This is a genomic window from Nocardia sp. BMG51109 (assembly GCF_000526215.1).
In the GTDB taxonomy this organism is placed as follows: Bacteria; Actinomycetota; Actinomycetes; order Mycobacteriales; family Mycobacteriaceae; genus Nocardia.
The window spans coordinates 6256901-6314571 of the sequence record NZ_JAFQ01000004.1 but is presented as its reverse complement, the minus strand read 5'-3'; the positions used below and the strand labels follow the sequence as shown (position 1 = coordinate 6314571).

Annotated in this window: 43 protein-coding genes (2 of these 43 running past the window's edge); 23 read left to right on the top strand and 20 right to left on the bottom strand. The window is 71.3% G+C overall.

The features are described from left to right. The 6 genes from D892_RS0129995 to metH form a co-directional block, all read right to left on the bottom strand. Positions 1-1471, bottom strand: the 5' portion of a protein-coding gene (locus tag D892_RS0129995) for a choline/carnitine O-acyltransferase (protein WP_024804782.1). It extends 341 nt beyond the left edge of the window; only the first 1471 of its 1812 coding nucleotides appear in the window; it begins with the start codon at positions 1469-1471; its stop codon lies beyond the left edge, outside the window. Beyond that, complete coding sequence (locus D892_RS0129990; RefSeq protein WP_024804781.1) at positions 1468-2295, bottom strand: class I SAM-dependent methyltransferase; 828 nt, start codon at positions 2293-2295, stop codon at positions 1468-1470. The genes D892_RS0129995 and D892_RS0129990 overlap by 4 nt, the downstream gene beginning before the upstream one ends. Positions 2296-2307: 12 nt before the next feature. Then, the gene (locus tag D892_RS0129985) at positions 2308-3240 is read right to left on the bottom strand and encodes an arpA protein (RefSeq protein WP_232236203.1); all 933 of its coding nucleotides are present in this window, start codon (positions 3238-3240) and stop codon (positions 2308-2310) included. Positions 3241-3551: 311 nt separating this feature from the next. Beyond that, positions 3552-4244, bottom strand: coding sequence for an HAD family phosphatase (locus D892_RS0129975; protein ID WP_024804779.1), 693 nt, complete (start codon positions 4242-4244; stop codon positions 3552-3554). After that, positions 4241-5824, bottom strand: a complete 1584-nt coding sequence (locus tag D892_RS0129970) for a serine/threonine-protein kinase (RefSeq protein WP_024804778.1) — start codon at positions 5822-5824, stop codon at positions 4241-4243. The genes D892_RS0129975 and D892_RS0129970 overlap by 4 nt, the downstream gene beginning before the upstream one ends. A gap of 267 nt (positions 5825-6091) precedes the next feature. Then, entirely contained in the window at positions 6092-9667 is a 3576-nt protein-coding gene (gene metH / locus D892_RS0129965; protein ID WP_024804777.1) for a methionine synthase, read from the bottom strand. Positions 9668-9974: 307 nt separating this feature from the next. On the opposite strand from metH, the gene D892_RS0129960 reads away from it, so the two are divergent. Further along, positions 9975-10859: a PAC2 family protein gene (locus D892_RS0129960; protein ID WP_024804776.1), complete on the top strand. Its 885-nt coding sequence runs from the start codon at positions 9975-9977 to the stop codon at positions 10857-10859. Positions 10860-11110: 251 nt separating this feature from the next. On the opposite strand, the gene D892_RS0129950 is transcribed toward D892_RS0129960, so the two are convergent. Beyond that, positions 11111-11416, bottom strand: a complete 306-nt coding sequence (locus tag D892_RS0129950; protein ID WP_024804775.1) for a hypothetical protein — start codon at positions 11414-11416, stop codon at positions 11111-11113. Between the two features lie 257 nt (positions 11417-11673). Between D892_RS0129950 and D892_RS0129945 the strand changes: the two genes are divergently transcribed. The 4 genes from D892_RS0129945 (at position 11674) to D892_RS0129930 (ending at position 20896) form a co-directional block, all read left to right on the top strand. Then, positions 11674-12864, top strand: coding sequence for an XRE family transcriptional regulator (locus D892_RS0129945; RefSeq protein WP_198037013.1), 1191 nt, complete (start codon positions 11674-11676; stop codon positions 12862-12864). Between the two features lie 330 nt (positions 12865-13194). After that, positions 13195-14697, top strand: coding sequence for a TIGR02677 family protein (locus D892_RS0129940; RefSeq protein WP_024804773.1), 1503 nt, complete (start codon positions 13195-13197; stop codon positions 14695-14697). Beyond that, positions 14697-16121 carry a DUF2398 family protein gene (locus tag D892_RS0129935; RefSeq protein WP_024804772.1) on the top strand — a complete coding sequence of 475 codons (1425 nt, stop codon included), beginning with the start codon at positions 14697-14699 and terminating at the stop codon, positions 16119-16121. Before D892_RS0129940 ends, D892_RS0129935 begins: the two co-directional genes overlap by 1 nt. 557 nt (positions 16122-16678) lie before the next feature. After that, positions 16679-20896 carry a TIGR02680 family protein gene (locus D892_RS0129930; protein WP_024804771.1) on the top strand — a complete coding sequence of 1406 codons (4218 nt, stop codon included), beginning with the start codon at positions 16679-16681 and terminating at the stop codon, positions 20894-20896. 18 nt (positions 20897-20914) lie between these two features. Here the strand turns inward: D892_RS0129930 and D892_RS0129925 are convergent, their stop codons facing one another. Further along, positions 20915-21502 carry a TetR/AcrR family transcriptional regulator gene (locus tag D892_RS0129925; RefSeq protein ID WP_036567564.1) on the bottom strand — a complete coding sequence of 196 codons (588 nt, stop codon included), beginning with the start codon at positions 21500-21502 and terminating at the stop codon, positions 20915-20917. 177 nt (positions 21503-21679) lie between these two features. Here D892_RS0129925 and D892_RS0129920 point away from each other — a divergent pair, with 177 nt between their 5' ends. The 6 genes from D892_RS0129920 (at position 21680) to D892_RS0129895 (ending at position 28722) form a co-directional block, all read left to right on the top strand. Further along, positions 21680-22852, top strand: a complete 1173-nt coding sequence (locus D892_RS0129920; RefSeq protein WP_024804769.1) for a hypothetical protein — start codon at positions 21680-21682, stop codon at positions 22850-22852. A gap of 415 nt (positions 22853-23267) precedes the next feature. Further along, entirely contained in the window at positions 23268-24704 is a 1437-nt protein-coding gene (locus D892_RS0129915) for an amino acid permease (RefSeq protein WP_024804768.1), read from the top strand. Beyond that, the gene (locus D892_RS0129910; protein ID WP_024804767.1) at positions 24701-25798 is read left to right on the top strand and encodes an alpha-hydroxy acid oxidase; all 1098 of its coding nucleotides are present in this window, start codon (positions 24701-24703) and stop codon (positions 25796-25798) included. Before D892_RS0129915 ends, D892_RS0129910 begins: the two co-directional genes overlap by 4 nt. A gap of 223 nt (positions 25799-26021) precedes the next feature. Beyond that, positions 26022-26387 carry a RidA family protein gene (locus tag D892_RS0129905; RefSeq protein WP_063629981.1) on the top strand — a complete coding sequence of 122 codons (366 nt, stop codon included), beginning with the start codon at positions 26022-26024 and terminating at the stop codon, positions 26385-26387. Then, complete coding sequence (locus D892_RS48845; protein ID WP_024804765.1) at positions 26384-27385, top strand: hypothetical protein; 1002 nt, start codon at positions 26384-26386, stop codon at positions 27383-27385. The genes D892_RS0129905 and D892_RS48845 overlap by 4 nt, the downstream gene beginning before the upstream one ends. Then, the gene (locus D892_RS0129895; protein WP_024804764.1) at positions 27382-28722 is read left to right on the top strand and encodes an FAD-binding oxidoreductase; all 1341 of its coding nucleotides are present in this window, start codon (positions 27382-27384) and stop codon (positions 28720-28722) included. The genes D892_RS48845 and D892_RS0129895 overlap by 4 nt, the downstream gene beginning before the upstream one ends. Positions 28723-28880: 158 nt before the next feature. On the opposite strand, the gene D892_RS0129890 is transcribed toward D892_RS0129895, so the two are convergent. Further along, positions 28881-29108 (bottom strand): hypothetical protein, encoded by a 228-nt coding sequence (locus tag D892_RS0129890; protein WP_024804763.1) that lies wholly within the window; start codon positions 29106-29108, stop codon positions 28881-28883. 216 nt (positions 29109-29324) lie between these two features. Next, positions 29325-29801, bottom strand: coding sequence for a M15 family metallopeptidase (locus D892_RS0129885; RefSeq protein WP_024804762.1), 477 nt, complete (start codon positions 29799-29801; stop codon positions 29325-29327). A gap of 320 nt (positions 29802-30121) precedes the next feature. On the opposite strand from D892_RS0129885, the gene D892_RS0129880 reads away from it, so the two are divergent. After that, on the top strand, positions 30122-31564 hold the full coding sequence (locus D892_RS0129880) for an FAD-binding oxidoreductase (protein WP_024804761.1): 1443 nt from the start codon (positions 30122-30124) through the stop codon (positions 31562-31564). 217 nt (positions 31565-31781) lie between these two features. Here D892_RS0129880 and D892_RS0129875 read toward each other — a convergent pair whose 3' ends face one another. Beyond that, positions 31782-33458, bottom strand: coding sequence for a fumarate hydratase (locus D892_RS0129875; RefSeq protein ID WP_024804760.1), 1677 nt, complete (start codon positions 33456-33458; stop codon positions 31782-31784). 278 nt (positions 33459-33736) lie between these two features. Here D892_RS0129875 and D892_RS42460 point away from each other — a divergent pair, with 278 nt between their 5' ends. From D892_RS42460 to D892_RS0129840, 7 genes are all read left to right on the top strand, one after another. After that, a complete protein-coding gene (locus D892_RS42460; protein WP_024804759.1) occupies positions 33737-34234 on the top strand; it encodes a MarR family winged helix-turn-helix transcriptional regulator in 498 nt (165 codons plus the stop codon). A 208-nt stretch (positions 34235-34442) separates the two neighbouring features. After that, positions 34443-35336, top strand: coding sequence for an STAS domain-containing protein (locus D892_RS0129865; RefSeq protein WP_024804758.1), 894 nt, complete (start codon positions 34443-34445; stop codon positions 35334-35336). Positions 35337-35351: 15 nt separating this feature from the next. Next, positions 35352-35729: an STAS domain-containing protein gene (locus D892_RS0129860; RefSeq protein ID WP_024804757.1), complete on the top strand. Its 378-nt coding sequence runs from the start codon at positions 35352-35354 to the stop codon at positions 35727-35729. A gap of 35 nt (positions 35730-35764) precedes the next feature. After that, on the top strand, positions 35765-36145 hold the full coding sequence (locus D892_RS0129855; RefSeq protein ID WP_036570256.1) for an ATP-binding protein: 381 nt from the start codon (positions 35765-35767) through the stop codon (positions 36143-36145). Beyond that, positions 36138-36770, top strand: coding sequence for a SpoIIE family protein phosphatase (locus tag D892_RS0129850; protein WP_024804755.1), 633 nt, complete (start codon positions 36138-36140; stop codon positions 36768-36770). Before D892_RS0129855 ends, D892_RS0129850 begins: the two co-directional genes overlap by 8 nt. Beyond that, positions 36767-39319 carry a SpoIIE family protein phosphatase gene (locus D892_RS48840; RefSeq protein ID WP_024804754.1) on the top strand — a complete coding sequence of 851 codons (2553 nt, stop codon included), beginning with the start codon at positions 36767-36769 and terminating at the stop codon, positions 39317-39319. The genes D892_RS0129850 and D892_RS48840 overlap by 4 nt, the downstream gene beginning before the upstream one ends. Positions 39320-39541: 222 nt before the next feature. Next, complete coding sequence (locus D892_RS0129840) at positions 39542-39880, top strand: STAS domain-containing protein (RefSeq protein ID WP_024804753.1); 339 nt, start codon at positions 39542-39544, stop codon at positions 39878-39880. 149 nt (positions 39881-40029) lie between these two features. Here the strand turns inward: D892_RS0129840 and D892_RS0129835 are convergent, their stop codons facing one another. Then, positions 40030-41067 carry an LLM class F420-dependent oxidoreductase gene (locus tag D892_RS0129835; protein ID WP_024804752.1) on the bottom strand — a complete coding sequence of 346 codons (1038 nt, stop codon included), beginning with the start codon at positions 41065-41067 and terminating at the stop codon, positions 40030-40032. Between the two features lie 140 nt (positions 41068-41207). Between D892_RS0129835 and D892_RS0129830 the strand changes: the two genes are divergently transcribed. Beyond that, complete coding sequence (locus D892_RS0129830; RefSeq protein WP_024804751.1) at positions 41208-41864, top strand: cyclodeaminase/cyclohydrolase family protein; 657 nt, start codon at positions 41208-41210, stop codon at positions 41862-41864. A gap of 220 nt (positions 41865-42084) precedes the next feature. On the opposite strand, the gene D892_RS0129825 is transcribed toward D892_RS0129830, so the two are convergent. Next, on the bottom strand, positions 42085-43344 hold the full coding sequence (locus D892_RS0129825; protein WP_156959739.1) for an alpha/beta hydrolase: 1260 nt from the start codon (positions 43342-43344) through the stop codon (positions 42085-42087). A gap of 221 nt (positions 43345-43565) precedes the next feature. Between D892_RS0129825 and D892_RS0129820 the strand changes: the two genes are divergently transcribed. Next, positions 43566-44306: a L,D-transpeptidase family protein gene (locus D892_RS0129820; RefSeq protein ID WP_024804749.1), complete on the top strand. Its 741-nt coding sequence runs from the start codon at positions 43566-43568 to the stop codon at positions 44304-44306. 62 nt (positions 44307-44368) lie between these two features. Here the strand turns inward: D892_RS0129820 and D892_RS0129815 are convergent, their stop codons facing one another. Then, entirely contained in the window at positions 44369-45223 is an 855-nt protein-coding gene (locus D892_RS0129815; RefSeq protein ID WP_024804748.1) for a bifunctional 5,10-methylenetetrahydrofolate dehydrogenase/5,10-methenyltetrahydrofolate cyclohydrolase, read from the bottom strand. A 396-nt stretch (positions 45224-45619) separates the two neighbouring features. On the opposite strand from D892_RS0129815, the gene D892_RS0129810 reads away from it, so the two are divergent. Beyond that, a complete protein-coding gene (locus D892_RS0129810) occupies positions 45620-46489 on the top strand; it encodes an ElyC/SanA/YdcF family protein (protein ID WP_024804747.1) in 870 nt (289 codons plus the stop codon). A 50-nt stretch (positions 46490-46539) separates the two neighbouring features. Beyond that, entirely contained in the window at positions 46540-47349 is an 810-nt protein-coding gene (locus tag D892_RS0129805) for a putative protein N(5)-glutamine methyltransferase (RefSeq protein ID WP_024804746.1), read from the top strand. A 162-nt stretch (positions 47350-47511) separates the two neighbouring features. Here the strand turns inward: D892_RS0129805 and D892_RS0129800 are convergent, their stop codons facing one another. From D892_RS0129800 to recC, 6 genes are all read right to left on the bottom strand, one after another. Continuing rightward, on the bottom strand, positions 47512-48012 hold the full coding sequence (locus tag D892_RS0129800) for a DUF4232 domain-containing protein (RefSeq protein ID WP_232236201.1): 501 nt from the start codon (positions 48010-48012) through the stop codon (positions 47512-47514). Between the two features lie 213 nt (positions 48013-48225). After that, complete coding sequence (locus D892_RS0129790) at positions 48226-49452, bottom strand: cytochrome P450 (RefSeq protein WP_024804744.1); 1227 nt, start codon at positions 49450-49452, stop codon at positions 48226-48228. Between the two features lie 11 nt (positions 49453-49463). Continuing rightward, entirely contained in the window at positions 49464-50729 is a 1266-nt protein-coding gene (locus tag D892_RS0129785) for a cytochrome P450 (RefSeq protein WP_232236200.1), read from the bottom strand. 226 nt (positions 50730-50955) lie between these two features. Next, positions 50956-52947, bottom strand: a complete 1992-nt coding sequence (locus D892_RS0129780) for an AAA family ATPase (protein ID WP_024804742.1) — start codon at positions 52945-52947, stop codon at positions 50956-50958. Beyond that, positions 52944-56396 carry a UvrD-helicase domain-containing protein gene (locus tag D892_RS42445; protein ID WP_084161773.1) on the bottom strand — a complete coding sequence of 1151 codons (3453 nt, stop codon included), beginning with the start codon at positions 56394-56396 and terminating at the stop codon, positions 52944-52946. Before D892_RS42445 ends, D892_RS0129780 begins: the two co-directional genes overlap by 4 nt. An 854-nt stretch (positions 56397-57250) precedes the next feature. Continuing rightward, on the bottom strand, positions 57251-57671 hold the 3' portion of the coding sequence (gene recC, locus D892_RS0129770) for an exodeoxyribonuclease V subunit gamma (RefSeq protein WP_024804740.1). The gene runs 3083 nt beyond the window's last position; the window shows 421 of its 3504 coding nt (coding positions 3084-3504); the start codon falls outside the window, past its right edge — the gene reads right to left on this strand; it ends in the stop codon at positions 57251-57253.

Genomic DNA, 57671 nt, shown 5'->3' with positions numbered 1-57671 from the left:
GCTGGCACTGCTTCGCGCGCTGCCCGTGCGCCTCGGCGGCCGCGCGCAGCCGCGCCCGCTTCTCGTCGGCGTCGGCCCGCGGATCGTCCATCGCCGCAACGAATTCCAGCATCTGCGGAGTGATCACGCGCATCGCCTCGGTGCGGCCGTTGCGGAACTGCCGGGTGGCGATGGACTCGTAGGTGGCGCCGATCAGCCCCTTGCTGCGCCGATGCGCGAGCTGGTAACTCAGCTGGGCGAAGGCGTCCGGCGACATGCCCAGCGACTTGGCGCGATCGGCGCCGAAGTCCTCGAACGAGACGATGCGCGTGGCATTGTCGGCGGCGAACCGGGCGAAGTCGGTGGCCGCGTCCGTGATCCGGGCACGCAGCTTCTCATCGAGCGCGAACTCGATCGGCTCGACCACGGGCAACCCCTGCGCCTGCGCCCCGGACCGCTCGGCATGGTCGGCGACCGGCGTCGCCAGCAGCGCGTCCACGAAAGACAGGATGGTGGTGCCGTCCAGGCCGCAGTGCTCGACATTGATACCCGCGCTGCCGTCGCCGAAGACGACGAACGACACCGCCTTGTCGAACCAGCGGTTGCCGCTGTCGCCGTGCAGCAGCTGATCGCAGGCGTGCTGGGCGTCGTGCGGGGCGAAATCCTCCAGGCAGACACAGAACAGCGCGGTCTCGATGGTGTCGAGGGCGGCGGCGTTCACCGGTTCCGCGCGCAGCCCGGCGCGCACGGTGGCCCATTCGGCCCGCGCGAGGGTGGTCAGATGGCCCGCGGCGGTGCCGGTCGCGGCCCGGCCGGTATCGGCCTTCAGCACCGACTGCAACCCGTCGACGAGATCCTCCTGGCTGTGCGGGGCGCCGCCCGCGCCGATCACGTCCATCCGGAACATGGTGCCGCGGAAGAAGACCACGATGTGGCGTGCCCGCGAGGGCCCCGGCCACTCGTCGCTGTAGGGCACCCGGACCGTGTCCTGTGGGTCGCCGGGAATCCTGGTCTCGGAGAACAGGGACTTGTTCTGCGCCATCGACAGGTGCTGCCCGCGCTGCGTCGCCGGCGGGATCTCCTCGGCGTCGAGCAGCAGCTTGTAGTTCACCGCGGCGGTGATGATCGCGGCCGCGCGCTCGGCCTGCCGGCCGGACGTCGAGCGGGCGAGCGGGGTGTCGTCGCGGAACAGGAAGAAGAAGTTGGCGTTCAACGCGATTCGGTCGCGCCGGCCCAGGTAGCGGGCCGGCCAGAACTCGTCGAGCCAGCTGCGCACGCCCGGTTCCGCGTCGAACCGCTGCAGGTCGGCGTGCAGGATGCGGGCCGGGCCGTCTTCCCGGAGCAGATCGGCGACGGTGCGCTCGGTCTCGGCGCGTTCGTCCTCGGTCAGCAGCGGCGCGCTCCATTCCAGGAATCGCGCACAGCTGTCCTCCAGGGTGGGCAGCGGCACGCGCGGCAGCTGGTCGTCGAAGGCGAAGGTGCGGTCGGTCACGGGCGGTCCTCGTCTGTGGTCGGTCGGTCGTCGTCGGGCAGGCAGAGATACAGCTCGGCGTGCAGCCACCCGTCGGCCTCCAGGCCGGTCGCATCGATCCCGTTGGCGGACAGGGTGTTCAGCACCTGGGTCTGCTCGGCCTCGGAGGCGAAGCGGCGCTGGCGGTGGGTGCCGGGTATGCGCTCTATCCGGTACCCGAGTTCCGTCAGCTCCGCCGCGATCGGCTCGAAGTCGAACATCCGCAGCACGAAGTGTGCCATCCACGGCAGCCGGGCACCGTGCGCCCGTGCCACGCGCAGCAACGTGCGCTCGGTAACGTAGCCGACGCAGCCGGTGGAGATCACCAGATCCGCGGACGCCAGTATCCGGCGCTGCGGTTCTGTGGGGGCCGAGGTCTCCAGATCGGCGTGCACGATGTCCTGCACCAGGCCCGCGGCCCGCGCGTAGGACAGCGCCGGACCGGCCGAGTCGGTGCCGATGAACCGGACCTCCGGCCGCGGATCGGCGGCCGCCAGCCGCGCCCGGTCGCGCGCGGCACAGGTGCCGGTATCACCGCCGCGGTAGTGTTCGGCCAGCTCGGTGACCGTGGTGTCCAGCCGCAGCACCGCGGCGTTCACCCCGTAGGAGCAGCCGATGTCCAGCACCGTCGGTGCCGTGCCCACGGCGGTCCGGTAGTCCGCGATGACCCTTTCGAAATGCGGTTTCGCCAGCTCCGGAATGCAATAGTCCAGTTCCGCCATCCGGTCGTAGTACGCGGAGGGATCGGGGCGATCGTAGATGTCGTCGAACGACGCTTTTCCGGTGCTGTGCAACGAAACCGGCACGGGCACGTCCTCTCAGTCGAGTAGTCGGTCGCCGCGGACCGTATTGCCCGCCGCGATGAGATGGTCGTCCAGTACCCGGCCGAACAGCTGCCGGGTGCGTTCGACGTTGCCTACGACACCGGTCTGCTCGGTGTAGGCGAAGATCGCCGAGTGCCGCTGCGCGGTGCCCTCCACCGGAGACACCCGGTGCAGCGAGAACCGGCCCTGGAACAGCTGGAGATCGCCGGGGCGCAGCTCCAGCCGGCGGATCAGCCCGTCGCCCCGGCCGGTCAGCACCGCGCGCACGTCCCCGAGGTTCTCTTCCTCCGGGGTCCGGATGCCGGGGCAGTATTCGAACACCCCGCCGGCCTGCGCGGCGCGGGTGAGCATCGAGACGGTGAAGGCGTTGGTATCGAAATGCCACGGGTGCGACATCCCCGGCGCCACGACGTTCAGGGTCAGTCCGGCCAGCGGATCGGCGAATTCGTGCAGTTCGGCGAGGCCGAAGCAGTCGGCGAGGAAGCGCTGGAAGCCCGGGCTGGTGTAGAGCACCTCGATCAGCGCGTCGGCCGGAATGAGATCGCGTGCGACGAAGGCGTTTCCGCGCTCGAGCACGATGGTGCCCGGATGACCGGACGGCAGGTCGGCATCCAGCGGGATATTGTAGGCGTTGACCTTCTCGACCGTGTAGTAGGCGTGCGGGGCCAGCGCATCCCCCTCGGCGCGCAGCGTATCCAGCAGCTCCGCGCGGATGAATCCCGGTAGGACACAACATCCGTCGGCGGCCAGGTCCGCTCTCGCCCTGTCCACCACGCGATTCCAGTCGGCGCCGCCGGGCCGATCCAAGGGATACCGCTCGGTATCCACGGCTCGCGGCAATGCCTCCCGATCGCCCTGTGCCCCTGCCGTTTCGGAGCCGGCGCCGGCCCTCGCCCGTCCATCGGCCCACTCCCCGGTCGAAGTCATGCAGCCATTCTGTACTGCCGAGGTATAACACGCCCGAGATTCACCAAGATCACTGGTAAACCTCACAAACCGGCGAGTAACGCTGTGCGCCACAGCTATTCCCGTGCACAATCTTCGGTCGGCCTTCGTTCGGACAGGACGCCACCGGTCCGCGGGCACTCCGCAACACCCCGGGACACTCTCCGCTACTGCCGTCCGGAAGGTTCCCGCGAACCGTCGTGTCCGGGCCCATCGACCGGGTCTCGGCACGAATCGGCCACACGATCGTCGCCGCGGCGGATCACCGCCAAGAGACCGAACGGTCGTGATGCCTACGGCCGGACGGCGCGGTGCACCGCGAACAGTTCGTCGGAGGTCAGCCCTACCAGCGTGTCGCGGAAGACGAGGCCGGGCCGCTCCGGCACCGGAACCTCGCACGGCACCACCAGCACCGCACACCCGGCCGCCGCGGCGGCCTCCGATCCGGTCGGCGAATCCTCCACGGCCACACACTGTTCCGGCCGCACACCGAGCAGCTCGGCGCCCCGCCGGTACGGGTCGGGGGCCGGTTTGCCCCGGACCACCTCGTCGCCACAGACGGTGATGTCGAAACTGTCGCGCCCCAGCCGGTCCAGGCACGACTCGGTGACCGTGCGGGTGGTGTTGGTGACCAGCCCGGTGCGCAGTCCCGCGTCCCGCACCGTCGCCAGTGCCTCTTCGGCGCCCGGACGCCAGGGCAGCGGACCGGCCATCAGGCCGGCCACCCGGCGATGCAGCCGCTCCCCCGCCTCGGCCATGGCCGCCGGATCCGGGTCCAGGCCGAGACCGGCGAACACGATCCGCAGCGCGTCGGGAGCCGACGCCCCGATCAGCCGGCGCCGCGTCGCATCGGTCATCTCGCCGCCCAGCTCGACCGACAGTTCCCGCATGCCGACATCCCAGAGCTTCTCCGAGTCCAGCAGGGTGCCGTCCATATCCCACAGCACGGCCGCGAGACCCGCCGAACCGCCGTTCCGGCCCGTCATCCTCGCTGCGAATCCGTGATGACGAGACCTCCCCCGCTCGGGGCGACGCGGAACCAGCGCCGCTCCGATTCCGAGCCGCCGTTCCGGTGGACGTAGGTCACGGTCGCGGTGGTGGTGTCGCCGTTCTGCACCACGTCCGACACGCGCACCGCGCTGAATCCGCCCCAGAACCGCATGTACGAATCGTACCCACCGGTCTGCGCCTGGTACTCGGGCGAGAGCATCGACCACGCGCCGCCGATATTGCCGGGCAGCATGCCGTAGTAGCTGGAGACGAACCCGGGCGCATCGGCCGGGCGCGGGGGCGTGCTGGAGGCGGGCGTGGACGACGCGGACGGGCTCGCGCTCGTCGTCGTGGCCGCGCTCCCCGGCTGCTCGCTCCGCGCCGGCGGCGGTACGGCCGCCGCCGACGGCCCGGCGCTCACCTGGGACGAATCGCCGCCGGCGACATTCCCGCCGTCGCCGCCGCCGTTGAGCGCGGCCACCAGACCGGCGATCACGATCACCACCCCCGCACCGGCCGCCGCCAGCACCAGGACGCGCCGGTTCCGCCGGCCGGCGGCTGGTTTCCGTTGCGGCGCAGGCGGACCCGCGAGCGTGGTGTCCGCGCGGGCGGGCGCCGGCGGGTCCGTCGGCACGTGCACGGTCGGATCGTCCGAGTTGTCCGCGGCGGCGCCGAGAACCGCCGTCGCCGCGGCGGCCTCCACCGGGGCTCCGGGCTTGGGCAGCACCTTGGTCGCCGACTTGGGTTCGGGCGCCGAGCGGCCCTCCGCCACCGCCGCGAGCGACTCCTGCGCCTCCCGCATCGTCGGCCGGATCCCGGCGTCGGCGGACAGCAGCTGGCTCAGCACCGGGGCCAGCGTCGCGGCCCGCCGCGGCGGCGGGACCTGCGCCCGCGCCACCGAATGCAGCACCGCCAGTGGATTGTCGCCCTCGCCGAACGGCGGCTTGCCCTCCACCGCGGCGTACAGCGTCGAACCGAGCGCGAACACGTCCGACGCCGGCTCCGGATCCTCGCCGCGGGCCAGTTCGGGCGACAGATACGCCGGGGTGCCGGCGAGGAATCCGGTGGAGGTGACGGTGACGTCGCCGACGGCCCGGGAGATGCCGAAGTCGGTGATCTTCACGGTGCCGTTGTCGGCCACCAGGATATTCGCCGGTTTCACGTCCCGGTGCACGATCCCCGCGTCGTGCGCGGCGGTCAGCGCGGCGGCCACCTTGGTCCCGATCCGCGCCACCTCCCGCGGGTCCAGCGGCCCCTTCTCCCGCATCAGCGCGGCCAGGCTCTGCGCGTCGACGAACTCCATGACCAGCCACGGCTGGCCGTCCTCCTCCGCGACGTCGAAGACCGTGACCGCGTTCTGATGATGCAGCCGGGCGGCGATCCGGCCCTCCCGCATCGCCCGCATCTTGGCCTCGAGCGCCTGCGACCGCGTCAAACCGGGCGCCAGCAGCAGCTGTTTGACCGCCACCGTGCGTCGCAGCCGTACGTCGGTGGCGCGCCAGACGACGCCCATCGCTCCCGTCCCGATCGGATCGCCCAGCCGGTATCGTCCCGCGATGAGCCGGTCTGACGTCATGGTGTTGTACCCCTTAGTGCCCGCACGCAGTATCCATCGCGCCATCAGCGGGGCCCTGCGTGGTGACGCTCCGCTACCGCCTCCGGGCCGGACCGCTCATGACGGTGTCCCATCGCGCCATGAGCGGGGCCCCGCGCGCGACCGTGTCGCTACCGGACCACGAGCGGGCCCGGCATGGTGACGCCCCGCTGCCACCACCGAGCCCGTCCGCTCATGTGCCGGGCCACCCTGCCACTCTGCGCGGGCAGCCCGGAAACCTCGAAAAGTCTACGCGTTGAAGTATTTCGCTTCCGAATGCAACAGGACGAAGGCATCGGTCGACTGCTCCGGATGCAGCTGCAACTCCTCCGACAGCGTCACCCCGATGCGCTCGGACTCCAACAGCGACACCAGTTTCGCACGGTCCTCCAGGTCGGGGCAGGCCCCGTAGCCGAACGAGAAGCGGGCGCCGCGGTAGCCGAGCTTGAAGTACTCCTGCACGTCGGCGGGATCCTCCTCGGATACCGAATGTCCTTCCAGCACAAGCTCCTCGCGGATGCGGCGGTGCCAGTACTCGGCCAGCGCCTCGGTCAGCTGCACACCGATGCCGTGCACCTCGAGGTAGTCGCGGTAGTTGTCCTGCGCGAACAGCTGGTCGGCGAAGTCGGCGATCGGCTGTCCCATGGTCACCAGCTGGAACGGCAGCACGTCGACCTGTCCCGTCTGCGCCGCGAACTCGCGGGACCGGATGAAGTCGGCGATGCACAGGAAGCGGCCGCGCTGCTGGCGCGGGAAGGTGAAGCGGAACCGTTCCGGCGCACCGGGCTCCGGCTCGGTGAGCACGACGACATCGTCACCCTCCGACACGGCCGGGAAGTAGCCGTAGACCACCGCGGCATGTTGCAGCACGCCCTCGGTGGACAGCCGGTCCAGCCAGTAGCGCAGCCGCGGCCGCCCGTCGCTCTCCACCAGTTCCTCGTAGCTGGGCCCGTCGCCGCCGCGCTGCCCGCGCAGGCCCCACTGCCCCAGGAACAGCGCGCGCTCGTCGAGCAGGCCCGAATACTCGGCCACCGCAAGACCCTTCACCACCCGGCTGCCCCAGAACGGCGGCACCGCGACCGGCAGATCGGCGGCCACGTCGGAGCGTTCGGGTATCTCGACGGGCGCCTCCTCGGCCTTGCGCTCGGCGGCGATCCGCTTCGAACGTTCGTGCCGCGCCTTGCGTTCGGCGGCCTTCTCCCGCTCCGCGATCGCCTCGGGGCTGTCGTCCTCCACGTCGCCGCCGCGCTTGCGGGTCATGATGTCGTCCATCAGCCGCAGGCCCTCGAAGGCGTCGCGGGCGTAGTGCACGTCGCCCTGGTACACCTCGGTCAGGTCGTTCTCCACGTACGAGCGGGTCAGCGCGGCGCCGCCGAGGAGCACCGGGTACTCGGCCAGACCCCGGGTGTTCATCTCCTCGAGGTTCTCCTTCATCACCACCGTCGACTTCACCAGCAGCCCGGACATGCCGATCACGTCGGCCTTCTTGTCCACCGCACTGTCGATGATCGCCGAGATCGGCTGCTTGATGCCGAGGTTCACCACCTCGTATCCGTTGTTGGACAGGATGATGTCGACCAGGTTCTTGCCGATGTCGTGCACGTCGCCCTTCACCGTGGCCAGCACGATCCGGCCCTTGCCCGCATCGTCGGTGGCCTCCATGTGCGGCTCCAGATGCGCCACGGCCGACTTCATCACCTCGGCGGACTGCAGCACGAACGGCAGCTGCATCTGCCCGGACCCGAACAGCTCGCCCACGGTCTTCATGCCGGCCAGCAGCGTCTCGTTGATGATCTGCAGCGGCGGCACCTCGGCCATCGCCGCGTCCAGATCGGCGTCCATCCCGGCCTTCTCACCGTCGACGATGCGGCGCTCCAGCCGCTCGAACAGCGGCAGCGCGGCCAGTTCCTCCGCCCGCGACTCCCGCGACGACGCCGTCGACACGCCCTCGAACATCGTCATCAGCTTCTGCAGCGGGTCGTAGTCGTCGCCGCGGCGGTCGTAGACCAGATCCAGCGCCGTCTCGCGCTGATCGTCGGCGATGCGCGACATCGGCAGGATCTTCGATGCGTGCACGATCGCCGAATCCAGTCCGGCCTGCACGCATTCGTGCATGAACACCGAGTTCAGCACCTGCCGCGCCGCCGGATTCAGGCCGAAGGAGATATTCGACAGGCCGAGCGTGGTCTGCACGTCCGGATGTCGGCGCTTCAGTTCCCGGATGCCCTCGATGGTTTCGATGCCGTCGCGGCGCGACTCCTCCTGCCCGGTGCCCAGCGTGAAGGTCAGGCAGTCGATGATGATGTCGCTCTCGCGCAGACCCCAGTTGCCGGTGATGTCGGCGATCAACCGCTCGGCGATCTCGACCTTCTTCTCCGCCGTGCGCGCCTGGCCCTCTTCGTCGATGGTCAGCGCCACCACCGCCGCGCCGTGCTCGGCCACCAGCCGCATCGTCTGCTGGAAGCGCGAGTCCGGACCGTCGCCGTCCTCGTAGTTCACCGAGTTGATCGCGCAGCGGCCGCCGAGGTGCTCCAGACCCGCCTGCAGCACGGCGGTTTCGGTGGAGTCCAGCATGATCGGCAAGGTCGACGCCGTCGCCAGCCGGCTCGCCAGCTCGGACATGTCGGCGGTGCCGTCGCGGCCCACGTAGTCGACGCACAGGTCCAGCATGTGCGCGCCGTCGCGGGTCTGGTCCTTGGCGATGTCCAGGCACTTCTGCCAGTCGGCGGCCAGCATCGCCTCGCGGAAGGCCTTGGAGCCGTTGGCATTCGTGCGCTCGCCGATCATCAGCACCGAGGCGTCCTGCTCGAACGGCACCGCCGTGTACATCGACGACACGCTCGGCTCCGGCTGCGGCTCGCGCCGGGTCGGCGACACCTCGGACACCGCCTCGGCGACCTGCCGGATGTGCTCGGGCGTGGTCCCGCAGCAGCCGCCGACCAGCGCCAGCCCGAACTCGGTCACGAAGCCGCGCAACGCGATCGCCAGTTCCTCCGGGGTCAGCGGATATTCCGCACCGTTGGCGCCCAGCACCGGCAGGCCCGCGTTCGGCATCACCGACACCGGCACCCGCGCGTGCTTGGACAGGTGGCGCAGATGCTCGCTCATCTCGTCCGGCCCGGTGGCGCAGTTGAGGCCGATCATGTCGACGCCGAGCGGTTCGACCGCCGTCAGCGCCGCCCCGATCTCGCTGCCCACCAGCATGGTTCCGGTGGTCTCCACGGTGACGTGGTTGATGATCGGAATCCGGCGGCCGGCCTTCGCCATCGCCCGCCGGCTGCCCGTGACCGCGGCCTTCACCTGCAGCAGGTCCTGGCAGGTCTCCACCAGGATCGCGTCGGCGCCGCCGTCGAGCATGCCCAGCGCCGCCTCGGTGTAGGCATCACGCAGCGCGGCGAACGGGGCGTGGCCGAGCGTCGGCAGCTTCGTCCCCGGTCCCATCGACCCCAGCACGTAGCGGGGCGCGCCGTCGGCCGACGGCCCCATCTCGTCGGCCACCTCGCGGGCCAGCCGGGTGCCCTGTTCGGACAGGTCCCGGATCCGGTCGGCGATGTCGTAGTCGGCCAGGTTCGGCAGGTTGCAGCCGAACGTATTGGTCTCGACGGCATCGGCCCCGGCCTCGAAGTACGCCCGGTGGATGTGCCGCAGCACGTCCGGCCGGGTCTCGTTCAGGATTTCGTTGCACCCTTCCAGGCCGCGGAAGTCGTCCAGGGTGAGGTTCGCGGCCTGCAGCATGGTGCCCATTCCGCCGTCACCGACCACGACCCGGCGGGCGAGTGTGTCGAACAAAGTGGTATCGAATTCGGCGCCAGCTGAGACAGACATGTCGTCCAGAGTAGTGGGACGACCGGACAGTTCTAGTCGAAGGACCGCCACGGCAGCGCCTCGGTGACCGGTCCCACATCACTATATCCGCGCCCGGCGGGCCGTGGGCATCCCGCGTCTGCGCTGGTGGGAGGACAAGCCCGCGGCACGGGCAAACCCACCACCAATCGACCTGGATACGTTTCACAATTTTCTCGGCGGACGGTCTCCCAACGGACGGGGAGCATCGGTGCCACACCGGCCCGCCGACACGCGCGTTGGCGCATATGCCGTGAACGATACGGCCCCCACGCCGTAGGCTGACCGAGTGAACCCCAGTGCATCACCCGATCCGGAACTGCCGACGCTCCGCGACCCGGTGCTCGTCGCCGCCTTCGAGGGCTGGAACGACGCGGCCGACGCCGCCAGCGGCGCCGTCGAGCATCTGGAACTGATCTGGGACGCCGAACCGCTCGCCGAGCTGGACTCCGAGGACTACTACGACTACCAGGTGAACCGGCCGACCGTACGCCAGGTCGACGGTGTCACCCGGGAGATCCAGTGGCCGTCGACCACGCTGTCGGTGTGCTCACCGCCGGGCAGCACCCGCGACATCGTGCTGCTGCACGGTATCGAGCCGAATATGCGCTGGCGCAGTTTCTGCCGCGACATCCTGGAACTCACCGAGCAGTTGCGCGTCTCTACGGTGGTCATTCTCGGTGCCCTGCTCGCCGACACCCCGCACACCCGTCCCGTCCCCGTCACCGGCACCGCCTACAGCAAGGAGGCGGCCGAGCGGTTCGACCTCGAGCAGACCCGCTACGAGGGCCCGACCGGTATCACCGGCGTCCTGCAGGACGCCTGCGTGCGCGCGGGCGTTCCGGCCGTGTCGTTCTGGGCCGCCGTCCCGCACTACGTCTCGCAACCGCCGAATCCGAAGGCCACCATCTCGCTGCTGCACCGCGTCGAGGAGGTGCTCGACATCGAGGTCCCGCTCGGCGAGCTGCCCGCCCAGGCCGAGGACTGGGAGGCGGCCGTCGACGAGATGACCGCGGGTGACGAGGAGGTCAGCGAGTACGTGCGCTCGCTGGAGGAGCGCGGCGACGCGGCCGTCGATCTCAACGAGGCGATGGCCAAGATCGACGGCGACGCCATCGCCGCGGAGTTCGAGAAATATCTGCGCCGCCGGGGCCCGGGCGGCTTCAGCCTCTGAGCGAAGCCGGCGGGGAATCGGCAGCGGCCACGGTGTCTTCCGGCACGGCCGAGCGATTTCCGGTCGGGCCGAGCGGGTTTGTGGTCCGCCGAGCGGATTTGTGGTCCGGCCGAACGGATTTCCGGCGCGGCCGAACCGGGCAACGACGAAGGCCGGCTGCCCGGTCAGCGGGCCTTGCCCAACGCCGTCGCTCCGTACTCGATGTAGGACGTTCGCGATGCGGGACTACTTCCCTGGTCCGGGCGGCGGGGTCAGCACTCCATGGTCCACACCTGCGCCTCCGCCTCCTCCGCCAGCTTCGCGATCAGCAACTCGCGCGGGATCGTCTGGCCGGCAAAGTGTTCGAGCGACGGCACCACCACGTGGTGGGCCTCGGCACGCTTGAGTTCGGCCGTCAACTCCGCGAACGCGGCGCCGTCACCCTGGGTCGATTCATGGAACGTGGCGGCGAAGCAGAGCCCCTCGCTGGCGGCGAGCACGCACATCGCATCCTCGAGCTCGTCGCCGTCGCCATCGGCAAGGTCGTCACGCACGTATCCATAGATCAACGCTTCCACCCGAACCTCCGTTTGGATGTGGACTGGGATTCGCTGTTCTCTTGTCGGTACTGCGTCTTCGGTACTGCTTGATGCCGAAACCGATCGGTCGGCACCGGGCCGGCAAACCGCCCACTACGAGGATGCGACATTCGCAAATGCAATTGCAGATGTCAATCCGGTGACATCTGGATGCCCTATTCGGGCCACCGATCGTTAACTGGTGGGATACTACATACGTGACCGCTGGTGACGATCGACCCGTCTGGGCTGTCAGGATGCGCTCCGAACGAGATGCCAGGGGGTGGTCACAGGCCGAAGCCGTGCGCGCCATGCGCGCCAAGTCCTCGCACAACCTGCCGACGGACAATACTCTGCTGCGTAACTGGCGCCGTTGGGAATCCGGCGAGTCGCGGCCGGACGATTTCTACGCCCCGATCATCGCGGCCGCCTTCGACACGGTCACCGCGGCGTTCTTCCCCAAGGCCCGGCCCAACCGCGACGACGAGCTGCTGTCCTCGACGGGCATGGACACCCTCGAGTTCATCGGCCGGCTGCGGATGTCCGACGTCTCGTCCGCGACACTGGATGCCATTCACATCACCGCCGAGCGCCTGTGCAGCGAGTACCCCTACACCGACCCGCACGAACTGCACGCCGAGGGCACCTCGTGGCTGCGCCGCATCACCTCCCTACTGGACGGTCGGCTCACACTCGCGCAGCACCGGGAGGTGCTGGTGCTGGCGGGCTGGGTGGCCCTGCTGGTCGGCTGCGTCGACTACGACCTGGGCTGGCGGACCGCGGCCGAGGCCACCCGGCGGGCCGCGATGTCGCTGGGGCGAGAGGCCGAACACGGCGAAATCATCGGCTGGGGAGCCGAAATGGCCGCTTGGTTCGCCCTGACGCAGGGCAACTACCGCGGCGCGATCGAATCCGCCGACACCGCGCTGGCAACCGCCCAGCAGCTCGGCGTCGGCGTCCAGCTCGCCGCCCAGCAGGCCAAGGCGCATGCCCGCCTGGGCGACCGCGCGCGGATGGAGGCGTCGCTGCAGCGGGGCCGGGCGATCCTCGAGCGAATGGACCATCCGACCAATCTGGACCATCACTTCGTGGTGGATCCGCAGAAGTTCGACTTCTACGCCATGGATTGCTGCCGGGTCGCCGGCGACGACCGGCTCGCGGAAACCTATGCCCACCAGGTGATCCGCAACTCCACCGGACCCGACGGCACGCTGCGCAAGCCGATGCGCGTCTCGGAGGCCCAGCTGACGCTGGCGGTGGTCGCGGTGCGGGCGCGTGAACTGGAGCGGGCCGTCGACGAGGGCATGCGCGCCTTCGACGGGCGGCGGCGTTCGCTGCCCTCGCTGCTGTGGATCGCGGGCGAGGCGGCCCGGGAGATGATCGAACGCTTCCCCGGCGAGCCCCGCACCCACACCTATCTCGACCGGTTGCGCTCGCTCGCCGGCTGAACCGGCGTGCCCCGGCCTCCCGAGGAACACGAGTGTTCGTCGCCCGCACCGCAGTTCACGGGGTCGGCGAGGGCACCGCGGCACTCGGGCGCGCCCCCGCGCACGACACCGCGGCGCGCCGAGACCGGGCACCGCGTCGGCTTGTCGCATCCCGGTACTACTCTCGTGCCGGTGACCGAGTCCGCTGAAGAATTGCCCGACGCCGCCGCCGCGCCGACGGCCCTGTTCGACAGCGCGACCGTCGACCGCGGCCGTACCGTGTTCGCTCCGGTCGGTATCGGCGGCTCCGCCGACCCGGTCCCGATCGAGGGATCCGAGGCCGGCGAGCGGCTGCGGCTGTTCTCGTTCGCCACCGCCGAGAAGCGCGGCGAATATCTGTGGGTGCTGCGGGCGTTCGATCACGCGCGCGCCGCCTACGTGGTGTTACTGCACGCCAACGACGTGTCCGAGACCCTGGCCCGGTTCCCCGAGGCGCCCCGGCTCACCGCAGCCGAGGTGGGGCCGCTGCTCGAGCAGCTGCACCGGTGGGGCGTGCTGGAGCGCAGCTACGACGGCAGCCGCGCGGCCACCCTCGCCGAATACCGCAACCGGCACTTCGTCTATCAGTTCTCCCGCGCCGGCTACCAGGCCTACCGCGCGGTCGCGGACGTCCTCGGCGTGCGGCTGGACGAGGCGTCGCTGTCCCGGCTGGTGCTGCCGGAGCTGCTGTCGGATCTCGACGCGCTCGCGCGCGCGAACCGCACCGGCGACGCGGAGCGGGTGTACCGCATCCTCAATCGGCTCGACACCGCGCTGTCGGAACTGGCCGACCGGGCCGCGCACTTCTACCTGACCCTGGGCGATCTGGTCCGCACCACCGAGGCGACGCCGGAATCGTTTCTCGCCCACAAGGATGCGCTGCTGGCGCACATGCGCGAGTTCAGTATGGATCTGGCCCGGTTCGCGCCGCGGCTGACGGCCGCCATCGCGGAGGTCGAGGACACCGGGGTCGACGAGCTGATCGCCCGCGCCGGCGCCTGCGACGAGCGGGTGCTGCTGAGCCTGCCCGAGCGGGAGGCCGACTGGCGGGCCCGCTGGCAGGGCCTGCGCGGCTGGTTCGTCGCCACCACCGCGGATGCCGGTGCGGGCGACGGCAATCCGGTCACGGAGGCCGAGCGGCTGCGGGAGGCCACGATGAGCGCCATCGCGGCCGTGCTGTCGCTGCTGCGCCGGGTCACCGAGACCCGCAAGGGCGGGGTGAGCCGCGAATCGGCGCTGCGGCACCTGGCCGGCTGGTTCACCGCCGCGCCCACCGCCGAGAGCGCGCACGCGCTGTTCGACGCCGTATTCGGGCTCGGCCGGCCGCGGCACCTGGCCATGGAGCATCCCGACGCCGATGTGGTGCCGGCGATCCGATCCTGGTGGGACGCACCGCCGCTGGAGATCGCCCGGACCCTGGCCGAGACCGGCCGCCCGCCCTCGCCCGGGGCGCCGTCGCGGATCCAGCGCAACGACGCCGGTGTCCGGCGTTTGCGCCAGGAACAGCTGGACGCGCAGCGCGCCCGCGCCGACGCCGCCCGAGGGTTGGCCTCCGCCGACGTCTACGAGCGCGCACTCGACGACCGGGAGACCGAGGTGCTGCTGCGCCTGCTCGATGCGGCGTCCACGGCCTGGGTCCCGGTGCGCGGCCGGGTGGGCGGTACGACCGGTACCGACAGCGGGGTCACGCTGACGGTCCGCGAGCACGCCGGTTCGACCGTCGTCCGCACGGCGCACGGCCTGCTGCACCTGAACAACCGGCGCCTGGAGGTGCGCGAGAACACCCGCGCCGCAACCGAGTCCGGTCGGTCGTGATGCACGCGCGCGGCATCGACCCGCTCGCGCTGGACAGCTATCAGCGCGCCGCCCGGGTGATCCTGGCCAACCACCTGGTGACCCGCGGCTTCCCCGATCGCATCGCGCTGCCGCTGATCCGGCGGTGGGCCACCGAACTGCGCGAGGATCTGGCGGAGCTGTTCGGCTACCGGCTGGAGGTCACCGAGACGACGGCCCGCCTGTTCCCCGTGCTGGACCGCCTGGACGCCGACCGCCCCGCCCGCACCCCCGCCGACCGCGTCTTCGACCGGCGCCGATACGCCTATCTCGCCCTCGCGCTCGCCGCGCTGGGCCGGGCGGGAGACCAGATCACGCTGTCCGAGCTGGCCGATCAGGTCGCGTCGTACACGACCCGGGTCGAGGGCCTGGAGCTGTCCACCGATCGCGCGGCGGACCGGGACGCGTTCGTGGACGCGATCGCGTGGCTCGCCGCGCGCGGGGCAGTGGCCCTCGCCGACGGTGACGCCGGCGGCTGGGCCGCCGACCCGGAGGCCGGCGAGGCGCTCTACGACATCGACCGCTCGGTGGTGTTCGCGATCTTCCGGCCGCCCCGCGTGCTCCAGCACCTGCACAGTGTGCGCGGGCTGCTGGCCGACGAGTCCGACGGCGCCGCACCGGGTTCGGCGCGGCGCACCCGGACGGCGGCCGCGAGCCGGGTGCGCCGCGCCCTGGTCGAGCTGCCGGTGGTGTACGCCGAGCAGCTGCCCGACGACGAACGCGCCCTGCTCGGCTCCGAGAAAGTGGTCGCCGAGGTCGAGCTGCTCACCGGGTTGCGGGCCGAGCGGCGGGCCGAAGGGGTCGCGCTGATCGACGTCTCGGGCCGGTTCTCCGATATGCGCTTCCCCGGCACCGGCACCCTCGCCCAGGTGGCGCTGCTGCTCATCGGCGAGATCGCGGACCGGGTGCTCGACATCGACCATCCGCTGCCGCGCCGCCGCCTGCCCGAACCCGGTGCCGCGCTGGCCGATCGGCTCGACGCCGCCATCCCGGAGTCGACCGTCTTCGCGCCGATGGTCATCGACTCCGAATATGAGGCCGCGGAGGAGGTTTCGGAGCCGCCCGCGGACGAGCCGGAGGTGCCCGAACATCCGGTCGTCGAGTTCGACTGGATCCGCGAGACCGTGCAGGCCCTCACCCACCGCTACGGGTCCACCTTCGCCGCGCAGTGGCAGGCCGACGTCCCCGGGCTCACCCGGGAGGTCCTCACCATGCTGGAGCGTCTCCGGCTGGTGCGGACGCTCGACGACGGCCTGCTCGTGCTGCCCGCGCTGGCCCGCTACCGCGGCGCCGTCGTCACGGTCCGCACCCGCGCCGAATCCGAACTGTTCGCCTCCGCAACGAAACTCGGCGCCCACGCGCAGACAGAGCCCGCACCCGCCACGCCTCCGGGCGGTGACTCGTGATCCCGACACGTCGTCGCGGCATCGCGCACGCGGGCCGGCACGAGTCGACCGACGACCGAGCCGGCGGCGTTCGCGCACGTCGTGTTCACCCGGGCCGCTCACCTTCCCCCGCATGCCGTTCGGAATCCGGCTCCGGTGACGAGCGCACCGCGAGACGTACCGGTGCGCCGCACCGCGCCGGATCACCGGACGGACTCGGCCACGGTGGTCGCACCGCCATAGGGCGGTTCGGTGCGTCCGGCCGATCCAGCCGTCCGGAACACGGTGCGTTCCGAGCCGGGACACGCGCATCGCGCCGGGTGTCCCCGAGACACGCACCGGCACCCATCCCGAAATCGGTGGCCCACTGTGTCGCACAAGCACAGGACGTCGCACAGGCACAGGACGTCGCACAGGCACAGGACGTCGCACAGGCACAGGACGTCGCACAGGCACAGGACGTCGCACGGGCACGGGGCGGTGTGGCGCAGAATCTCCCGCGGGGGCGTGGCGCGGCGGCTACCGGACCGGCAGTCCGGGCGAACGGCAATCTCGAACGGAAGGGGACGGCGTAGCTGATGGAGTCCATTCATGGTGGCGTGCGGTTCGTTCCCACCCGGGCGGGGATCGTCAATCTGTGGGACTACCGCGATCAGGAGTTCTGCTTCGCGGACGGGCGGCTGGTGCTGCGCGGGCCGAACGGATCCGGCAAGACCAAGGCGCTCGAGGTGCTGTTCCCGTTCGTGTTCGACGGGCGGATCGAGCCGCGGCGGCTGAATCCGTTCGCCGGTGAAGAACGCACGATGAAGTCGAACCTGCTGTACCGCAAGCAGGAATCGGCGTACTCGTACGTCTGGATGGAGTTCGCGCGCGGACGGTGGGCGGATCCGGAGGTCGTCACCGTCGGCATCGGCATGCGCGCGACGCGCTCCGCCGACAAGGTCACCCGCTGGTATTTCGTCGCCGACGGCCGGGTCGGCGTCGATTTCTCGCTCATCGGGCCCGACGACCGCCCACTGACCCGCAAGCAGCTGGCCGATCAGATCGGCACCGACGCGATCACCGACCGTCCCGTCGACTACCGGGCGGCCATCGACGCCCGGATGTTCGGCCTCGGATTGCAGCGCTACGACCAGCTGATCAACCTGATCCTGACGCTGCGCCGCCCGCAGCTGGCCAAGAATCTCGATCCGCGCGGGCTGTCCCAGGCGCTGACCGACGGCCTGCGGCCGCTCGACGACCAGATGATCCTCGACGCGGCCCGCTCCTTCAGCGATATGGAGGAGGTCGGCCGCACCCTGGAGGGCCTGGTCCAGGCCGATACCGCCACCCGCGCCTTCGTCGACGTCTACCGCAGATACCTGGGCGTGCAGGCGAAGTCGGATGTGGACCAGGTCGGCACCCGGCTCGACGCGGTCACCCACGCCGCCACCGCGCTGTTCGCCGCCACGGCGCTGCGCGAGCGCCGCGAGGCCGAGCGCGCGGCCGCCGAGGTCCGCGCCGAGGAGGCCGACCGCGCCTACGAGCACGCCCTCGCCGATCGCGAAAACCTGCAACGTTCCAGCGCCTACGAGGGTAAGCAGCAGCTCGACGATCTCGCCGACGCCGTGCGCCGCCTGGAGGCGTCCGCGGCGGTGCACCGCGACAAGGCGACCAAGGCCCAGCAGGCGGTGGACCAGCGCGCCGCCGAGGCCGAACGCGGCCGCGCCGCCGTCGAATCCGCCGCCGCGGCCCTGTCCCGGGGCGAGGACGAGCTGCGCTCCGCCGCCGAGGAGGCGGGAATCACCTGGACCGCACTGCCGGAACAGGCCCGCGGCGAACAGCTCACCGCCACCGTGCGCGGCCACGCCGAGGAACGCGACGCCGATGTGCGCGCCGTCCGCCAGGCGCTCACGCTGGTGGACGCCGCCGGCGCCGACCGCGCCCGCGCCGAGCGTGCCGCCCAGCGCGCCGCCGAACAACGCGACGCGGCGGCGGCCGCCCTCGCCGAGGCCGAGGCGGCGGTCACGCTGGCCCGGTCGAATACCGCCGCGGCCCTGCGGGAATGGTGGGACGAGCACCGCGACCTGCACTCCCCCGTCCGCTCCGGACTGTTCGAGGCCCTCGACGCCGCCCTCGGCGAGGCGGGCGCCGACGACGCGCCCTCCCTTGCCGAGGTGCTGGCCGAACGCACCGAGCCGCTGACCGAGGAGATCCGCGCCCGCCGCCAGCAGGCTCGCACGGCCGCCGCGCAGGCCGCCGCACAGGCCGAGTCGCTGCGCGCCGAGCGGCAGCGCGTGGCCGCCGAACACGACGACGCCCCACCGGCTTTCGCGGCGCGCACGGACGACCGCGCCGGCCGGCCGGGCGCGCCGCTGTGGCGCCTGGTGCGGTTCGCCGGCGAGGTCGATCCCGGGCGGGCCGCCGGAATCGAGGCCGCGTTGCAGGCCGCCGACCTGCTCGACGGCTGGGTGTGCGCCGAGGCCGAGCTGCCGCATCATGATTCGGACCAATTCCTCGTCCCGCTCCCCGAAGCGGCCCGGCCGCCGGGCCGGACGCTCGCCGATGTTCTTGTCGCGGAGGATGATTCGGACGACATCACCGTCCCCCGCGATACCGTCGCCGGCGTTCTCGCCTCGATCGCGCTGAGCGGCACCGATTCCGACGCGGACGGCCGGGTGACGATCGGTGCCGACGGCCGGTTCCGCCAGGGCGTGCAACTCGGCCGGCACACCAAGCCGCGGGCCGAGTTCATCGGGGCCACCGCCCGCGCCCACCGCCGCGAACTGCGGCTGACCGAAATCGATGCCGTGCTCGGCGAGACCGAACGGAGCGAGCGGGCGGCCCGCGCCGACGACGAGGACGCCACCGCGGAGTTGACCCGGATCTCCGCCGCCGCCAAGGCCCTGCCGCGCGCCCATGCCGTCACCACCGCGTTGCGCGCGGTGTCCGAGGCCGGCGGCATGCTGCGCTCCCGCTCGGAGACCGCCGCCCAGGCCGACCGCGAACTCGATCAGGCCGTCGCGGAGTACGGCACGGCCGACAAGAAGGTCCGCTCGGTGGCGTCCGCCCACCGGACCCCGCGCGATCCCGCCGACATCGACGCCCTGGCCGCCGCGATCCGGCACTTCGAGAACACCGGCACGGCCCTGCTGCGGCTGCGCGGCGACCATCAGCGCGAGCACGAACGCGCCCGCGAGGCCGAGGACCGTCACACCGAATCCCGGGATCTGGCCGAGGCATTCGCCGAGGAGGCCGAATCCGCCCGCACCGGGTACGAGGAGCAGCTGCGCAAGCTGGAGACCCTGCGCGAGGCGCTGGGCGCGGGCGCCGCCGACATCGACCGCGAACTCGCCCAGGCCCGCGAACGCATCGACGCCGCCCGCGCCGAGCAGAAGGCGGCGCGCAAGGCCGCCGCCGATGCCATCGAGGGGGTCGGCACCGCCGAGGGCGCCTACCGGGCCGCGCACGACTCGCTCGGCACCGCCCTCACCGAGCTGCTCGCCGACGTGAAACACCTTGCACCCTATGCCCGTCCGGACCTGCTCGGCCTGCTCGGCGCGCCCGCCGAGAGCCGCTGGCCGAGCAGCGAGGCGGCGTGGTCGACCGCGGAACAGCTGCTGTACCGGATCGAGACCGGCGGCCCCGACGGCCTGAACGCCGACGGCGGGCTGCGAGTACTGCCCGACGAGGTGCACCAGCTGTTCGACAACCTCTGCGCCGCAACGACTTCCGTGCGCGCGAGCGAGGCGACCCGGAAGTCGACCCGCAGCGCCGTCACCGCCGCGCTGCAGGAGTTCGACGCCGCGCTCGCCGCCGCCCGCCAGGACTACCGGCTGCAGTGGGATGCCGCCGACGGGCTCACCGTCGTGCAGGTGCACGACGATCAGGGCGCCACCGCGCTCGCCGATTTCGCCCAGCGCATCGCCGGGGCACGCTCGGACCAGGAGCTGCTGCTCACCGACGCCGAGCGCCGCATCCTGGAGGACGCGCTGCTGACCGGCCTCGCCCAGCAGATCCACGAACGCACCAGTGACGCCCGCGATCTCATCACCCGGATGGGTGCGGAGATGAAGCAGCGCCGGATGTCCTCGGGCAACACCATCGGCGTGCACTGGGTGCTGGCCGACAACCTGTCCGACTCGGCGCGTGCGGTGTGCAAACTGCTCGACCGCGACTCCTCCGAGCTGGCCCCCGACGATCTCGCCACCATCCGCGCGCATTTCGCGGCCGAGATCCGGGCCGCCCGGGCGGCGCACCCGGAACGCTCCTATCCCGAGATCCTGGCCACCACCCTGGACTACCGCGCCTGGCGGGTGTTCTCGTTCACGCTGATCACCGCCGACGGCAGCGAGGACCGGCTGACGGTGGCCCGGCACAGCGCGCTGTCCGGCGGTGAGCAGTCGGTGTCGCTGCACCTGCCGCTGTTCGCCGCCGCGCACGTCATGCTCGATTCCGCCGACCCGCAGGCACCGCGCCTGCTGGCGCTGGACGAGGCGTTCGCGGGCGTCGACGACAACGGCCGCAGCGAGTTGCTGGGCCTGTCGGTCGATTTCGACCTGGACCTGTTCATGACCGGCTACGACCTGTGGATCACCTACGACCACGTGCCCGCGTGCGCACACTACGACCTGGCGCATTCGGCGGCCGAGAACACTGTCAGCGCCACGCTGCTGGTCTGGGACTCCGCCGATCTGCTCGCCGAACACGACGGCTCCGACCTCACCGCCGCGCTGGGTTCGCCGAACCGCCGCCGCACCCCGCACACCGTCGAGGGCGGCATCACCTTCGACGAGGCGCTCGAGACCACCGGCTGATCACACCGCTCACACCGCTCACACCGCGATGCCCAGCGCGCCGGCCACCGCCCGGGTCAGGTGGTCGGTCACCTCGGCCACCGACCAGTGCCGGTGTTCGGTGAGGTCGTACACCACGCGTTCGTCGAAGATCGTGATCCACAGCAGGACCGCGTAGGTCAGGTCGTATTCGGCCGTCTTGCCGTCGCGCGCCAGCGAATCGAGCACGCCGGCGAGGTGATCGTGCAGGGCGGTGATCGACTCGTCACCGGCGGACAGGCGTTCCACGAAACCCTTGCTGCTGCGGATGTAGCGCACCGCCGGACCCCACTGCGTGGCCTGCTCCACCCAGGTGCGGCAGCAGTCGTGGAAGCGCCGCACCGGATCCGGGCCGGGATCGACCGCGGCCAGCGCGGCGATCAGCTGCTCGATGGCGCGGCGATGGAACGCCTGCATGGCATCCTGCGGCGTCGGGAAATGTCGGTAGGCCGTCGCCACGCCGACGCCGGCCTCGCCGGCCAGTTCGGGCATCGAGAAGCCGACGCGGCCGGACTGCAACAGGGTGCGGACCGCGTCGAGCAGCAGCACACGGCTGCGCTGGGCGTCGCTGCGGGTGTTCACGGGCACCTCACCATCCTGCACAGACCGTTCCCGCCGGGGGCGAGAGGGGCGAATAACCCCGCGGACCAGGGCAATCCGCAACCCTGCCGACGCGGTGAACCCGTCCGTGCGCCATTCGAGTAGAGAAGTTCTTCTCAATTGTCTATCCTCGAGTCGAGAAGATCTCCTCAGTTAGGGGGTGCGATGCGGGCCGTCGCTCCGGGTGCGCTGTTCGTGCTGATCATGGCGCAACCCAACCTCGCCACCGGGATGATGCCGTACTACCGGCACGCCTGGGCGCTCGCGCCGCTGCTCGTCACCGTGATCTTCGCGGCCTACCTGTTCGCCCTGACACCGACCCTGTCGGTGCTCGGAACACCGCCGTCCCGGGCGGGCTGGTGGTGGCGGATCGGCGCCGGCGCCGCCTTCGGCGCCGGCGCGGATATCGCGATGGCCCTGGCACATTCGGCCTGGCCGGCGTGCCTGGCGCGGATCTGCGCCGGGCTGTCGGTGGGCCTGGTCACCGGGTCGCTGGCGGCGCTGATCCTCGAGCGGCGCGGCGAAGGGGGCCGCACCGCCATGGCCAGCGCAACGGTATTCGGGTCCGCACTGGGCACCATCGCCGCCGCCTCCGTGGCGCAGTACCTTCCCGCGCCCGGCACGACCGTCTACCTGCTGCACGGTGCGCTGCTGGTTCTCGTCGCCGCGGCCGTACTCGCCGACCGGGACGCGAGCCCGGCCGCCGCGGCCGCCAAGACCACCGGCACGCCGACCGCGGGAACCGAATCCCCGATCGCCGGATATCTCAGCGGGATCGCCGCATGGGTCTCCGCCGGTCTCGTCGTGGCGCTGCTGCCGAGTTACGGGGCGGACCTGCTGGGCACGGCGAATCTCGCGTTGCTGGCGCTGCCGGTGACCCTCTACCTGGTCAGTGCCTGGGTGGCCCAGCGCGTCCTGACGCCGAATGCGCTACCCGCCGAACCGGTCTCGGCGCAGCTGATCATCATCGCCGGCGTCGCCGTGGCCGCCGTCGTGTCGTGGGTACCGAATCTGGTGCTGCTGCTGGCCGGGGGCGTCGTCGCCGGCTGCGGCCAGGGCATCGCCTATCGCACCGGGCTCCGGATCGTCAGCGCCGCAACGCCGCCCGACGGGCACGCTCGCGCCGCATCCCGGTACGCGACGGTCGCCTATCTGTGCGCCGCCGTGGCGACGGTCGGCTTCGGGGCCGTCGCCACCGCCGGGTCGATGCGCGACGCCGTGCTCGCCGCACTGGCCGTGCTCGTGGCGGTCGCCCTCGGTACCGCCCTCGTCCGCCGGCGCGCAACGGCGCGCGCCGCGGACTCCTCCCCCCTTCGCGAAACGTCCTCGATCCCCTGAACATTCGCCCCGGCGCACCGCCGGCGGCCCGTCCGAACCTCCTCCCGCAACCGGTCCCGCGATCCGCTTCGGCGGTTCCGCGCGACAACCGATACGACAACCGACGCCGATATCCGCCATTCCGGCGCACTGCTGCCGGAATGCACGGATCCGTCCGACAGCATGCCGGTACGACGGAATACCGGATGACGGATTACGGACGACGTGAAAAGTAAATAACCGCCCCCACACCCGCATCAGCAGGTCCGGATATCGACCCGGACCCGTTTATGCTGCCCGTATCACCCAGTGGCACAACATATTTCACCGCCAACGCGAAACTGTTTCGTTACACGAGTTCATTCGGACACAAAATCCCGTTGCTTGACTGAATACGTACCACTCGAAATACATTCCCAGCGAATGGATTCCTATCATGGCAGCACCACCACAGGTCGGTTCCGCACTGCGCCGGACCACCGCATTCCGCTTGCGTACCGCCGATGCTCCGGCGGCCGCCGACGGAACACTCGTACGCAGCCTGGGACGGCTCGACCTCGTCGCGATGGGCGTCGGCGCCATCGTCGGCGCCGGCATCTTCGTCACCACCGGCGTCGCGGCCGCCACCAAGGCCGGGCCCGCCATCGTGCTGTCGTTCGTGCTGGCCGGGGCGATCTGCGTGCTGGTGGCGCTGTGCTACAGCGAATTGGCCTCGATGACACCGGTATCCGGCAGCGCCTACACCTACACCTACTCCACCATGGGCGAGGTTCCGGCATTCCTGGTGGGCTGGAATCTCCTGCTGGAATACGCCGTCGCGGCCGGCGCCGTGGCCATCGGCTGGTCCGGATTATTCACCGCCGCACTGGATTCGCTGTTCGGCGTGACCCTTCCGGAAGCGATCACGGCGGGCCCCGGATCCGGCGGGATAATCAATCTGCCCGCCGTTCTCGTCGTGGCCGCGCTCGTCGCGGTTCTGGTATTCGAGGTGAAGGTGGCCGCCACGGTCGTCAAAATACTGGTGGCGTTGACGATCGGCGTTCTCGTACTCGTCGTCGCCGTGGGCGCACCGCATCTCGACGCCGGCAATTGGGCCCCGTTCGCGCCGTTCGGTGTCAACGGCGTCGCCGCCGGTGCGGCGCTCGCGTTCTTCGCCTATCTCGGTTTCGATATCGTCGCCACCTCCGCCGAGGAGACCCGCGATCCGCGCCGGGATCTGCCGTGGGGGATCATCGGCTCGGTCGTCGTGGCCACCGTTCTCTACGTGGCCGTCAGCGCCGTCCTGACCGGCGTGGCACCGTATTCCACCCTGAACAACGCCGCCCCGGTGGCGACCGCGCTGGCCGCGATCGGCGCGGGCTGGATCGGCAAGGTCATCCTGGTCGCCTCGGTGATCGCGCTCACCAAGGGCCTGCTCATGCTGTTCTACGGGCAGACCCGGCTGGTGTTCGCCATGAGCCGCGACGGCCTGATGCCGAAGTCGCTGGCGCACACCGGTTCCCGGAACGTGCCCGTGCGCCTGAGCCTGCTGCTCGGCACGGTGGTCGCCGTGGTGGCGGGGCTGCTGCCCATCGACACCGTGGCCGAGCTGGTGAACATCGGCGCGCTGTTCGCCTTCGTCATCGTGGCCCTCGGCGTCCTGCTGCTGCGCCGCACCGATCCGGACCGCCCCCGCCCGTTCCGGGTGCCGCTGATGCCCCTCGTCCCGCTCGCCGCCATCGCCGGATGCGTCTGGCTTGCCACCACGTTCGAGGCCCTGACCTGGCTGCGCTTCCTGATCTGGTCCGCCGCCGGCGCCACGCTCTATCTCACCTACGGCCGCCGCCATTCCGTCGCCGGCCGCGACACCGTCAGCACCGGAGGCACCGCATGACCGCACAGCTGGACAGTTTCTATCCCACCCGGGTCGATTTCGCCACCCACGACGAGATCCACCGCGCCGCCGCCGCGGCACTCCCCGACGACGTCCGGGACTTCGTCGAAGGCGGCGCCGGACAGGAGGTCACGCTGCGCGACAACCGGGCGGCGTTCGGCCACTGGCGCATCCTCCCGGAGCCGATGAGCGGCGTCGGCGTTCCCTCGACCCGCACCGAACTGCTCGGCATGACGCTCGAAACACCCGTCCTCACCGCGCCTTTCGGCGGCGACGCGCTGTTCCACCCGGACGGCCACCTCGCGGTCGCCCGGGCCGCCGAGCGGCGCGGCGCGCTGTCGATCGTGCCCGAGGCCGGCAGCTTCTCCTACGAACAGGTGCGCGCCGCCGCGCCCGGCGCCGCCCGCATCGCACAACTGCACCCGTTCGCGCACGCCGGGGCGGTGGCCGAGCGGGTTCAGCGGGCCGGATTCGAGGCCCTGTGCGTCACCGTGGACTGCCCGGTGGGCGGATTCCGCACCCGCAACATGGGTAACCGCTTCGACCCCGACCTGCGGTACTTCGCGGGCAACCTGACCGGCGAGAACGGCGCCCCGGGGGTCGCGGAGGTTTTCGGTCAGCTCCTCAAACACGGTGGCACCGTGTGGGACTGGAGTCAGCTGGCGGACGCGGCCGCCGGATTCGGGCTGCCGTGGATCGCCAAGGGCGTGCTCACCCCCGCCGCCGCCGAACGGGCCGTCGCACTCGGCGCGGCGGCGATCGTGGTGTCCAATCACGGTGGCCGCCAGGTCGATCCGGCCCCCGCCAGCCTCACCATGCTGCCCGGCGTCCGCGCCGCCGTCGGGCCCGCGCTGCCGATCCTGTTCGACAGCGGAATCCGCACGGGCAGCGATATCTTCCTCGCCCTGGCCCTCGGCGCCGACGCGGTGATCATCGGCCGTTCGGCCATCTACGGCCTGGCCGCCGCCGGCACGGCGGGCGTCGACCGGGTGCTGGAACTGCTCACCGAGGAGCTGCGCACGCTGATGATCCTCGCGGGCACACAGACACTCGCCGATATCGATCGGCACCGGGTCGTGCGGGCCGAGTCGTGACCACGCCGGCGACCCGTGTCCGGACGGCCTCGATCCGGCCCGCCCCGCCGAGGCGCGACGTCCACGGCCCCGTACCGGCCGGTCCCGGCGGACCGTCCCTGCCCTCGCCGGCCGAGCCGCCCGCGGCCCTGCGGCACGACGGCGACACGGGACCGGCCTCGGCGGAGCACCGCAGCACCTGCCGGGGACCCGCACCCCAAACCCCGACACCGAGGCTCCTCCGATGAGCGGCCCCTCGTTTCCCTTGGCGCGCAGCGGTTCCGGACTGGTGTTCACCTCCGGACTCGCCGCGATCGACCCCGCCACCATGTCCGTCTCGGCGACCGCGTTCGACGATCAGGCCGCCGAGGTGTTCCGGCAGCTCGACACCGCACTGAAGGCCGCGGGCAGCACCCGCGAGCAGGTGCTCAAGCTCGACTGCTATCTGTCCGATCGGCGGTGGTTCCCGGCGTGGAACACCGCCTTCTCCGAGTATTTCGCCACGGCCGCACCGGCGCGGACCACCACCGTCACCACCCTGCCCATCGACGGGCTGCTCATCGAAATCCAGGCGATCGCGTTCGCCGCACACCAGGAAGATCGATCATGACCGCTGTTACTCCGCTCGTAGCGCCCAATGCCGTCGGTGACTTCACCATCCGCGATGTCATCGAGGGCCAGACCGCCGGACAGCTCATCGTCGCCGCCGACGACTGGGGCTGGTGGGCAACGCTTCTCACCGGCGACACCGTCGCGCCGACCACCGGAATCCAGCAGACCGTCGCCGACGGCCTGATCCGGGCCGGCTTCCTGCACCGGCGCGGGCGCCGGTACGAGCTCACCCACACCGGGCACGACGTCGCCAAGAATCGCGGCTTCGTCCGGGTCGCCGTGCGCGGCTGGGAGCCCACCTTCCGGCAGCTGTCCGACAACCCCCACCTCCCGCACATCCCCGCCGCCACCGAACCCGGCGAGGTCGCCCGCGGATGCAGCGATATCGGCCGCCGGCGGCCCGAGATCTTCGAAACCATCGGCCGGGCGATCGACGACGACACGCCGGGCTGCACGGTCGATCTCGGCTGCGCCGACGCCGGGCGCGTCAAAGCGCTGGCGGCCCTGGCGCCGCGGGAGAGGTTCCTCGGCGTCGATATCGAGGCGGGCGTGATCGCCGACGCCACCGCCGAACTCACGCCGCTGGGCATCGCCGACCGGGTCACCCTGCTGGCCGGATCCGTGCAGCCGGAACCGCAGCCGCCCGCCTGGCTGGAGGCGGTCGACCGGAACGCGGTCACCACCGCGATGTCGTTCTTCCTGCTGCACCAGCTCGCCAGCGACGGCGCCGGCATCGCCACGGTGCTGAGCGGGTGGATGGACTGGTTTCCCAATGTGCGCCGGCTGGTGATCGGCGACGGATACCTGCTGGAGGCTCCGCACTGGACGCAGCAGCCCTGGTTCTCGCCGACCTACGAGATCTACCACTCGATCACGGGCGTGCGGTTGTGGACCCGGCAGGAGTACGAGGACGCCTTCGCCGCCCTGGGCTGGTCGGTGACCCGGCGGATGGAGGATCACACCATGCTGGTGACCACGATCCTGGAGCGCGGGTGACCACCCTCCCCGGCCCGCCGATCGACACCGATATCCGCCCCGCGGTGCTCGATCAGTTCACCGTCGACGAGACCGGCCGTCCGGGCCGGCGCCCGCGCGGCGTCGCCTACGCGGCCGGTCTCGACGACGTACTCGCGGTGATGGAGTGGGCACGGGAGGCCCGCTGCCCGCTCATCACCCGCGGTGCGGGCACCAGCCTGGAGGGACATCTGCTCGCCCGCGGCGACGAGCTGGTTCTCGATCTGTCCCGGGCGGATTCGATCCTGGACATCTCGCCCGGCGATTTCACCGCCACCGTGCAACCGGGTGTCACCCGCACCCGGCTGGACGCGGCGGCCGCCGAATTCGGGCTGCAGTTCACCGTGGACCCCGGCGCGGACGCCTCGCTCGGCGGCATGGCGGCCACCAATGCCAGCGGCACGACCAGCGTCCGGTACGGCGGTATGCGCGCGAATGTGCTTGCCCTGCAGGCCGTTTTCGCGAACGGCACGCACGCGCGGCTGGGGCGGGCGGTGCGCAAGTCCGCCAGCGGGTATGCGCTGAAGGATCTGCTGATCGGGTCCGCGGGGACGCTCGGCATCATCACCGAGCTCACCGTGCGGCTGCATCCGATCCCGGAATTCCTGTGCTCGCTGCGGGTCTCGTTCCCGACCGTCGAGGCCGCGGTCGACGCCGCCGTGGAGATGCTCGGGCTGGCGTTGCCGGTGAGCAGGCTCGAACTCGTCGATGCCGGAAGTATGGCCGCCGTCAACGCTTTTCGCGGCACCGGATACGCCGAGGCGCCCGCGCTGTTCATCGATGTGGAGGCCGCCTCCGACCGGGCCGGCGACGAATCGCCCGAACTCCGGCGGATCTGCCTGGCGCACGGTGCCGTCGACATCGCCTGGGCCCGCACGCATACCGAGCGGCACGCGCTGTGGGAGGACCGTCATCTGCTGTTCTTCGCGCTCAAGGCCCGCAGCCCCGGCCATCGCTTCCTCGTCACCGATACCGCCGTCGCGTTCTCGCGCATCGCCGGCGCGGTCGGCGCCGCCACCCGGCTCGGCGCCGAACTCGGTCTCGACGTCAGCGTCGCCGGGCACATCGGCGACGGGAACGTGCATGTCGTCGTTCCCTACACCGACTCGACATACGAAGCGGCGCAGCACTTCTCCGACCGGATGGTGCGCCACGCCCTCGCCGTCGGTGGCACCGCCTCCGGTGAGCACGGCATCGGGCTGGCCAAGAAGAAGTACCTGCGCGAGGAACACGAGGCGGCCGTGGACGTCATGGTGGCGCTCAAGCAGGCCCTGGATCCGCTCGGACTGCTCAATCCGGGGAAGATCCTCGACGCCTGAGCGGTGATCGGTCCCACTCGCGACGGGCCGGACCGCGCGGGCGGCGGCGAGCCGAACGCCGTCTCATCGCTCGCGCCCGCACGCGGCCCGGGCGGCGCGGCCGGGGCAGGTCATCACTTCCCGTGCCGCGCACCGGACTCCGGCGGCTCGTCGATCGGTCAGCGCGGGACCGTCGCCGGTGGCGGGGCCGCGTTCTCGGCCGGGACGACCACCACCGACATCGGCGGGTCGGTCTCGGCGTCGTTCGGCCACGCGTAGCCCAGCCAACCGGTGCCCACGAAGACGGCCAGCAGCACCGCGGTCGGCAGATCCAGGAACAGCCAGCTCGGCGGGTAGTCCAGTACCGGATGAGCGGCCCGGGGGCGCCCCGCCCGCTCCGTCGGCACCGACCAACAGCCTGCCCCGTGTACCCGCCGTGTCACCACACCTCCATCAATTCGTGCCGTTGCGGACGCCCCGCGGTTTGCCGGGACGCCGCCGACTGCTCACAATGACCGATCGATGCGGCCGCCACGCCGGGAATGCACAGGACAATCGAAATGTCCGCGGATGTCCGGGCATTAGCTGCCACGCGACCGACCGGTCTCGTACCGGCCGTTCGATCAGCGTTCGGCCGCGTTGGGCACCCGCGGCGGGCACTCGCCGCCGGGCGCGGTGGCCAGCTCGAAGTGCCAGTACTCGTTGTCGAACGTCCGGCACAGGCCCCAGCGGTTGCCGTTGACCTCCAGCCACTGTGCTCCCTCTTCGGGACCGACATCGATGGCGCGGCCATGGACGTGCGTCGACTCCTCCGGCGGCAGCACCCAGCGCCGCGCCTCGTCCGGGCCGCCGTAGGTGGCCAGCCCGTCCTGCCACAGCTCCTCCTGCTGCTCGGGCGTGCGGTAACCGGAGGTGATCGACAGCGGCACACCCTCGGCATGCGCCTGCTGTTCGGCCAGGGTGTAGGCCGCCGTCAGCGCCGGATCGAGTCCGCCGGTGCCGGACGCGGATTCGGCGGCACCGCCCACCCCGGCACCCCACGACCATCCCCCGAGGGCCAGCCCCACGGCCAGCACCGACTCCGCCACGCCTCGCACCATGCGAACGATCGTATGTCACCGGTGCGCCAATGCCGATTCGCGACACGAATCTCGTCGAACGTCACAATCTCGGGGCCAACGACCCTCGCCCGCAACAACTTTCCCCTCCGGCGCCGTCGAGCGACCGTCCCGTCCGGACAACGCTCCTCCGAAACAACGCCCTCCGAACCGGACCCGCGTGACCGATCTGCCGGACACCCACCCGGGGCGACACCCTCGGTGCCCGCGCCACCCGCCGGGCGGGCACGGTCATCGTGTAGCACGAGTCTCACGGCGGGGCGCACGGCGCTCGCCGATCGGGCCCGGCATGATGAAACCCGATGGCGAACACCCGAGTCGAACGAACCGAGCCGCCCGGCCTGCCGCGCCGTGGGCTGCTCCTCGGCGCCGGTGCGCTGGCGGCCGGGCTGGCCGGCGCGGGGCCGGCCGCCGCGCAGGCCGTCGACTGGGCCGGGTTGCGGGGACGGCTGCGGGGATCGCTGGCGTTGCCCGGTGAGCCCGAATTCGGTTCGGCCAAGGCACTGTTCGATCCGCGGTTCGACGAGTTCGCACCGGCCGGGGTGGTCGCGGCCGCCACCGCCGGCGATGTCCGGGCCGCCGCCGGCTTCGCCCGGGAGCACGAGATGCCTCTGGCGGTCCGGGCGGGCGGGCATTCCTACGTGGGCGCCTCGGCGAGTCCCGGGGCGCTGGTCGTCGACGTGCGCGGACTGCGGGACATCACCGTGGACGCCGACCTGGTGACCGTCGGCGCCGGCGTGACGACCTTCCGGGCGCTGTCCGAGCTGGCGCGCTCCGGACAGGCGCTGCCGGTCGGCAGTTGCCCCACCGTCGGGCTGGCGGGTCTGACGCTCGGCGGCGGGATCGGTGTGGACTCGCGCCGCTACGGCCTGACCTGTGATCGCCTCCTCGGCGCGGAAGTGGTCTTGCCCAACGGCGCGACCGCCCGGACCTCGGCCGGCGAACTGGCCGGGCTGTTCTGGGCGCTGCGCGGAGCGGGCGGCACGATCGGGATCGTGACCTCGCTGACCTACCGCGCGCACCCGGCGGTCGCCAGAGACATTGTGCGGCTGACCTTCCCGGGCCGCGCGGCGGCCCGCGTCCTCACCGGCTGGGCACGATGGATGCCCGCGGCCGCGCACACGGTCTGGGCCACTGTCGAGGTGTCGACAGCAGGCGACGGCCTCGGCTGCGCGGCGGTCGTGGTCGCTCCGGCGGGCGAAGGCGCCGGGGCGGCAACCGCATTGGCCGCCGCGGCCGGTGTGGTCCCCGAATCGACCGAACAACGCACGCTCGACCCGATGGCCGCGGCGCGCCACCTCGGCGGCGGCGAGACCACACCGCGCTCGGCCAAGGTCGCCGGTTCCGACATCCTGGCCCAGCTGTCGCCCGCCACCGCCGACGCCATCGTCGGCACGATCGCCGGCCGGGCCCGCAGCGGGGCAACGGGTTACGTCCTGGTGGATCCGCTCGACGGCGCGGTCCGCGACCTGCCCGCCGACGCCACCGCCTTCCCGTGGCGCAGCCACGCCGCCTGCCTGCAGTGGATCGTGGAGGCCCCCGAGGACACCGACGAGGCCCGCGACTGGATCCGCGACGCGCACACCGCCCTGGGCGCGGCCACGTCCGGCGGATACGTCAACTACGCCGAGCCCGACAACACCCCGGCGCGCTGCTACGGAACGAACGCGCCCCGCCTGCACACCCTGCGCCGCGCGGTAGACCCCGGCGGCCGGCTACGGACCGGCCTGCGGACGACACCCTGACGTCCTCGTCCGGCCGCACCCGCTCGGTACGAGCCCGGCGCGGATCGGGTCGAGCGACAATCGGGGCCGGACGCCGAATCACCGTCCGCTCCATACAGAGACCGCCCCTACGGCGGCGACGACCGGCGCGTACCCCACGCGGGGCGAACACCGTCTGCCCCTACTCGGTCCACCCGGCAGCGACAACCGCGCACGCCGAAACCCCTCGGCCCCTTGCTCAGACCCGTTCCTTGGACCGCGTGCGCACCCGCAGCGCGATCGGCTTCCGAGTCTCGGCAAAGAAGTCGTTGCCCTTGTCGTCGACGACGATGAAGGCCGGGAAGTTCTCCACCTCGATCTTCCACACGGCCTCCATGCCCAGCTCCGGATACTCGAGGACCTCCACGGACCTGATGCAGTCCAGCGCCAGCCGCGCTGCCGGCCCGCCGATCGAGCCGAGGTAGAACCCGCCGTACTCCTGGCACGCCCGGCCGACCTGCGCCGAGCGATTTCCCTTGGCCAGCATGACGAACGAGCCGCCCGCGGCCTGGAACTGGTCGACGTAGGAGTCCATCCGCCCGGCCGTCGTCGGGCCGAACGACCCGGACGCGTACCCGTCGGGAGTCTTGGCCGGTCCGGCGTAGTAGACCGCCATATCGCGCATGTACTGCGGCATCGGCTCGCCCGCGTCCAGCCGCTCCTTGATCTTCGCGTGCGCGATATCGCGCGCCACGACCAGCGGGCCGGTCAGCGAGAGCCGGGTCTTCACCGGGTATTTCGACAGCTCGGCCCGGATCTCCGACATCGGCCGGTGCAGATCGATCTGGACGACGTCCCCGCCGAGGATCTCGTCGGTCTGCTCCGGAAGGTACTGGGCCGGTTCGCGTTCCAACTGCTCCAGGAACACACCCTCGGGGGTGATCTTCGCGAGCGCCTGCCGGTCGGCCGAGCACGACACCGCGATCGCCACCGGGCAGCTGGCTCCGTGCCGCGGCAGCCGGATCACCCGCACGTCGTGGCAGAAGTACTTGCCGCCGAACTGCGCCCCGATCCCGAACGACTGGGTCAGCTCGAAGACCTCCTTCTCCAGCGCCACGTCCCGGAAGCCGTGCGCCGCCATGGACCCCTCGGTCGGCATCGTGTCGAGGTAGTGGGCGGAGGCGTATTTCGCGGTCTTCAGCGCGAATTCCGCACTGGTGCCGCCGATCACGACCGCCAGGTGGTAGGGCGGACAGGCCGCGGTGCCCAGCGAGCGGATCTTCTCGTCGAGGAATTCCAGCATCCGCTCCGGGTTCAGGATCGCCTTCGTCTCCTGGAACAGGAACGACTTGTTCGCCGAGCCGCCGCCCTTGGCCATGTACAGGAACTTGTAGGCCGGATGTGCGGGATCGCCCGGCGCGGAATACAACTCGACCTGCGCGGGCAGGTTCGATCCGGTGTTCTTCTCGTCCCACATGGTCAGCGGGGCCAGCTGCGAGTAGCGCAGGTTCAGCTTCGTGTAGGCGTCGTACACGCCCCGGCTGATCCACTCCGCGTCGTCGACGCCGGTCAGCACGCCCTCGGACTTCTTGCCCATCACGATGGCCGTCCCGGTGTCCTGGCACATCGGCAGGATGCCGCCCGCGGAGATGTTGACGTTCTTCAGCAGGTCCAGCGCCACGAACCGGTCGTTACCCGACGACTCCGGGTCGTCGATGATCTTGCGCAATTGCGCCAGATGGGCGGGGCGCAGGTAGTGGCTGATGTCGTGCATGGCCTCCGCGGTCAGCAGCCGCAGCGTCTCCGGCTGCACCCGCAGGAAGGTCCGTCCGCCCGCCTCGAATGTGCTCACGCCCTCCGTGGTGACCAGCCGGTACGGCGTCTCGTCGGCGCCGGTGGGGAGCAGATCCGAGTACAGGAAGTCAGGCGCGGACATGTTTCGCACACTCCTCGACGAGGGGCTGCGGCGCAGGGCGCACGGGCAGCCGGGTGAATCCAAGCGAACCGACTCTAGCCAGGACCCGGTGTCCGGCCCGGTTCAGGCAAGCCTAATCTCATGGTCGACTAAAGGTTGCACCTTCAACATTGTCCGTGTACCTCTCGTCTTTGACGCGGTGGCCGATCGTCTCCGACGTGCGGGCCGGCGCCCGCACAGCGGTGGTGACCGCGACGGCAAGGCAATAGCATGACGCATCAGGGACCTGGAGAGGAATCGTGACCGAACCCCGTTGGCTCGACGATCTCGAGATGCGCGCCTGGCTCGGCTTCGTCTTCACGCGCGATCTCATCGCCGCCGCCGTCGGCCGCGACTCGCTACGCATCGCCAACCTCACCTACGTCGAGTACACCGTGCTCGCCCGCCTGGCCGACGCCCCCGACCATCGGCGCAGCTTCGCCGAACTGGCCGCCGTGCTGGAATGGTCGCAGAGCAGGCTGTCGCATCAGATCACCCGGATGGAGAAGCGCGGGCTGGTCGCGCGCGAATCGATTCCCGACGACGCCCGCCGCACCGCCGCCGTGCTGACGCCCAAGGGCGCCGAGGTGCTCGACACCGCCGCGCCGGCCCACGTCGACAGCGTGCGCCGGAACATGATCGACGTACTCGATCGCGAGCAGCTCGCCGCCCTCGCCGACATCTACGACACCCTGCTCGCTCATCACCGGCGCGCGGGTGATCCGCACCACGCCACCCGGGTCCGGCATGACAGCTGAACCCGCCGGTCACCCGTTTTTCCGCCGCCCCGGCGCCCGGATCGCCGACGGCCACGGCCGGGAGTTCGCCGGGTCGACGAGCAACTGCGTTTGGTTTGTCCCCCATCGGGTATCGGGTAGGACTAGGCTCGTAGCGGCAAGTGATGAGCAGCCGTGCGCGAGCCACCCGAGCAACCGACCTACCCTTACGAAAGGGGCAGGAGTTTCCATGTCCGACGTGTCCATCGGCCTCTCGCCGGATTCGCTGCCGGCCGGCCCGGTCGACAACCTGCTCCCGCAGCTGGTCGAACATCTGCGGCAGAACCGCACGGAGCTGCGAGAGGAATGGGCCCGGCGCATCGGCGACGCCCAACTGCTGACGGCGATGACCCCGGAGGAGATCTTCTCCGAGGCCACCTCGATCTACGACAACTACGTCGAGGCGCTGCAGACCGGTAGCGTCGAGGCCCTGCAGGCCTACGCCCGCGACCTGTCCGAGCGCATCATTCCGCGAGGCGTCGAGACCGACGAGGTCATCGGCATCGTGCTGCTGCTGCGCGATGTGCTGGCGCGCAGCCTGTTCGAGAAATACCAATCCGACTTCGATCTGCTCAAGCGGGTCCTCGACGCCTACGAACCGGCGGCCAACCGGATCGCCAACACGGTGGCCATCAGCTTCGTGCAGGAGCGCGAGCGCGTCATCCGGCAGCAGCAGGAGGCCATCCGGGAGCTGTCCACGCCGGTCCTGCAGGTGCGCGAGCAACTGCTCATCCTGCCGATCATCGGCATGCTGGACAGCCAGCGCGCTCGGCAGCTCACCGAGCAACTGCTGCGGGCGATCCGCGCCAATCGCGCCAAGGTGGTCGTCATCGATATCACCGGTGTGCCGTCGATAGACTCCACGGTCGCCAACCACCTGGTGCAGACGGTCGACGCGTCCGGCCTGATGGGCGCCAGCGTGATCATCACCGGCCTGTCCTCGGAGATCGCGCTGATCCTGGTGACCATCGGCCTGGATCTGTCGAAGATCACGGCGGTCGGCGACCTGCAGGGCGGCATCGAAGAGGCGGAGCGGCTACTCGGCTACGAAGTCTCTCGCGTGACCGATCGCGACGGACGCTGAGGCCGGGGCGCACACATGCCGGTACCCATTCTCAAACAGGGCACCTACCTCATCGCGTCCGTGCAGTCGGCGCTGACCGACGCCGACACCGAGCGGCTGCAGGACGACCTGATGAAGTACGTCAGTAGATATCGCGCGCAGGGCATCATCGTCGACGTCACCGCGATCGACGTGATGGACTCGTTCGCCGCACGCTCGCTGCGCACGATCGTGCACATGACCAAGCTGCGGGGCGCTCAGACGGTCATCGTGGGCCTACAGCCGGAGGTCGCCTTCGCGATGGTGCAATTGGGTCTGACATTCGAAGACATGCACACCGCGCTGGATCTCGAGGAAGGGTTGGCCTGGCTCAACAGGAAGTTCTCCGCCCGCCACCAGCGAGATGGTTCGTGACCGTGACGGCCGACAACGTGGTGATCGCGGTGAAGATGTCCGGTGACATCGTGACCGCGCGGCAGGCCGGGCGAGAGCTGGCGGCCAAGCTCGGCTTCACGCTGACCGACATCACCATGATCTCCACGGCCATCTCCGAGGTCGCCCGCAACATCACCAGTTACGCGGGCACCGGCGAGATCCGGGTGACCGTGGAGGATCGCGAGGGGCGGCGCGCCCTCGTGGTGCAGGCCCAGGACCAGGGCCCCGGAATCCGGGACATCGCGCGGGCGCTCGAGGACGGCTTCTCGACCGGGCGCGGCCTGGGTCTCGGCCTGCCCGGCGCGCGGCGCCTGATGGACGGGCTGCTCGTCGAGTCCGCGCCCGGCAACGGCACGCTGGTGGAGATGTGGAAGTGGGTGCCCCCCGGTGCGTGACGACGGGTACATCGGCGCCGTGGAGTGGGCCGTGGCCGGACGCGCACTACCCGGGCAGAAGGTGTCCGGCGATCGGTCGATGGTGCTCGACGCCGGGGGCGGCGCGGTGCTGTTCGCGGTGCTGGACGGCCTGGGGCACGGGTCCGCGGCCGGTGAGGCCGCCGATCGGGCCACCCAGGTGCTCTCGGAGAATCGCGCGGAGCCGCTCGACGTGCTGATGGTGCTGTGCCATCGGGCCATGTCCGACACCCGCGGTGCCGCGGTGGCGCTGGCCCTGTTCAGTTCCGAGGACCAGCTGCACTGGCTCGGCGTGGGCAATGTGGAGTCGCGGGTCGTGACGGCCGGCCCGGGCAAGCTCGTGGTGCGCGCCACCGCGCTGCTGACCGGCGGCATCGTGGGCTATCTGCTCCCGCCCAACCTGCAGACCCAGACGGTGTCGGTGCGGCCGGGCGATCTGCTGCTGATGTCCACCGACGGCATCGTCGACGATTTCGTCGACGGCATCGACCTGGCGACATCGGCCGCCGACATCGCGGGTGGCATTCTCGACCGGCACGCGAAGGACACCGACGACGCGCTCGTGCTGGCGGCCCGGCACCGTGGTCGTACGGACCCCGTGCCATGAGTACGGTGCTCGCGGCATTCCGCGACGCGTACGCGAATGCCCTTCGCCTGCACCTGTACTCACCCACCCAGACCACCCTCGCCGAGGGCTACGAACTGGGTCGCCGCGCCCTCGTGGAGGGCGTGAGCATCCTCGATCTCACCGAGCACCACTTCCGGCTGCTCGAGCGCGCCGGCCTGGTCGACGCCACGCCGGGGAGCGACACCGGCGACCGCTCCGAGGCCGCGCTGGAATTCCTGCTGCAGACCCTCGCCGCGCTGGACGTGGCCACCCGCGGCTTCCTCGACATCAACCGCAGCTACGAGCTGCAGCGGCTGCGCACGGAGGATCTGGAGGGGCGCGACGCCTTCCGCACCGCGCTGGTCGAATCGTTGCAGGACGGATTCTTCGTCGCCGATTCGCGCGGCACCATCACCGAGGTCAACTCCGCCTTCGGCGCCCTCACCGGCTACGGCCCCGCCGGGGTGCCCTATCCGCTGCCGCATCCGTGGGCGACCGACGACGGCGCGCAGTATCCGGATCTCGGCACCGAAGCGGCACGGTTCGTGATGCCGGTGCGCCACCGCGACGGGCGGCGGCTGTGGCTGGCGGTCAGCACCTCGTCGCTGATCCGCCCGGAGGACGACGAGCGCATCTTCGTCGGCACCATCCGCGACGTCACCGCCGAGCACGACGCCCAGACCCGAGACCAGGCCGTATCCCGGCTGGCCACCGCCGTCGGCGCCGCCACCAGCGTGGTCGAGGTGCTGGCGGTCGGGCTCGAGGAACTGCGGCGCGCGATCGGCGCCGAGACCGCGGTGGTGTCGGTGTGGCCGAACCGCCAGACCGGGCCGGAACTGTACGTCTCCGGGCCGGTGTCGAGCACCAGCACCGGCGACGCCGGCGCGACGGCGGAATCCCGCTCCGCGGCAACGAAGACCGGTTCCTCCCCCACCACGGCGGGTACCGGGCATTCCTCCGCAACAGCGGAAACCCGTTCCTCCGCCGCGACAGCGAGAACCGGACCATCCTCCGCGACAGCGGACATCGGTTCATCTTCCGCGGCAGCGGATCTCGGTGCCTCCTCCGCGACAACAGGCATCGGTGCCTCCTCGGCGGCAGCGGACCTCGGTGCCTCGGACACCGCTGCGGAATCCGCGGATTCACCGAGCACCGAGCGGGGCGAATCCGGTGCCGCGGTCGCCCGCCAGGTGCTCGACGCGCGGGCACGCGCCCTGCTCGACCGGGCCCGGATGCGGCCCGGGCGGACGATGTTCGCGATCCCCGAGGGCGCGTCCACCTCCGAGGGCATAGTCGCGCCGCTCGGCGAGACCGGCGACGCCGCGCTGTGGCTGCGCTTCGCCGCGCCGCGGGCCATCAGCTCCGGCGACTGGGCGCTGTTCTCGCTACTGGTCGGGCATCTGAGCCTGGCCGTGCAGCGCGCCCGCAACTTCGATCAGGCCCGCTCCACCTCGCTGACGCTGCAGCGCGCCATGCTCGGCCCGATCGAGCTGCCGCCGCGGTTCTCCGTGCACTACGAACCCGCGCTGCCGCCGCTGGAGATCGGCGGTGACTGGTACGACGTGGTGCAGCTGCGCGACGGCACGATCGGCGTCGTGGTCGGCGACTGCGTCGGCCGCGGCCTGTCCGCGGCGGTCGTGATGGGCCAATTGCGCACGGCCGCACGGGCTCTGCTGCTGCGTGGCGCGGGCCCGGCGCAGCTGCTGGCCGAGCTGGACACCGTCGCCGCCCGGATCCCGGGCGCGATGTGCACGACGGTGTGCGCCGCGATCCTGGATCCGGTCCGCGGCCTGGTCCGCTACTCCAGCGCCGGGCACATGCCGCCGGTCCTCGCCGCGCCGGGCGGCAAGGGGCGACTGCTCGAGGGCGGCCGCGCGGTGCCGCTGGCCACCTTCGATCCGCCGCGGCGGCCGGAGGCCACCACCCCCCTCGAGCCCGGGTCGACCCTGGTGCTGTTCACCGACGGACTGGTGGAGCAGCGCGGGATCGATATCGATAACCGGTTCGACGAGCTGGCCGACGAATTGTCCGGCGCCGCCACCCATCTGCCGCGCGAGGTGGCCGACGCGGTGCTGTCGCGGCTGCGCCCCGCGGCCGGGTACGACGACGACGTCGCCATGGTCGTCTACCGGCAGCAGCCCCGGCCGCTGCGGGTGGACGTGCCCGCCGAGGCCGGCCGGCTCGCCGGGGTCCGGCGCGAACTGTCCGAGTGGCTCACCACCGCCGCCGTGCCGCAGGAACTCGCCGCCGATCTGGTCGCGGCCGCCAACGAGGCGTGCAGCAACAGCATCGAGCACGCCTACCTCGGCACGGTCGCGGGCCACATGGTGCTGACCGCCGACAGCTCCATGGACCGGGTGACGATCGAGGTCGCCGACACCGGCGTGTGGCGCCCGCTGCCCGATGATCCGGGCCCGCGCGGCCGCGGCCTCGCCATGATGCGCGCGCTGACCGACGAGCTGATCATCGATCACACCGGCGCGGGAACTCACGTGCAGATGATCGTCACGCTGCCCGCGGTCGCGTTCTCGGCGGCCAGCCGCGTCTGACTCCGCGGCCGGTGCCCCGGCGCACAGGTGACACTCCGGCACAAATCTGCCAGCGATCCACCGGCAACCCTCGGATCCGCCGGTATACCCGCATTTTTCGGTATCGCCGAGCGTGCGAAACGCGGACCGATTCGCCGACGATGCGGCACGGACGGCGGGTTCATGGCAGATTGTCTTGATGTGACCAACTCTTCCGGAGACGCGTATCCCCTCGCCGACGCCATGACCACCTCGGTCTCGGTGCACGACGAAGCGACCGTCCTCACGGTGGCCGGTGAGGTCGACCTGGCGACCGCCCCCGCGTTGGAGAACGCGATCGAGGCGACGCTGGGCGGCAAGCCCGCGGCCTTGATCATCGATCTGTCGCAGGTGACCTTCCTCGCCTCCGCCGGCATGGCGGCGCTCGTCGGCGCACACCAGCGAGCCGGGCAGGCGACCCGCATCGCGGTCGTCGCCGACGGCCCGGCGACGGGACGCCAGCTCAAGATGACCAATCTGGACCAGGTGTTCGCACTGCACCCGACCCTCGACGAGGCGCTGACCGACCTGCGCGGGCAGTAGGACCCGGGCCCGCCCCCGCGCGCCGGCGGCACCGGAAACCCGCCCGGCCTGCCCGGCACAGCGCCCCCGCCGTTCCGACGTGCGTTCGGCCGGAATCCACGGCGAGACCCCGGCCGAACGCGCGCCGGCATGACGGGCGAAGCGGAGGCTCAGACCAGTTCGCGCAGCTGCTCGATCAGTGCGACGCGTTCGGCCGGCGTCGCCGCCATCGGGACCACGTTCAGCACCGTGACCCCGGCCTCGCGGAACGCCGCGATGCGTTCCTTCACGAAGCCGGCCGAGCCGATCAGCGAGACATCGCGCACCAGCTCGTCGGGCACCACCGTGGCCGCGGCCTCCTTCTCCCCGGCCAGGTACAGCTCCTGGATCCGGTCGGCCTCGGCGCCGTAGCCGTACCTGGTCGCGAGGGTGTGATAGAAGTTCTTGCCCTTCGCGCCCATGCCGCCGATGTACAGCGCCAGGTGCGGCTTGACGAACTCGCGCAGGCCCTCGACGTCGTCGCCGATGGCCAGCGCCGGTCCGGCGTAGATGTCCAGCTCGCCGAGCGACGGATCGCGCCGGGCCTGCCCGGCCGCCAGCGCCTCGCCCCAGATGTCGCCGGCCCGCTCGGGCAGGAAGAAGATCGGCTGCCAGCCCTCGGCGAGTTCGGCCGCCAGCTCGACGTTCTTCGGGCCCAGCGCGGCCAGCAGCACCGGAATGCGCTCGCGGACCGGATGATTGATCAGCTTGAGCGGCTTGCCGAGCCCGGTGCCCCGCTCGGCGGGCAGCGGGATCGTGTAGTACTTGCCGTCGAATTCCAGGCGCTCGCGCCGCCACACCTTGCGGCAGATCTCGATGACCTCGCGGGTGCGGCCGATCGGCGCGTCGTAGGCCACGCCGTGGAAGCCCTCGATCACCTGCGGCCCGGAGGCGCCCAGCCCCAGCAGGAAGCGGCCGTCGGAGACGTAGTCCAGGCCCGCCGCCGTCATCGCGGTCAGCGTGGGCGTGCGGGTGTAGAGCTGCAGGATGCCCGAGGCCAGCTGCACGCGTTCGGTCTTGGCGGCCAGATAACCCAGGCCGCTGACGGCATCGTAGGAGTACGCCTCGGGCACGAAGGCGATGTCCAGGCCCGCCCGTTCCAGGTCGGCGACCTCCGCCGCCACCTCTTTGAACCCGCCCGCATAGTTGATGCCCAGTCCGATACGCATGGACCCGAACCTACCGATATTCGTGCCCGCGCGACCGCCCGGGGCGACGGCACCCGACCTCCTGCCGGGCCCGCACCGGCCCGGGCGGTACGGTTGTCGCCGTACCGTACGCCGATCACCGAAACGGGAGGCCCCGCAGCATGTCCGAGGACGCCGCGCCGACGCAGGACAGCACCACGTTCGCGGAGTCGCCGATCGGCCGGTACCTGGACGATCTGGCCGCCAAGATCCCGGCCCCCGGCGGCGGCGCGGTGGCCGCGCTGCACGCCGCGCAGGGCGCCGCCCTGGTGGCCATGGTGGCGCGCTACACCACCCGCGCCAAGGACGCCGACAACCGCCCGGTGATCGATCGGATCATCGCCGCCGCCGACGCCGCCCGTGACCGCGCCGCGGCGCTGGCCGATGCGGACGCCGCCGCCTTCACCGCCGTCGGCGCCGCCTACAAGCTGCCCAAGTCGACCGACGCCGAGAGCGCCGCGCGCGGCGAGGCCATCACCGCCGCCCTGCTGCAGGCCGCCCGGGTGCCGGCCGCCGTGGTAGCGGAGGCCGACGAGATCCTCACCCTGGCAACGGATCTGCTGCCGATCGGCAATCCCAACGTGGTCACCGACATCGGCGCCGCCGCCGACGCCGCCCGCGCCGCCGCCACCAGCTCACAGCTCAATATCGCGATCAACGTGGCCTCGCTCGGCGAGAACCACGGCGCGGAGTTCGCCCCCGCGCTGCGCACCGTCGAGGAGATCATCGCCCGCGCCGACGCCCTGCACGCCGACGTCGTCGCGGCCGTCACCGGCTGAGCCCGCGCTCGCCACCGGTCCTGGGCGGACGACACTGCCCTACTCCCAGGGCAACCGCACCGGCTGCGACCACGGGTCGCCGACTGCGGTCACCACCGACGCAGAGCTGCGGTCGTGGCCGGCACCGGTCGGCGTCATGGTTGTCACCGGACAGGGGCCGCGAGTGAGCTGGTCCACCCGGACTCCCACGCCCCGGCGCTCGGCGGGATCGTGCTGTCGCTCAGGGCTTGTCGTGGCGTTCGAGCCAGTCCAGGGTGATCTCGCGGCCGACCCGGGTGCCCGTGTTCAGCACCTCCGCATCGAATCCGTGGTCCAGGTACGGGAGTTCGACGTAGCGGTTGGTGATTCCGGCGGCGGTCAGGGTGTCGGCGAATTCGGCCGTGCGCGAGGCGAAGACGAGGTGATCGCCGCCACCGTGGAACAGCAGCGTCGGCGGGGCCGCGGGCGTCACCTGGCGCGCCGAATCGGTCGCGGCGTATCGATCCGGATGGTCCGCCACCGGACCGCCCAGGTAGGTGCGGGCGATGCGCTCGCCATCGATGCTGTCGCCCGCCGAGGCCGTCAGGTTCACCACCGGGTAGACCGCCACCACCGCCCGGATCTTCGGCACCGCCGCGACGTCGCCGCAGCTGGGCCGCAGGCGCCCGGCATTCGCCTTGTACGCCACGTTGATCGCGAGGTTGCCGCCCGCCGAGCCGCCGAAGGTGGCGACGCGGTTCGGATCCCAGTGATATTTCCCGGCATGTGCCGTCGCCCAGGTCAGCGCGCAGCCGATATCGGCGTCCTCGGTGTTCCAGCGCGGATGGTCGGCGTCCGCGAGCCGGTAGTCCACGTCGAGCACCGCGTAGCCGTGCCCGGCCAGCCAGTGGTTGTACGGCGTCGGGCCCCGGCTTCCGGCGGAGAAGCCGCCGCCGTGGATCCGCACCACCAGGGGTGCGGGGTCCGGGCCGGCCGGTGGCAGATACAGGTCGGCCCGTAGCGGCTGCCCCTCGATCGTGGCGTAGGTGACGGTCTGATCCGGCGATCTGCCCGCCGCCACCAGCGGCAGCGGCGCGAACGGCAGCCAGGTGCCGGTCGCGTCGTGCGCCGACACCGCCAGGCCCACGCTGGTGACCACGCACATCACCAATCCGACCGCGGTCATCGACACCACCGAACCGGACGGCCAGCTGCCCCGGACCCGCACCGCGAACAGCGCCGCGACCACCGCGGCGCCGGCCAGCACCACATTCCAGGAACCGAGCCAGTCGCGAACCCAGCCCACGCCGAGCACCACGAGTTGCACGAAGCCCATCCGGAGCACCGGAACCGTCCAGGACACCGGCATCAGGGCGAGCAGCTGGGCGAGCATCGTGTAGATCCCGAGCAGCGCCGCGAGCGCCAGCAGCGGGATCCGGATCGGTGACCACCGTGACCTCGGCCGAGGCTCGGGCTCGACGATCTCCGTGACAGCATCCGTCTCCCGCGCACCCGGCAACACGATCCCCGATGCTACGGACAGCCCGGCCGGAGCGCGCACCGGGATGCCCGGTATGTCCGGTTACCCCCGGCCGTACCGGGTATACGCTTAACAGACCAACCGCCACCGGAGACATTGCGACAGGCCGCATTTTGATTACGAACCGAGCACCATCCGGCGACGTGGATGATCATGAAGTTCTGACATCTCACAAACCACACCGCCTCGAAGGGGGTGGAGCCATGCGGAACACGATTCGGCATTTGTTCCTGGCATTGGTGATCGCGACGCTCGCCGCGGTCACATCTGGTACGGCGGCAGCGGTGACGGTGGCACCGCGGCCCCTGCCCGTACAGTCGATCTCGCCGGCCGGCGGCGCACTCGTCGGCATCGCCCACCCGGTGACCGTCCGGTTCGCCGCACCGGTCGCCGACCGGGCCCGGGCCGAGCGGTCGGTCTCCGTCGGCGACCTGAACGGCACGTTCAGCTGGCACGGCGACAGCGAATTGGTATGGCAGCCCACCGGATTCCTGCCCGCCGACACACCGCTGACGGTCACCGTGGGCAACGTCCACTCGGATTTCCGCACCAACGGCGGCACCACCGCCGACGCCGACATGTCCGCGCACACCTTCACCGTGAACGTCCCGGGTGAGGGCTCGCGGGTGATCCCGGCGTCGATGGGTAAGCCCGGCCGCGAGACTCCGGTCGGCACGTTCCCGGTGATCGAGAAGGATCGGAGCATCACGTTCGATTCCCGCACCATCGGCATTCCGCTCAGCGATCCGGAGGGCTATCTGCTCGACGGCGAATACGCCGAGCGGCTGACCTGGGGCGGGGTATTCGTGCACTCCGCGCCGTGGTCGGTCGATTCGCAGGGCTACGAGAATGTCAGCCACGGCTGCATCAATCTGCCCCCGGACGACGCCGCGTGGTACTACGACAACGTCAGCGTCGGGGATCCGGTGACGGTGCACTGGTGATCTCCGCGGATACCGGCCGGTGACCGGCACCCGCCGGGGACCTGCGCGATGACCGGCGGGAGTTACGCCGAGCGGGCGGCCTCCGCCGCCAGCACGACGTGCCGCATCAGCAGTGCGGTGGTCACCGGGCCGACGCCGCCCGGCACCGGGCTCAGCGCCGCGGCCTTCCCGCGCACCGACTCCGGGTCCACGTCGCCGACGATGCCGCCGTCCGGGCCCTCGTTGGTGCCGACATCGAAGACCACCGCGCCCTCGCGGACGTGCGCACCGGTGATCAGTCTCGCGCGGCCCACCGCCGCGACCACGACGTCGGCGGCCGCGGTCACGGCCGGCAGGTCGGCCGTGCGCGAATGACATACGGTCACGGTCGCGTTCTCCGCCAGCATCAGCTGGGCCAGCGGCTTGCCCACCACGTTCGAGCGGCCCACGATTGCGACATGCCGACCGGCCAGCGGAATGTCGTGATGCTTCGCCAGCGCCACGACGGCCTCCGCCGTGGCCGGCGGGAATCCGGGCAGGCCGGCGCCGAGCAGGCCCAGCGACAGCGGGCTCACTCCGTCGACATCCTTCGCCGCGGCGATGGCGACGCTGACGTCGTTCAGCTCCACGCCGGACGGCAGCGGGGTCTGCAGCATCACGGCGTCGACGGCCGCGTCGGCGCTCAGCCGGGCCAGCTCCGCGCGAATCGTGTCGGCGGCGGCATCCGCGCCCAGATCGACGGTGTCGCAGTCGATTCCGAGCCGCTGCGCGGCCCGGCGAAGTGACTTCACATACCAGCCGCTGGCCGGATCGTCGTTGGCGACCACCAGCACCAGGCGCGGCGCGGCGCTCTTCTCGGTGAGCGCGCCGACGCGCCGTTCGGTGTCGGCGTTCAGGGCGGCGGCGGTTTCCTTACCGGTCAGCGAAGTCGTGTCCACGGCCTCCCACCTTAACGGTCGCCGGACCGGGCGCCGCGCGGCAGGCACATCCACCATCCCGCATCCACCGGGCGTCCTGTTCGCGTCACGGCCCTGCCCGCGCCGACCGGCTGCACCGTCCCGGCCGACGGGCCGATCCGCCGCGGTCGTTCGCTCGAGAAATGGCCTACCGGCGGAAACGGATCACCCCGAGCGGGCCCCGTCCGATACCCGTCGGCACATATGTGCCGTCCGCTCCGATTCGCCGCTCGCGCCTCCGTGTTACATCCAGAATTGTCACACCCGGAAATCCTCGCCGGGTGCGGTGGCCGACCGTATTGTGGGCTCGACCGCGCTCTAGACAATTGCCAGCAAACCACGTGCGTGACCCATTCGCTCGGAAAGGTGTCGACTGCAGTGACAATCGCAAGGCGTCTCCGGTTCGCCGTCGCCACATCGGCGGCCGCTCTCATACTCGCCGGACCCGCCGTGACCACGGCGACCGCCGCCGACGGCCCGGCCCTCTACAACTCCGCCCAATCCAACTTCTCCAACGGCAACGAGGCCGCCGGCCTCGGTGACCTGCGGCAACTACTCGACGACACGCCCGACGACGGCCAGGCGCTCGCGCTGCAGGCCATCTGGTCGGACTACGCCGGCGACCTGGTCACCCGGGAGGCCGCGCTGAACCGGCTGGGCGCCATCGACGGCGGCATGGCCCAGGGCACCCGGAACCTGCTGGGGGCCGTCACCGCCGCGGTCGGCACGCTGCCGAATCCGCTGCCGGCGCTGGTCGGCCCGCAAACCGGGATCGCGGTGCTCGGCTACGGCCTGCTGCCGGACGGTTCACTGCGGCCCGAGCTGGTGGACCGGCTGACGGCGGCCTGGCTGCAGGCGATCGCCGCGCCCGCGTCGCCGATCGTGGTCACCGGCGGCAACCCGCAGAACGGCGTTCCCGAGGCGGTCGCGATGGCGGGCTGGCTGATCGGCCACGGCATTCCCGCCAACCGGGTGCTGGTGGAGGACAGGGCCGGATCGACGGTGCAGAACGCGCTGTTCAGCACGCGGATGCTGCGCGACGCCGGCGCCACCAGCACGGTGGTGGTGACCTCGCCGAACCACATCCGCCGCGCGGTCGCCGATTTCATGGTCGCGGGACTCCCGGTGGTCGGCGCGATGACCTCGACCGATCAGCTGGTGTCCCAGCTACCGCCGCCGAACCGGGCCGCGCAGCGCGGCATCTACCTCGACGCCACCCGCACGTTCCTGCTACCGACCTCCCGGTGAACCCCGTGACCGGGCGATAACCGCTCGACCGCCCACCGCACAATGGGCAAGTGATCGAAATCGACCTCGACACCGTCGTCACCGCGCTGCGCGGCGCCGGCTGCGTCTTCGCCGAGGAGGAGGCCGCGCTGCTCACCGGCGCGGCCTCCTCCCCCGCGGAACTCGAATTGCTGGTGGCGCAACGGATCTCCGGCATACCGCTGGAACACCTGTTGGGCTGGGCGGAGTTCCGCGGGCTGCGGGTGGCGGTGGGACCGGGGGTGTTCGTGCCCCGGCAGCGCACCGGATTCCTCGTCGAGCAAGCGGTTCGCCTGGGCCGCAGCGGTTCCGGCGGCACCCGGGTCGTGGTCGACCTGTGCTGCGGGTGCGGAGCGCTCGGGCTCGCCGCGGCGACGGAGTTGGCGCGGAACGGAATTCGCGTGCACCTGACGGCGAGCGATATCGAGCCCGCCGCCGTCGCCTGTGCCCGCCGCAATCTCGCACCGCTGTCCGCCCACGTCTACCAGGGCGACCTTTTCGACCCCCTCCCCGCCGCACTGGCCGGGCACGTGGACATTCTGATCGCCAACACCCCCTACGTGCCCACCCCTATGATCGCTCGAATGCCGCCCGAGGCCCGCGACCACGAACCCCGGTACGCCCTGGACGGCGGTCCCGACGGTCTCGACATCGTCCGCCGAGTGGCCACCGAGGCCGCCGCATGGCTCGCGCCGGGCGGCAGCGTCCTGGTCGAGTCGAGCGAGGAACAGGCCGATAGCGCCATGGAAATTTTTGCCCGCCACGGACTTACGGCTTTCGTCAGGGAATCCGAAGCGCTCTACGCCACCGCCGTCATCGGCATGCGGCGTCGAGACCTCTGATCTGCCACCGAGATCCCGTCGTCCCCCTCGTCGAGGCATCCCTCGCGAGACCGCCACCCGCCGGACCGACGCGAACAGGCCCCTGCACGCCGGTGTGCAGGGGCCTGTTCTTCAGATCCTTCGAGCTGCCCCCGGAACGAGGCGGTGCACCCGGTTCGCCGGTCAGGCCGGGCGCAGCGGGCCGACGAAGGTGCCCGGGTGGGTGGCCGCGTCCTGGCGCTGCACGCTCAGGCCCGGCGTCCACGGCACCTCGAGCTGGGTGGTGGTGTCCGGCGGGGTGACCACGATCTTTTCCGGCGTCCAGCCCTGCGAGCCCTGTGCCAGGTAGGTGACGACGCTGCTCACGGCGTGGCCGGGCGCCACCGACACGGGTGCGAAACCGGTCTCCTGACGGGGCAGGGAGTAGGTGGGTCCGAAGGCCGGGTCGTCGGGGCCGACCAGGTCCACGCCCGGGAAGCCCTGCACCAGGCACGGCTGCGGCGAGGTGTTGGTGAGGACGATCGACAGTTCGTTCTGGCCGTCGGGGTTCGGCGCCGCGTCCTGCCGGGTGGTCGCGTTCAGCATGTCGGCCGCGCAGATCGGCGCCTGCGCGGAGCCGACCGCCGGGACCAGGAACATCGCCGGAACGGCCGCCGCCGCGACCGCCATCGCTCGCCTCATCATCACCGTCATCATGCCTCTCCGCACGCGCCGTCTCACAAGATCTTTCGTCGCACACTATGCCATCCGGGCAGTGCCGGTGCGGCTCGCCCGCACGACCTACCCTCGGGCGCGCCGGAAGGCCCCCACCGACCGCGTACCGGTCCATTCCGAATCCCCCTCGGCGCCCGGAGAATTCATCGTCGAACCGGGCAGCCGCCGCCGAACCCCCGCCACCTAGTTCAGCAGCACCGGCAGCGCCGTGTGGCCGTTGGAGATGAAGCTGCCGACCGGCACCAGATCCTTCGGATCCGTGGCGAAGCGCAGGTTCGGGAACCGCTCGAACAGCTCCGGGAGCGCGATCGAGGCCTCCATCCGGGCCAGCGGCGCGCCGATGCAGTGATGCGCGCCGTAGCCGAACGCGACGTGCTGGTCCTTGGTCTTGCGACGCACATCGAACTGATCGGTGGTGTCGCCGTGGATCTTCGGGTCCCGGCTGGCACCGGCGTAGGAGGCGAGAATCGCGTCGCCCTTGGGGATCCGGTGGCCGCCGTCGATCTCGATGTCCTCGACGGCGTAGCGCAGCGGCAGGTGCGCGACCGGCGCCTGGTAGCGCAGCGACTCGTCCACCACATCAGCCCAGGGCACCTCGCCGGACACGACGGCGGCGCGCTGCTCGGGGTGGGTCAGCAGGGCGGTGATCGCCTGGTCGAGCAGGTTCACCGTGGTCTCGTGGCCGGCGTTGATCACCAGCATCAGCGTGTCGACCAGTTCCTTCTCGGTCAGCTGCGAGCCGTCGTCCTCGGCGCGGGTGGTGATCAGCACGCTGGTCACGTCGTCACCGGGGTGCCCGCGCCGATAGTCGACGAGTTCGCTGACCAGCCGGAACATTTCGGCATGGTTCGCCTGCGCCTGCTCGGGGGTGAACGAGGTGTCGAAGAAGCCGTCCACGCACTTGTGCATCGGCGCGCCGAGATGCTCCGGCACGCCCATCAGTTCGGTGATCGCCCGGATCGGGACCGGGTAGGCGTACCGGGTACGCAGGTCGGCCACCTCGCCGGGCGGCAGCGCCGCCAGGTCGTCGAGCAGTTCGGTGATGAGCTCCTCGATCCGCGGCCGCAGCGCGGCGGTGCGGCGGTGGGTGAACGCCGGCGACACCAGCTTGCGCAGCCGCCGATGTTCCTTGCCGTAGGCGGTGAACATGTTGTCCACGGCCACCCACGGCAGCAGCGGCCACGACTCGGTGATCTCGCCGTTGCCGAACGCCGCCCAGTGCTGCCGCGGATCCTTCGACACCCGGGGGTCGGCCAGCAGGCTCCGCAGCACCGCCTGATCGGTGACCGACCACGCGGGCACGCCGCCGGGCATGAGCACCTCCACCACGGGCCCCCGCTCCCGGATCCGGGCCGATTCGCCCTGGATATCGGTACCGGTCAGGTCCAGAACGATCGGATCGTGCGCCATCGGATACTCCTTTACGCCAGGTTCAACGGAGGTGATGCCGGGAAGACGACCGGAAGCGCCGTCATGGCCCGGTGGAACGGACCCGGGCGCCAGACGATGTCACCGCGGGTTCCGGATAGCCGGAGCTCGGGTAGGGCGTCGAGTAGCTGATCGATGGCGTCCTGGGCGACCAGGTAGGCCACCGACTTCGCGGGGCAGGCGTGCGGCCCGGCACTCCAGGCCAGGTGCGAGCGATTGCCGGTGCGATCGCCCCCGGCGATGGCCGGGTCGTTGTTGCACCCCGCGAGGCTGATCACGACGGGGCGGTGCGCGGGCAGCCACACGTTGTCGATCAGGATCGGCTGGCGCGGGAAGGTGATGGAGAAGTTCGCCATCGGCGGGTCGTTGAACAAGACCTCGTCGAGCGCGTCGCGGGTGGACATGCTGCCGCCGAGCATGTCGCCGGCGAACCGGTCGTCGGTCAGCATCAGCAGCAGCGTGTTGGCGATGAGGTTCTGCATCGGCTCGAGGCCCGCGCCGTAGAAGCTGATCAGGTTGTAGAGCATCTCCTCGTCGGTCAGCTCGGCCCGATGGTGGGCCAGCCGCGAGGTCACGTCGTCGCTGTGGTCGGCGCGCCGCATGGCGACCAGCTCCATCAGCGCCTCGGACAGGTGCTGCATGCCCCAGGCCGCGTTGACCGTGTCGAACAGCGCGGCCATCCCGGCGGCGACCCGCTGCCCGAGCTCGGTCGAGCAGCCGACCATCCGGTTCAGCGCCTCGAAGACGAGCGGAAACGCGTACTGCGACACCAGATCCGCCGAACCCGACTCGCAGAAGCCGTTGATCAGCGGCACCGCGATCTGTTCCACCGTGGTGTGCAGCGCGTGCAGGTCGATGCCGTCGATGGCCGTGACGTAGGCCTGCCGGTACCGGGCATGGACGGAGCCGGAGTTGCGCAGGGCGTTGGGGTACCACTGCATCATCGGCCGCACCGGGCAGTCCTCCGGCACGGTCTCCTGCCAGGACCGCGGATCGGCCGGGAAATGGTCGGGGTCGTTGAGGATTCGCAGCGCCGTGCGGTACCCGATCACCAGCGTCGCGGGCACCCCGGGCGACAGTTCGATGGGCACCATCGAGCCGTGCTGCCTGCGCATCGCGCGGTAGAAACCGTGCGGATCCGCGGCGAACTCGGGAGTGTCCAGCAGGGCGCGTGGTTCGTCGGAATCGATGGGAGACCCCTGGACCGAATACCTTCCGGTCGGGACAGCCTGCGGGCCGGACGGCACTGCAGAATTCACCTCACAACCATTGCAGCACAACAGGCTTCGCGCGGATCCGCACGAAGCCTGCCTGATCGACAAAACTACACCCGCCGGAAAAGGACCGGACGGCCGCTTCAGGTTAGCAGCAGTGGTACGAATTCTCTCTCGATTACGCAGCGGCCCTTGGAAACTCGTCCGTTCGAGGATCCGTACCCTAAACTATGCCCATCGGCTATCACATGCCGGAGGGCTCCGTCGCCCGTTATGCCCGCAGGCCGCTGGCGCGCAGCACGCGACGCGCGATCCCCGCCCGGATGGCCTCCTCGGTGCCGATGATGCGGGCGTGGTGGCGGGCCCGGGTGATCGCGGTGTACAGCAGTTCCCGGGTGAGCAGCGTGGATTCGGGTCCGGGCAGCACCACCGACACCGTGCCGTACTGGCTGCCCTGGCTGCGGTGGATGGTCATGGCGTAGACGGTGGTGACGCCCGGGAACTGGGTGGGGTGCACCAGGTACGGTTCGGCGCCGCGCTGCAGGGCCGCGCGCAGCGCCCCGTCGGACGCCCGGACGATCACCCCCGTATCGCCGTTGTAGATGCGGGCCTCGTGATCGTTCGCGGTGATCAGCAGCGGCTGCCCCGGAAACCACTGGCCCACACCCGGTTCGGTGCCGATTCCGGCGGCGGCCACCCAGCCCGCCGCCAGCCGGTCCCAGCGCTCCACGCCGAACTGCCCCTGGCGATGGGCACACAGCAGGCGATGCGATTCCATCGCCGCCAGCGCTCCCGCCGCCTCCCCGTGTTCGGCCGCCGCCGTCGCCTCCCGTGCCGCGCGGACCACGTCGCCGCGCACCTCGGCGGTGTCGTCGGGGGCCCGCAGCGACAGCTCGTCGCCACCGTCGGACAGCAGCGCCAGCGCCGTCTCCGCATCGCCGGCCCGGACCGCGACCGCGAGCTCCGCGATCCGGCCCCCGAACCGGCGGCCACGGGTGAGCCGGACGATGCCGCCGCGCAGGCGGTCCCGCTCGCGGGCGGTGAGCACATCGGGGTGGGCGGGCGCGTCGGCGCGGTTTCCGTCCGGCCGCGCACCGGCGACACCAGTGACACCGGCGACACCGTCGCCACCAGTGACACCGTCGACACCTGTGACACCGCCGGCACCGGCGGCGCCCTCGGCACCGGCGAGGATGCGGTCCAGCATCGGATTCGGTTCCGCCACCACGGGTCCCGCGACCAGATCGGCGAGCACGGCGCCGGCATCCACCGAGGCCAGCTGGTCCGGATCGCCGACCAGGACCAGCCGGGTGTCCGGGCGCAGCGCCGGGAGCAGGCGGCTCATCATCGTCAGCGACACCATCGAGGTCTCGTCGACGACGACGATGTCGTACGGGAGCCGGTTGAACTCGTGATGGCGGAAGCGGGTGGCGCCGCCGCGCTGCCAGCCCAGCAGCCGGTGCAGCGTGGCGGCGGTCAGTTCCGGCAGGTCCAGGTCGGCGGCCTGCTCGCGCACCGATTCCTGCAGGCGCGCAGCGGCCTTGCCGGTCGGCGCGGCGAGCGCGATCCGCAGCGCGGGCGCACCGGGGGCGGCCCGCTGATGGGCCTCCAGCAGCGCCAGGATGCGGGCGATGGTGTGCGTCTTACCCGTTCCCGGGCCGCCGGCCACCACGGTCGTCCAGTGCGTGGCCGCCAGCGCCGCGGCCACCCGCTGCCGGTCCGGCGGGTCGTCCGGTCCCGCCGTGTGCGGGAACAGCCGATCCAGTTGCCGCCGAACGGTTTCCGGGTCGACGAGCGGATGGCTCGCGGCGCGCTCGGTGAGCACGCGGCGGATGGTCTGCTCCTGCCGGTAGTACCGGTCGAGGTACAGCAGCGGGCCGGAGCCGTCCGGTTCGACGAGTCGCAGCGGCCGCAGCGGTCCCGCGGGGCCGCCCTGCACCAGCGGGCTGTCCCGCAGCGCGCCCAGCACCGCATCGACCTCGGGCCACGGCAGCGTCGCCGGATCGATCGCCTCCGGATCCGTGGTGTCGAATCCCTCACCGTCCACGCCGATCTCGTGCATCCGACGCAGCTCGAGGCATACCGAACCGGAGCGCACGGCCCGCACCGCGAGCGCCGCGGCCAGCAGCACCGGCTCCGCCTCCTCCCGGCCCAGCCGGCCCAGCCGCAGCGCGACGTGCACGTCGGCCGCCGACAGCACCCCGGCGTCGTTGAACGTGCGCAGCAGCCCGGTCGCCCGCTGCGCCGACTGGATGGCGGTCATCGCTGCTCCCCGGCCAGCAGCAGCGACAGCTCCTCGATCAGCGCGACCGGCGGATCCCAGTCGAACACGCCGCAGCCGGGCGGGGTGTCCGGTCCGATCATGCCGCGCACGAACAGGTAGCCGATGCCGCCCAGATGCCGTTCGGGGGCATAGCCCGGCAGGCGCCAGCGCAGGAAGCGGTGCAGGGCAGCGGCATACAGCAGGGCCTGCAGCGGATAGTGCGAGCGCATCATCTCGGCCGCCATCCGGTCGCGGGTGTAGTGGGCGACGGTGAGTTCGTCGGTGCCCAGCCGGTTGGTCTTGTAGTCGACGACGACGAAACGCGGGCCCGGAAGGCGCAGGACGGCGTCGATACTGCCGGTGAGATAGCCTCGCAGCACCGTATCGTCGAGCGCCTCGAGCTGGTCGGCGTATCCGGCGAACGGGTCGCCGGCGGGCAGGTGGCGGCGCAGCAGCCCGGCCACCGCGCGCAGGCCGACCCGGCCGGCGCGGGGGGTGTCGCCGCCGGCGAGGGGCAGTTCGAAATCCAGTTCGTTGAGCCGGTCGCGGCCGGCGACGTCGGCGAGGCAACCGTCTCCGATCGGCGTGCGCAGCACCGCCAGCAGCGCCGTCGCCAGCGCGTCCGGATCGATATCCGCCATCAGCTCGTCGATGGCGTGGGCGCAGCGCGCGCGCACCTCGGCGCCCAGATCGGGCGCGTCGGTGTCCACCGTCTCCAGGACGCCGTGCACCAGGGTGCCGAAGTCCGCACCGTAGGGCAGATCGTTCATCAGCGACGGCGCCGCGCCGCCGTCGGCGGTGTCGGCGGTGTCGCTGCCCTCGAGGACGGCCGGTGTCTCCGGTTCGTCGGAGCCCCCGGGCGTTTCGCCGGGGACCACGTGGAGGTCGTGCGCGGCCGCGGTGAGCGCCGAGTACGACGTGCGCCGCCAGTCGGCGTCCACCGCCCGATCGAAGACGGCGGCCGCCAGTTCGCCGGACCCGGCCTCGGCGCGATCCCACCGCGGCCGGACCTCGGGTATCCGCCGCACCGGCTCCACGCCGATCAGCCCCGGGCCCGCCGACGCCGCCCAGGCCGAAAGCTGTTCCCGCACGGCCTCGTCCGTCGGCACCTCGCTCTTGCCGGGCACCTCGGCACTGCCCGGCAACCGGCCCATGACCATCCGGTGCAGGGGCGCGAAGGCCGTGCCGTAGGTGGGCGCCCACCACGCCACCACCTGGCATTGCGCCCGGGTCAGCGCGACGTACAGCAGCCGCAGTTCCTCCCCGGACTCCTCGGCCTCGCTGCGGCGCTTGCGCTCGCCGTACCCGGGCGCGTCCGGACCGCCGACGTCGAGGACCCGCTCGTCGCCGTCGTGGAACAGCAGCGTCACCGGATACGGATTCTTCGCGTTGTCCCACGCGAACGGCAGGTACACCACCGGGAACTCCAGTCCCTTACTGGCATGCACCGTGGCGATCTGGACCGCCGCCGCGTCGCGGTCCAGCCGGCGGCTGCGGTCGGATACCGCGCCCGACGCCGGATCTCGCACCCGATCGGCCAGCCACCGGGTCAGGGCGGTCAGGCCGAGCGACTCCCGCAGCGCCACCCGATCCAGCAGCTGCGCGATGTGGCGCAGGTCGGTGAGCTGTCGTTCGCCGCCCGCCACCGCGAGCAGCCGCGGCGCGAGTTCCGTTTCGGCCGCGAGCTTTTCGAACACCGCGGCGAATCCGGCGCGGCCGAACAGCCGGGCGGCCTCGCGCAGCTGGGTGCTGGTCCGCCCGACCAGATCCGCTCCGCCGGTGTCGATCTCGGCCGCCGACAGCCCGAGCAACGGCGTGCAGGCCGCCAGCCGGACCCGGTCGGCGCGGTGCGGTTGCTCCAGCGCCCGCAGCAGCCACAGCCAGTCGACAGCGCTGCGGGTGCCGAACACGCTTGCGCCGCCGGCCAGCACCGACGCCACGCCGACCCGGTCGAGGGCGGCGCGCACCACGTCGATCTGCGAGCGGGTGCGGACCAGGACGGCGACATCGCCGGGGCCCACCGGCGTGTCGTCGATGTGGGTGCCCGATTCGAGCAGGCTCGCGATATCGGCGGCCACGTCGTCGGCGACCCGGGCCCGCTGACGGCCGACCGCCGGGAAGCCCGCGCCGTTGCGCGGTCCCGCACCGGTGCGCTCGAAACACCGCAGCCGCAACGGAATCGGCTCGTCGACGGTCCCGGACAGCCGAGTGTGCGGACGCACCGCCGCCACCGGCGGAACCGTGATCTCCTTGTGTCCCAGGGCCGCACCGCCCAGCACATGTTCCAGCGCGCCCAGCAGTCCGGCGTCGCTGCGCCGATTCGTGGTCAGCTCGCGGCGGGTGTCCGCGTGCGCCACCGCGTCCAGGTAGCTCAGCACCTCGGCGCCGCGGAAGGCGTAGATGGCCTGCTTCGGATCGCCGACCAGGACGAGCGTGGTGTGGCCGTGGAACACCCGCCGCAGGATGTCCCACTGCAACGGGTCGGTGTCCTGGAACTCGTCCACCAGCGCCACCCGGTAGCGTTCCCGGATCCGGCGGCGGGCCCGCTCGCCGTGTGCCGGGTCGGCGAGCACGTCGTGCAGCAGCACCAGCAGATCGTCGAAGTCGCGGATGCCCGAGAGGCGTTTGCGCCGTTCGGTTTCCGCCCGCACGGCCGCGGCGAACGCGACCCGCTCGGCGGCCGGGTCGTCACCGATCTCCTCGTCGGGCGCCAGCCGCGCGTGCCGGTCGTTGACCGCCGCGATGGCCAGCCGATGCGCCTCCTTCACCGAGAACGGCGGGCCGCCGCGCGCGTACCGGGCCAGGAACAGGTCGTCGGCGACGGTGGCAACCAGATCGTCGACGTTCTCCACCAGGCGCACCCGCGGATCGCGTTCGCCGGCCAGGCCCAGCTCGTCGAGCATGCGCTGGCAGAAGCTGTGCGTGGTGGCGATGGTGCCGGAGTCGAAATCCGACAGCGCCGACAGCAGCCGCGCCCGCCGGCGCCCGGCCTCCGCCGGATCGCCCGCCGCCAGATGCCGGATCAGCTCGTCGTCGCTGTCGCGCGCCACCGCCGGGTCCGCCAGCGCCGCCGCCACCGCGACGAACTTGTCCCGCGTCCGCTCCCGCAGCTCCTGCGTCGCCGCCCGGCTGAACGTCACCAGCAGCAACTGCGAGACATCGACCCCCGCCTCGGCCACGAACCGCACCGCCAGCCCGACGATGGCGTAGGTCTTCCCGGTTCCCGCACTAGCCTCCAGCACCGTGGTCCCGGCCGGCAACGGCCCGCACAGCTCGAACCGCTCCCCCGCATCGCCGGATCGTGCGGCGTCACCCTCGCTTCCGACCGCCCGCGCGTGCCCCTGCGCCTCCGGCAGGACCGCCGCCGGAGTGTGCGAACCGACGCCGGACGCGCGAACCGAATCCGCTGCGATATCCGGGTCGTCCACGGACACAACAGCTTCCGGCATCGAGGGCGCTCCGAGGCTCGCTTCCGAGCCCGCTGTTGCCGCCACGTCGGCGGCTACCGCCGCAGCATCGGCCCCGGGACGACCGGCGCGTTCCCGCGCCGGCGTCGAGATCTCGGACACGGCGCGGGCGGTTGCACGCGTCGCGCACCCCTCCTCCGTGTGGTCGGCCGTCGGCGTTCCGGCGGCGCCGGAGGAACGTCCCGCAGCGGACTCCGGCCCATCCGAACGGGCGGGCGAGTCCGGAAAATCCAGTCTCCCACCGGTATCGGATGCCACGACAGCGGCATCATCCGGGCGGGAATCCCGCACCGGCGCACCGATTTCGGGCACACCAGGTGCGCCGGCCGGGCAGCCATCGGTGGCACCCCGCTCCGATACTCCCGGCTCGTCCGGACGCGAGGGCACAGTGTGCGGGCCGGTCGGCGGCGTGCAGACCGAGTCCGCATCACCGGACGAATCGCGCACCGCCGTACCACCATCGTCGCTCGGGCCGTGTTCGCGATCGCCGGCCGTGAGTTCCGCGTCATCGGATTCCGGCGAATCTGCCACGAGTGCAACAGTTTCGGCGGCATCGGCCGGTTCGCCGGCCGATCGTGGCTCGGATGCGCTCGCCGCGCCCGCGGCCGAAACGGGCCCATCGGCCGCGCGGGCGCGATTGTCGTCCGGTTCGGTGTTCGTATCGCGCGAGCCGGCGTCCGGGGCATTCGGAGGGGCCGGTGGGGCGAGGGAACCGGGGTCGAAAAGATCGGCGGTTTCGGCCGAGGGCGGGTCGTGTCGCTCCGCGGGGGCCGTGCGGGGGCGGCGGCGCGGGCGCGGGGCGGGCTCCAGGTCGGTGAGGGAGAACAGTTCGTCGGTCATGGCTGCCCCTGGGATTCGGTGGCCAGCAACGGGTTCCACAGGCGGCGGGCCAGGGCGCCGAAGCGGGTCGTCTCGCCGGACGGGTCGGGGTCGGACAGCGGGGTTTCCAGGTCCTCCAGGCGGGGGGCCGAACCCCAGACATAGCGCAGGTAGCGGTCGGTGTGGTCGCCGAATGCCTTGGGACCGTTCGGCCCGCCGAGAAATTCCTGTTCCGCGGCCAGTCGCGCGTCGTCGAGGCTCGCACCCTGGCAGCGGCGTTCGGCGTAGACCGCCGAGGCCGTCGGGGCGACCGGCAGCGGTTCGGCCAGGCCGGTGTCGCGCAGTTCCGCCAGATCGCGCAGCAGCGCCTGTGCCGTGGCGGCGTCGGGCGCGGTCAGCGTCGAACGCCAGGTGGGACGGCCGAACTTGCCGCGGCCG

Excerpts from the sequence above, each read along its gene's own strand:
- D892_RS0129820 (WP_024804749.1), top strand. The coding sequence starts at position 43,566 with ATGCGGAACACGATTCGGCATTTGTTCCTGGCATTGGTGATCGCGACG.
- D892_RS0129840 (WP_024804753.1), top strand. The coding sequence starts at position 39,542 with ATGACCACCTCGGTCTCGGTGCACGACGAAGCGACCGTCCTCACGGTG.
- D892_RS0129790 (WP_024804744.1), bottom strand. The coding sequence starts at position 49,452 with ATGGCGCACGATCCGATCGTTCTGGACCTGACCGGTACCGATATCCAG.
- D892_RS0129985 (WP_232236203.1), bottom strand. The coding sequence starts at position 3,240 with ATGACTTCGACCGGGGAGTGGGCCGATGGACGGGCGAGGGCCGGCGCC.
- D892_RS0129800 (WP_232236201.1), bottom strand. The coding sequence starts at position 48,012 with ATGATGAGGCGAGCGATGGCGGTCGCGGCGGCGGCCGTTCCGGCGATG.
- D892_RS0129780 (WP_024804742.1), bottom strand. The coding sequence starts at position 52,947 with ATGACCGCCATCCAGTCGGCGCAGCGGGCGACCGGGCTGCTGCGCACG.
- D892_RS0129875 (WP_024804760.1), bottom strand. The coding sequence starts at position 33,458 with ATGTCCGCGCCTGACTTCCTGTACTCGGATCTGCTCCCCACCGGCGCC.
- D892_RS0129860 (WP_024804757.1), top strand. The coding sequence starts at position 35,352 with ATGCCGGTACCCATTCTCAAACAGGGCACCTACCTCATCGCGTCCGTG.
- D892_RS0129905 (WP_063629981.1), top strand. The coding sequence starts at position 26,022 with ATGAGCGGCCCCTCGTTTCCCTTGGCGCGCAGCGGTTCCGGACTGGTG.
- metH (WP_024804777.1), bottom strand. The coding sequence starts at position 9,667 with ATGTCTGTCTCAGCTGGCGCCGAATTCGATACCACTTTGTTCGACACA.
- D892_RS0129935 (WP_024804772.1), top strand. The coding sequence starts at position 14,697 with ATGCACGCGCGCGGCATCGACCCGCTCGCGCTGGACAGCTATCAGCGC.
- D892_RS48845 (WP_024804765.1), top strand. The coding sequence starts at position 26,384 with ATGACCGCTGTTACTCCGCTCGTAGCGCCCAATGCCGTCGGTGACTTC.
- D892_RS0129920 (WP_024804769.1), top strand. The coding sequence starts at position 21,680 with ATGCGGGCCGTCGCTCCGGGTGCGCTGTTCGTGCTGATCATGGCGCAA.
- D892_RS0129835 (WP_024804752.1), bottom strand. The coding sequence starts at position 41,067 with ATGCGTATCGGACTGGGCATCAACTATGCGGGCGGGTTCAAAGAGGTG.
- D892_RS42445 (WP_084161773.1), bottom strand. The coding sequence starts at position 56,396 with ATGCCGGAAGCTGTTGTGTCCGTGGACGACCCGGATATCGCAGCGGAT.
- D892_RS0129855 (WP_036570256.1), top strand. The coding sequence starts at position 35,765 with ATGTCCGGTGACATCGTGACCGCGCGGCAGGCCGGGCGAGAGCTGGCG.
- D892_RS0129885 (WP_024804762.1), bottom strand. The coding sequence starts at position 29,801 with ATGGTGCGAGGCGTGGCGGAGTCGGTGCTGGCCGTGGGGCTGGCCCTC.
- D892_RS0129945 (WP_198037013.1), top strand. The coding sequence starts at position 11,674 with ATGCGCTCCGAACGAGATGCCAGGGGGTGGTCACAGGCCGAAGCCGTG.
- D892_RS0129910 (WP_024804767.1), top strand. The coding sequence starts at position 24,701 with ATGACCGCACAGCTGGACAGTTTCTATCCCACCCGGGTCGATTTCGCC.
- D892_RS0129915 (WP_024804768.1), top strand. The coding sequence starts at position 23,268 with ATGGCAGCACCACCACAGGTCGGTTCCGCACTGCGCCGGACCACCGCA.
- D892_RS48840 (WP_024804754.1), top strand. The coding sequence starts at position 36,767 with ATGAGTACGGTGCTCGCGGCATTCCGCGACGCGTACGCGAATGCCCTT.
- D892_RS0129830 (WP_024804751.1), top strand. The coding sequence starts at position 41,208 with ATGTCCGAGGACGCCGCGCCGACGCAGGACAGCACCACGTTCGCGGAG.
- D892_RS0129930 (WP_024804771.1), top strand. The coding sequence starts at position 16,679 with ATGGAGTCCATTCATGGTGGCGTGCGGTTCGTTCCCACCCGGGCGGGG.
- D892_RS0129975 (WP_024804779.1), bottom strand. The coding sequence starts at position 4,244 with ATGACGGGCCGGAACGGCGGTTCGGCGGGTCTCGCGGCCGTGCTGTGG.
- D892_RS0129970 (WP_024804778.1), bottom strand. The coding sequence starts at position 5,824 with ATGACGTCAGACCGGCTCATCGCGGGACGATACCGGCTGGGCGATCCG.
- D892_RS0129880 (WP_024804761.1), top strand. The coding sequence starts at position 30,122 with ATGGCGAACACCCGAGTCGAACGAACCGAGCCGCCCGGCCTGCCGCGC.
- D892_RS0129865 (WP_024804758.1), top strand. The coding sequence starts at position 34,443 with ATGTCCGACGTGTCCATCGGCCTCTCGCCGGATTCGCTGCCGGCCGGC.